At 65.1% G+C, this 40,767-nt stretch carries 44 protein-coding genes; 18 read left to right on the top strand and 26 right to left on the bottom strand.

Annotation, left to right across the window (positions count from 1 at the left end):
• From BM162_RS17720 to BM162_RS17715, 3 genes are all read left to right on the top strand, one after another.
• Positions 1 to 308 (top strand): integrase core domain-containing protein (locus tag BM162_RS17720; protein WP_143096200.1); only part of this gene is annotated, 308 nt, incomplete at its 5' end.
• A 21-nt stretch (positions 309 to 329) separates the two neighbouring features.
• Positions 330 to 500: a hypothetical protein gene (locus BM162_RS22935; RefSeq protein WP_177215237.1), complete on the top strand. Its 171-nt coding sequence runs from the start codon at positions 330 to 332 to the stop codon at positions 498 to 500.
• Positions 500 to 1,384: an NAD(P)-dependent oxidoreductase gene (locus BM162_RS17715; protein WP_093424752.1), complete on the top strand. Its 885-nt coding sequence runs from the start codon at positions 500 to 502 to the stop codon at positions 1,382 to 1,384. The genes BM162_RS22935 and BM162_RS17715 overlap by 1 nt, the downstream gene beginning before the upstream one ends.
• A gap of 102 nt (positions 1,385 to 1,486) precedes the next feature.
• Here the strand turns inward: BM162_RS17715 and BM162_RS17710 are convergent, their stop codons facing one another.
• From BM162_RS17710 to BM162_RS17680, 7 genes are all read right to left on the bottom strand, one after another.
• Positions 1,487 to 1,903 carry a hypothetical protein gene (locus tag BM162_RS17710; protein ID WP_143096199.1) on the bottom strand — a complete coding sequence of 139 codons (417 nt, stop codon included), beginning with the start codon at positions 1,901 to 1,903 and terminating at the stop codon, positions 1,487 to 1,489.
• Positions 1,904 to 1,911: 8 nt separating this feature from the next.
• Positions 1,912 to 2,781, bottom strand: coding sequence for an NAD(P)-dependent oxidoreductase (locus tag BM162_RS17705; RefSeq protein ID WP_093424748.1), 870 nt, complete (start codon positions 2,779 to 2,781; stop codon positions 1,912 to 1,914).
• Positions 2,778 to 3,686, bottom strand: a complete 909-nt coding sequence (locus BM162_RS17700; protein ID WP_093424746.1) for an NAD(P)-dependent oxidoreductase — start codon at positions 3,684 to 3,686, stop codon at positions 2,778 to 2,780. The genes BM162_RS17705 and BM162_RS17700 overlap by 4 nt, the downstream gene beginning before the upstream one ends.
• Entirely contained in the window at positions 3,676 to 4,962 is a 1,287-nt protein-coding gene (locus BM162_RS17695) for a TRAP transporter large permease (RefSeq protein WP_093424744.1), read from the bottom strand. The genes BM162_RS17700 and BM162_RS17695 overlap by 11 nt, the downstream gene beginning before the upstream one ends.
• The gene (locus tag BM162_RS17690; protein WP_093424742.1) at positions 4,962 to 5,519 is read right to left on the bottom strand and encodes a TRAP transporter small permease; all 558 of its coding nucleotides are present in this window, start codon (positions 5,517 to 5,519) and stop codon (positions 4,962 to 4,964) included. The genes BM162_RS17695 and BM162_RS17690 overlap by 1 nt, the downstream gene beginning before the upstream one ends.
• A gap of 67 nt (positions 5,520 to 5,586) precedes the next feature.
• Entirely contained in the window at positions 5,587 to 6,573 is a 987-nt protein-coding gene (locus BM162_RS17685; protein ID WP_218153123.1) for a TRAP transporter substrate-binding protein, read from the bottom strand.
• Between the two features lie 58 nt (positions 6,574 to 6,631).
• Positions 6,632 to 7,708 carry a 4-hydroxythreonine-4-phosphate dehydrogenase PdxA gene (locus BM162_RS17680; RefSeq protein WP_093424740.1) on the bottom strand — a complete coding sequence of 359 codons (1,077 nt, stop codon included), beginning with the start codon at positions 7,706 to 7,708 and terminating at the stop codon, positions 6,632 to 6,634.
• Between the two features lie 96 nt (positions 7,709 to 7,804).
• Between BM162_RS17680 and BM162_RS17675 the strand changes: the two genes are divergently transcribed.
• Positions 7,805 to 8,479: a GntR family transcriptional regulator gene (locus BM162_RS17675; RefSeq protein WP_093424739.1), complete on the top strand. Its 675-nt coding sequence runs from the start codon at positions 7,805 to 7,807 to the stop codon at positions 8,477 to 8,479.
• 569 nt (positions 8,480 to 9,048) lie between these two features.
• Here the strand turns inward: BM162_RS17675 and BM162_RS17670 are convergent.
• The 7 genes from BM162_RS17670 to BM162_RS17640 form a co-directional block, all read right to left on the bottom strand.
• Positions 9,049 to 9,276 carry a DUF1127 domain-containing protein gene (locus BM162_RS17670; RefSeq protein WP_093424737.1) on the bottom strand — a complete coding sequence of 76 codons (228 nt, stop codon included), beginning with the start codon at positions 9,274 to 9,276 and terminating at the stop codon, positions 9,049 to 9,051.
• A gap of 262 nt (positions 9,277 to 9,538) precedes the next feature.
• The gene (locus BM162_RS17665; protein ID WP_093424736.1) at positions 9,539 to 10,810 is read right to left on the bottom strand and encodes a glycerate kinase type-2 family protein; all 1,272 of its coding nucleotides are present in this window, start codon (positions 10,808 to 10,810) and stop codon (positions 9,539 to 9,541) included.
• A gap of 9 nt (positions 10,811 to 10,819) precedes the next feature.
• The gene (locus tag BM162_RS17660) at positions 10,820 to 11,794 is read right to left on the bottom strand and encodes a D-2-hydroxyacid dehydrogenase (protein WP_093424735.1); all 975 of its coding nucleotides are present in this window, start codon (positions 11,792 to 11,794) and stop codon (positions 10,820 to 10,822) included.
• A 137-nt stretch (positions 11,795 to 11,931) separates the two neighbouring features.
• Positions 11,932 to 12,636, bottom strand: coding sequence for a GntR family transcriptional regulator (locus BM162_RS17655; protein ID WP_093424734.1), 705 nt, complete (start codon positions 12,634 to 12,636; stop codon positions 11,932 to 11,934).
• A complete protein-coding gene (locus BM162_RS17650; RefSeq protein ID WP_245759326.1) occupies positions 12,633 to 14,141 on the bottom strand; it encodes a tripartite tricarboxylate transporter permease in 1,509 nt (502 codons plus the stop codon). The genes BM162_RS17655 and BM162_RS17650 overlap by 4 nt, the downstream gene beginning before the upstream one ends.
• The gene (locus BM162_RS17645; protein WP_093424731.1) at positions 14,141 to 14,599 is read right to left on the bottom strand and encodes a tripartite tricarboxylate transporter TctB family protein; all 459 of its coding nucleotides are present in this window, start codon (positions 14,597 to 14,599) and stop codon (positions 14,141 to 14,143) included. Before BM162_RS17645 ends, BM162_RS17650 begins: the two co-directional genes overlap by 1 nt.
• Before the next feature lie 49 nt (positions 14,600 to 14,648).
• Positions 14,649 to 15,617 carry a tripartite tricarboxylate transporter substrate binding protein gene (locus tag BM162_RS17640; protein ID WP_093424729.1) on the bottom strand — a complete coding sequence of 323 codons (969 nt, stop codon included), beginning with the start codon at positions 15,615 to 15,617 and terminating at the stop codon, positions 14,649 to 14,651.
• A gap of 325 nt (positions 15,618 to 15,942) precedes the next feature.
• On the opposite strand from BM162_RS17640, the gene BM162_RS17635 reads away from it, so the two are divergent.
• The 3 genes from BM162_RS17635 (at position 15,943) to BM162_RS17625 (ending at position 18,885) form a co-directional block, all read left to right on the top strand.
• Entirely contained in the window at positions 15,943 to 16,881 is a 939-nt protein-coding gene (locus BM162_RS17635; RefSeq protein WP_177215236.1) for an NAD(P)-dependent oxidoreductase, read from the top strand.
• Complete coding sequence (locus BM162_RS17630; RefSeq protein WP_093424726.1) at positions 16,878 to 17,597, top strand: RraA family protein; 720 nt, start codon at positions 16,878 to 16,880, stop codon at positions 17,595 to 17,597. The genes BM162_RS17635 and BM162_RS17630 overlap by 4 nt, the downstream gene beginning before the upstream one ends.
• 76 nt (positions 17,598 to 17,673) lie before the next feature.
• A complete protein-coding gene (locus tag BM162_RS17625; RefSeq protein WP_218153121.1) occupies positions 17,674 to 18,885 on the top strand; it encodes an alpha-hydroxy acid oxidase in 1,212 nt (403 codons plus the stop codon).
• On the opposite strand, the gene BM162_RS17620 is transcribed toward BM162_RS17625, so the two are convergent.
• Positions 18,825 to 19,706 carry a LysR family transcriptional regulator gene (locus BM162_RS17620; protein ID WP_093424723.1) on the bottom strand — a complete coding sequence of 294 codons (882 nt, stop codon included), beginning with the start codon at positions 19,704 to 19,706 and terminating at the stop codon, positions 18,825 to 18,827. The genes BM162_RS17625 and BM162_RS17620 overlap by 61 nt on opposite strands.
• 93 nt (positions 19,707 to 19,799) lie before the next feature.
• On the opposite strand from BM162_RS17620, the gene BM162_RS17615 reads away from it, so the two are divergent.
• From BM162_RS17615 to BM162_RS17605, 3 genes are read left to right on the top strand one after another with little or no spacing between them, the layout of a single operon-like run.
• A complete protein-coding gene (locus BM162_RS17615) occupies positions 19,800 to 20,585 on the top strand; it encodes an SDR family oxidoreductase (RefSeq protein ID WP_093424721.1) in 786 nt (261 codons plus the stop codon).
• A 12-nt stretch (positions 20,586 to 20,597) separates the two neighbouring features.
• Positions 20,598 to 21,317 (top strand): ribonuclease activity regulator RraA, encoded by a 720-nt coding sequence (locus tag BM162_RS17610; protein ID WP_093424719.1) that lies wholly within the window; start codon positions 20,598 to 20,600, stop codon positions 21,315 to 21,317.
• On the top strand, positions 21,314 to 22,243 hold the full coding sequence (locus BM162_RS17605) for a dihydrodipicolinate synthase family protein (protein WP_093424717.1): 930 nt from the start codon (positions 21,314 to 21,316) through the stop codon (positions 22,241 to 22,243). Before BM162_RS17610 ends, BM162_RS17605 begins: the two co-directional genes overlap by 4 nt.
• A 156-nt stretch (positions 22,244 to 22,399) precedes the next feature.
• Here the strand turns inward: BM162_RS17605 and BM162_RS17600 are convergent, their stop codons facing one another.
• Entirely contained in the window at positions 22,400 to 23,134 is a 735-nt protein-coding gene (locus BM162_RS17600) for a hypothetical protein (protein ID WP_093424715.1), read from the bottom strand.
• Between the two features lie 276 nt (positions 23,135 to 23,410).
• Here BM162_RS17600 and BM162_RS17595 point away from each other — a divergent pair, with 276 nt between their 5' ends.
• Positions 23,411 to 23,761 (top strand): hypothetical protein, encoded by a 351-nt coding sequence (locus BM162_RS17595; protein WP_093424713.1) that lies wholly within the window; start codon positions 23,411 to 23,413, stop codon positions 23,759 to 23,761.
• 323 nt (positions 23,762 to 24,084) lie between these two features.
• Positions 24,085 to 24,636 (top strand): hypothetical protein, encoded by a 552-nt coding sequence (locus tag BM162_RS17590; RefSeq protein ID WP_093424712.1) that lies wholly within the window; start codon positions 24,085 to 24,087, stop codon positions 24,634 to 24,636.
• A 198-nt stretch (positions 24,637 to 24,834) separates the two neighbouring features.
• On the opposite strand, the gene BM162_RS17585 is transcribed toward BM162_RS17590, so the two are convergent.
• From BM162_RS17585 to BM162_RS17570, 4 genes are all read right to left on the bottom strand, one after another.
• Positions 24,835 to 25,785, bottom strand: coding sequence for an MBL fold metallo-hydrolase (locus tag BM162_RS17585; RefSeq protein WP_093424710.1), 951 nt, complete (start codon positions 25,783 to 25,785; stop codon positions 24,835 to 24,837).
• Between the two features lie 28 nt (positions 25,786 to 25,813).
• Positions 25,814 to 27,148 (bottom strand): TRAP transporter large permease, encoded by a 1,335-nt coding sequence (locus BM162_RS17580; RefSeq protein WP_093424708.1) that lies wholly within the window; start codon positions 27,146 to 27,148, stop codon positions 25,814 to 25,816.
• Positions 27,145 to 27,705, bottom strand: coding sequence for a TRAP transporter small permease subunit (locus BM162_RS17575; RefSeq protein WP_093424706.1), 561 nt, complete (start codon positions 27,703 to 27,705; stop codon positions 27,145 to 27,147). Before BM162_RS17575 ends, BM162_RS17580 begins: the two co-directional genes overlap by 4 nt.
• A gap of 67 nt (positions 27,706 to 27,772) precedes the next feature.
• On the bottom strand, positions 27,773 to 28,804 hold the full coding sequence (locus BM162_RS17570) for a TRAP transporter substrate-binding protein (RefSeq protein ID WP_093424704.1): 1,032 nt from the start codon (positions 28,802 to 28,804) through the stop codon (positions 27,773 to 27,775).
• 162 nt (positions 28,805 to 28,966) lie between these two features.
• Between BM162_RS17570 and BM162_RS17565 the strand changes: the two genes are divergently transcribed.
• The 4 genes from BM162_RS17565 to BM162_RS17550 are packed head-to-tail and all read left to right on the top strand — an operon-like array spanning position 28,967 to position 33,185.
• Positions 28,967 to 29,719: an SDR family NAD(P)-dependent oxidoreductase gene (locus tag BM162_RS17565; RefSeq protein ID WP_093424702.1), complete on the top strand. Its 753-nt coding sequence runs from the start codon at positions 28,967 to 28,969 to the stop codon at positions 29,717 to 29,719.
• Between the two features lie 16 nt (positions 29,720 to 29,735).
• Positions 29,736 to 31,445, top strand: a complete 1,710-nt coding sequence (locus tag BM162_RS17560; protein ID WP_093424701.1) for an FAD-dependent oxidoreductase — start codon at positions 29,736 to 29,738, stop codon at positions 31,443 to 31,445.
• The gene (locus tag BM162_RS17555; protein ID WP_093424699.1) at positions 31,438 to 32,358 is read left to right on the top strand and encodes a DMT family transporter; all 921 of its coding nucleotides are present in this window, start codon (positions 31,438 to 31,440) and stop codon (positions 32,356 to 32,358) included. Before BM162_RS17560 ends, BM162_RS17555 begins: the two co-directional genes overlap by 8 nt.
• 14 nt (positions 32,359 to 32,372) lie before the next feature.
• Positions 32,373 to 33,185, top strand: a complete 813-nt coding sequence (locus BM162_RS17550) for an IclR family transcriptional regulator (RefSeq protein ID WP_177215235.1) — start codon at positions 32,373 to 32,375, stop codon at positions 33,183 to 33,185.
• 137 nt (positions 33,186 to 33,322) lie between these two features.
• On the opposite strand, the gene hydA is transcribed toward BM162_RS17550, so the two are convergent.
• The 5 genes from hydA to BM162_RS17525 form a co-directional block, all read right to left on the bottom strand.
• Complete coding sequence (gene hydA, locus BM162_RS17545) at positions 33,323 to 34,741, bottom strand: dihydropyrimidinase (RefSeq protein ID WP_093424695.1); 1,419 nt, start codon at positions 34,739 to 34,741, stop codon at positions 33,323 to 33,325.
• Positions 34,738 to 35,991, bottom strand: a complete 1,254-nt coding sequence (locus BM162_RS17540) for a cysteine desulfurase-like protein (protein ID WP_245759325.1) — start codon at positions 35,989 to 35,991, stop codon at positions 34,738 to 34,740. The genes hydA and BM162_RS17540 overlap by 4 nt, the downstream gene beginning before the upstream one ends.
• A gap of 14 nt (positions 35,992 to 36,005) precedes the next feature.
• Positions 36,006 to 36,743, bottom strand: coding sequence for an amino acid ABC transporter ATP-binding protein (locus BM162_RS17535; protein ID WP_093424694.1), 738 nt, complete (start codon positions 36,741 to 36,743; stop codon positions 36,006 to 36,008).
• Positions 36,744 to 37,415 (bottom strand): amino acid ABC transporter permease, encoded by a 672-nt coding sequence (locus BM162_RS17530; protein ID WP_093424692.1) that lies wholly within the window; start codon positions 37,413 to 37,415, stop codon positions 36,744 to 36,746. It lies immediately after the preceding gene.
• 65 nt (positions 37,416 to 37,480) lie between these two features.
• Positions 37,481 to 38,275 carry a transporter substrate-binding domain-containing protein gene (locus tag BM162_RS17525; RefSeq protein ID WP_093424691.1) on the bottom strand — a complete coding sequence of 265 codons (795 nt, stop codon included), beginning with the start codon at positions 38,273 to 38,275 and terminating at the stop codon, positions 37,481 to 37,483.
• 179 nt (positions 38,276 to 38,454) lie between these two features.
• Between BM162_RS17525 and BM162_RS17520 the strand changes: the two genes are divergently transcribed.
• Positions 38,455 to 39,126, top strand: a complete 672-nt coding sequence (locus tag BM162_RS17520) for a FadR/GntR family transcriptional regulator (protein ID WP_245759324.1) — start codon at positions 38,455 to 38,457, stop codon at positions 39,124 to 39,126.
• Between the two features lie 535 nt (positions 39,127 to 39,661).
• Here BM162_RS17520 and BM162_RS17515 read toward each other — a convergent pair.
• Positions 39,662 to 40,411: a sulfite exporter TauE/SafE family protein gene (locus BM162_RS17515; protein WP_093424687.1), complete on the bottom strand. Its 750-nt coding sequence runs from the start codon at positions 40,409 to 40,411 to the stop codon at positions 39,662 to 39,664.
• Between the two features lie 84 nt (positions 40,412 to 40,495).
• Here BM162_RS17515 and BM162_RS23570 point away from each other — a divergent pair.
• Positions 40,496 to 40,767 (top strand): transposase (locus tag BM162_RS23570; protein ID WP_369333198.1); only part of this gene is annotated, 272 nt, incomplete at its 3' end.

The following is a 40,767-nucleotide window of genomic DNA, read 5'->3' as shown; positions in this document are numbered from 1 at the left end:
TCAGATCCGATAACGGGCCCGAGTTCGCCGCCCGAAAGGTCCGTGAATGGATCGAAGCCGTGGGCGCGAAAACTGCCTTCATAGAGCCCGGATCACCGTGGGAGAACGGCTATTGTGAGAGCTTCAACGCCCGCTTCCGCAACGAGCTGCTCGACGGGGAGATCTTCTACTCGCTCCGCGAGGCCCAGATCCTCATCGAACAATGGCGGCGCCACTACAATACCATCCGCCCCCATAGCGCCCTGGGCTACAGACCGCCTGCCCCGGAAGCCATCGTCACCGTCGACCGAAGGAGGGCAATGCATTAACAATCAACCTGGACCACTCGAATGGGGCAGTTCAACTTTCCCGTCGATAGCCTGGTCGGCGAGTTTCGCACGATCTTCGACGGCTTTGCGGCGATTACCGCAGATTTCCCCGAAGCGGAGCGGCGGGCGCTGTTCGCCGCCAACGCTATCGACATCTACCGCATCGAGAACCTGAAACCAGGAGGAACCTGATGGCATTCGGCACGTCCACCCGCGCAGGGCTCGTCGGCCTTGGAATCATGGGCGCGCCGATCGCGCGCCGGCTACGTCAGAAGGGCGTGCCTCTGACGGTCTGGAACCTTGAGCCGGAGCGGTTTGCGGAGGTCGAGGCGTCGGGTGCAGTCTGGGCCGACTCGCCCGCCGAGGTCTGGCGCGCGTCGGAAGTCGTCTTTACCTGCGTCCTCGGCGATGACGCGATCGAGAGCGTCTGTCTCGGCGACCTGGGCTTCGCGCGAGCCGAGGGGGCGTCGCTGCTGGTGGATCTCTCGACGACCTCGCCCGAGGCAACGGAGAAAGTCGGAGCCGGCCTCGCCGAGGCGACCGGGGCAGCGTGGATCGATGCACCGATGTCAGGCGGGCCGCAGGCTGGCGAGGAGGGCAATCTTACGCTTATGATCGGCGGTGAGGAGGAGGCGTGCCAGCGTGTAATGCCGCTCCTCGAGCTGCTCTCGCCCAACATTACGCGGATGGGCGACCTCGGTGCCGGCCAGAAGACCAAGATCGTCAATCAGGCGATCGTCGGCGCGAACTACGTGTTGATGGCCGAGATCCTGGCGGTGATGCGGGCGGCGGGGATGGACCCCAGCCTGTTGCCCGGCGCGCTCAAGGGCGGGATGGCCGACAGCACGATCCTGCAGCGCATCTATACGCAGATGGCGGCCGAGGACTTCGATCCGCCGCGTAGCTATGCGAGGCAGCTCAGCAAGGACCTGAAGTCGGTTGCGAAGTTCGTCGAAGGTCTCGGACTCGACCTGCCGGTGATGCAAACCGGCGTTCACCAGTACCGGGACTGGGCCGAAGCGGGAAACGGCATGGAGGATGGAGCGTCAGTCGCGCGCCTCTACGAGAAAGGCTGAGCGGCCGCAAGATGGCGATCGTTGCGCGAACGGGGCAGTCGCGCCCTCGCCCATCCGCTGCTGGGCGCGGAGAACGAGCCTCAGCATGCCAGATTCAGACTCTCAGCCCGCCACACGCAGCAGCCAATCGCCGAGGTCGCGGGCGATTCCGCGGCACATGGAGCGCTCCTCCGCCGCGCCTCCATGCTTTAGCGATAATCCTCTACCGTTCCGAAGCACCCGCAGCCCGTGGCGAAGGCGAACTTCATCGAACGATCCGTCGGCACAATCACGCAACGCGGCTCCCAGCCGGGCCGCGTCCTGCACGGACAGATTCGCCGAAAACGTTCCGGCCGCGGAAATGATGGTGTCTCCGGTCCTCTCGATGACAAAACCCGGAAGCTCGGCCGGGAGGTGACCGGCCGCGATCTGCGCATTGAGGTATTCACCGATGAGATCGGCGATCGGCATCTGGCGTCTGCGTGACAGCATGCGTAGTTGCTCGGCTCGCTCCTTCGGAACCTTGATGACAGAGCCCATCAGGGCACTCAGGAGGCGTCGGGATGCGGTTTCAGCATCCGGCTGACGAAGGCGTCGCCGCGGCCCTCGGCCACGTGCCGCGCCAGTACGTCGTGCGCCGCGCGCGCGAGTTCGGCACGGGGCCCGAGAGCGGCGACGGCGTAGCGCAGATCCTTCTCGGCGTTGCAGATGGCAAAGCGGCTGCCGTCGAAGTCGCCGCGCAGCGCGGGACCCACTGCTTTTTCGAGCGTGCCCGAGCGGGCGGCACCGGTGCACATCACGTCGTAGAGCGCCTGCCAGTCCACCCCGAGGGTCCGCGCGCCGGAAAATGCCTCGGCCAGAAGCGCCATGGTGCCCTGCGTCACCAGGTTGTTGAGAAGCTTCGCGGTGTGGCCTGCGCCGATGTCGCCGAAGCGGCGCACGACCTTTGAGTAGGTCCTGACCACCGTCTCGACGCGCTCCAGATCGGTCTCGCGGCACCCCACCAGCGATGCAAGTTCACCCGCCTCGGCCTGCGCCGGACCGCCGGTGACGGGGGCGTCGGCGAAGATCGCGCCGTGGTCCGCGACCCGTCCGGCGACACGCCGCGTCACGTCCGGGTCCGAGGTGGTGGCGTCAATCCAGAGGGTGCCGGGGCGCAGCACGGGCAGGATTGTCTCGGAGAGCGCCTCGACCGCTGGGCCGTCGGGCACGCAGGTGAGCACGACCTCGGCCCGGGCGGCGAGATCGGCGGGAGAGGCCGCTTCCTCGGCTCCGGCGGCAATCAGCCGGTCGACGGCGGATCGGCTGCGGTGCGGGGTGACCAGAACGGTGTGGCCCGCCCGAAGCAGACTGGCGGCCATGCCCGCGCCCATCATGCCCGCGCCGAGCACGCCCACCGCGGGCTTTCCGCCGCTCATGCCGAAGCCTCCCCCGGAGCCTCGACGATCCCGTTCAGCCGCTCGATCTCGAGGATCAGCGCGCTGTGGTCGGGATCTCCTTCGTGCTCCGAAAGACTGCGGAACAGCTCGGTCGCGGTCGCCAGGAGCGGCGCCTGGAACTCCATCTCCTCCAGCGCGATACGCGCGTTCTCGAGGTCCTTGAGATGCGTGACGGTGCGGCCGCGCGTGGTGAAGTCGCGCTCCGCCATGCGCGCCCCGTGCAGGTCGAGCACGCGGCTGTCAGCGAAACCGCCCATCAGCGCCTCGCGCAGCTTCGCTGGATCGACGCCGCCGCGGGCGGCCATTGCGAGCGCCTCGGCCACCGCGCCGATGGTGACGGCGACGATCGCCTGGTTGGCCAGCTTGGCCAGTTGCCCGCTTCCTACGGGGCCCAGAAGGCCCGGCCGTCCCAGATGCGCCAGAACCGGCCGGGCGCGGTCGAGATCCGCTGCTGCACCGCCGCACAGGATAGCGAGCGTGCCGCTTTCGGCCCCGACCGTGCCGCCCGACACCGGGGCATCGAGATATCGCGCGCCTTTCTCTGCAAGGCGCCGCGCGTGGTCGCGTGCCTGGTCTGGCCGGATCGAGCTCATGTCGATCACGAGCGCGCCGTCGCGCACCCCCTCCGCAAGGCCGTCCTCGCCGAAAAGGACCTTTTCCACCACCGGCCCGTTCTCGAGCATGGTGATGACAATGTCCGCCGCGCGCCCGGCCTCGGCCGGACTGGCCGCGACGTCGGCGCCCGTGAGCGCCTCGGCCTTTTCGCGGCTGCGGTTCCAGGCGGTTACTGGGTGGCCGGCAGCGATCAGCCGCTCGGCCATGGGCCGGCCCATCAGGCCAATCCCGAGTACCGCGATGCGGGGCAGGGCTGCGCTACTGACCATAGAAGGCCTCCACCAGCGACAGCGGCACCGCGGGAACGTAGGTGACGAGAAGCAGCACCAGCACCAGCACCCCGATGAACGGCAGGTTGGTCTTCGTGGTGCTCCAGACGTCGGTCTTGGCGATCGAGCAGGCGGTGATCAGCACGCTCGCCACCGGCGGGGTCTGCTGGCCGAGCGCGATGTTCAGCGTGATCAGGATGCCGAACTGGATCGGGTCGATGCCCATCTGGTGCACCAGCGGCATGAAGATCGGCACCGTCAGGATGATTGCCGCCGCGCCGTGCAGGACCATGCCCACGAACAGCAGGAAGACGTTGATGATCATCAGCACCAGGATCTTGTTGGTGGTGATGTCGGTAATTCCCGCCGCCAGCCGCTGCGGCAGCTCGGTCTCGGTCAGGTAGAGCCCCAGCACCGCCGAGGCGGCGACGAGCAGCATCACCGTCGCCGTCTGGTTCACCCCGTCGAGCAAGGCGCCGTAGAGCTTCCCGAAGTCGAGTTCGCGGTAGATGAAGAGCCCGATGAAGAGCGAGGCGACGACGGCGAGGCCCGCACCCTCTGTCGCGGTGACGATGCCGCCGAAGATGCCGCCCAGGATGATCACCGGCAGGATCAGGGCCCAAACGGCGTCCTTGGTGGCCTTCCAGAGCCGGCACAGGCTGAAGCCCTCTTCGCGTGGCAGGTCGTAGCGCACTGCAAAGTAATACGAGAGCGCCATCAGCAGGCCGCCGCCGAGAAGGCCCGGCACGATGCCGGCGACGAAAAGCCTGACGATCGAGGTGTCCGACAGCGCGCCGTAGAGGATCATCGGGATCGACGGCGGGATGATGATGGCCAGCGATGCCGAGGAGGAGGTCAGCGCCGCGGCGAAGCGGGGCGCGTATCCCTTCTTCTTCATCGCGGGGATCAGCACCGAGCCCGTCGCGGCCACGTCGGCCACCGCCGAGCCCGAGATCTCGGCGAAGAACAGTGACACGCCCACGTTCACCATGGCGAGCCCGCCGCGCACGAAGCCGATCAGCGCCGAGACGAAGGCGATCAGCCGTGTCGAGATGCCGCCGGTGTTCATCAACGCACCCGCCAGGATAAAGAGCGGGATCGCGATCAGCGGGAAGCTGGTGGCGCCGTCATAAAGCGACAGCGCCGCGTTCAGGAAGCCCAGGTGACCGTTGAGCAGCCAGACCCCGACCAGCGCGCTCGCCAGGATGGCCACCGCGATCGGCAGGCCGATGGCGATCATCATGAACATCGAGAAGAGGATGGAGGCTTCGGTCATCAGGACTGCTCCGCTTTCAGGCGCGAAAGTTCGGTTTCGGCGCGTGCGATCTCGTGCTCGATCTCAACCGACTCAGGATCGCGACCGGCGCGCACATCGGAAAGCCGCTCGACCATGGTCAGCAGGCGCCCGACGATCATCAGCGCCGCGCTCACCGGCAGGATCGACTGCACCAGGCTGCGCGGCACAAAGCGGAGCGTTGTCATGGTTTCGTTGCCGAAGATCTCAAGGATCGCCCAGCCCGCCCAGGCGGTGATGGCGAACGTGGCGAGGAAGATCGCCTCGCAGATCCAGAACAGCGTCAGTCGCCCCGCCAGGGGCAGCCCGAAGAGCAGTCCGCTGAAGCCCAGATGCGCATTGCGCAGCCCGGCGAGCGCGGCGCCGGTGAAGGTGATCCACGCCAGCAGCAGGACCGCGACCTCGTCGTACCAGATCAGAGAGTTGCCGGAGTAGCGGAACGCCACCCCCAGAAGAACGACGCAGGCGAGCGTGACGATCATCAGGATCGTCGCGGCCTGCAGCGCGACGTCGAGAAGGCGCGTGAGGCGTGCCGTCATGTCGAGGTGTCTTTCCCGGGATAATGTGAAAAGGGGCGCAGCCGTCCAGCCGCGCCCCGATCGAAGCTCAGGAGCCTTCGCCATCGGCGAGCGAGAGAACCTGGTCGATCATCTCCTGGCCACCCTCGACCTCGGTCGCGAACTTCTCGTAGAGCGGCTTCGATGCTTCAACGAACGCGGCCCGGTCGGCGGTGTTCACCTTCATGCCGCCAGCCTTCAGCTCCTCGAGCAGCGCACCGTCCTGGCTCTCGCCCTGTTCGCGCGCCCAAAGCGCGACCTCTTGCGCAGTCTCGGTCAGCACATCCTGGATTTCCGGGTCGAGCTTCTCGAAGGCCGCCACGCCCACGGTCGGGTAGGCGGGCGAGTAGACGTGGCCCGACATCGACAGGTATTCCTGCACCTCGTCGAGCTTGCCGCCGACGATGTTGGTCAGCGGGTTCTCCTGCCCGTCGATCACCCCGGTTTGCAGCGCCACGAAGACCTCGGAGAAGGCCATCGGCGTCGGGTTGGCACCGTACTCGTCGAACATGGCGACGCGCCACGACGAGTTCGGGGTCCGGATCTTCAGCCCCTCGAGGTCGGCGGGCGTGTTGATCGGGCGCTCGTTGTTGGTGATCTGGCGGAAGCCGTTCTCCCAGACCGCCAGCGGGCGGTAGCCTTGTGCCTCGGCGGCCGGCACCAGCACGTCCTTGAAGAACGTCTCGTCGATCCGGGCCAGGTGGTCACGGTCGGCGACGAGGAACGGCAGGTCGAAGATCGCGTATTCGGGCGCGATCTCGGGCATGATCGAAGAGGGCAGCGTCAGGTGCATCGTGCCCAGCTTGATCTTCTGGAGCATGTCCTTGTCTTTGCCGAGCTGCGAGCTGTCGAAGACTTTCACGACGGCGGTATCGCCCAGCTTCTCGTTGGCGCGGCGGGCGAACTCGCTCGCCGACTGCTCCTGAAGCGAGCCGGTGGCGGCGCTGATGCCGAAGATGATTTCTTCCTGTGCCGAGGCCGTCCCCGCCATGACGGCGAGCGCCGCGGCGCCGAAGATCGCGCTTTTGAGTTCCAATGGTCTTCCTCCCTTGAGTTGGTGGCGGCGCGGCCGCCGGTCGAAAACGTCGATACGCTCAGGTCCCGGTCGCAACCTCCCGCACCGGTCCCCGGAAGAGCGCGGTCAAATCCGCGGGCGCGACGCGCTCCCCGTCTCGAGCGTTGCGGCCCGCCAGCCGGCGGCCGAGCGCTACCGCGTTGAAGGTCGCCCCGGTGTCGGCCACGCCCTTGCCCGCGATGTCGTAGGCGGTGCCGTGGGCCGGGGTGACAATCGGGAACGGGTAGCCCGCGATCAGCGTCACGCCGCGGTCGAAGCCCATGAGCTTCATCGCGATCTGGCCCTGGTCGTGGTACATGGTCATCACGGCGTCGAACTCGCCCTTCACGGCGCGCACGAAGACGGTGTCCGACGGGATGGGTCCGGTGACGGCCATCTGCCGTTCCTGCGCGCGTTGCACCGCCGGCAGCAGCACGTCCTCGTCCTCGGTCCCGAAGTTGCGCCCGTCGCCCGCGTGCGGGTTCAGCGCCGCGACCCCGATGCGCGGGCGCTCGAAGCCCGCACCTTCCATGGTCTCGACAGTCAGGCAGAGCGCCTGGAAGATGCGGTCGGTGGTCAAGGCGTCGGCCACCTCGCGCAGCGGGATGTGCGAGGTGACCCGCGCGTTCCAGACCTCGTCGAGCACGTTGAACTCGCGCCCGCTGCGGGGGGCGTCGATGGTCTCGTTGATGAAGCCGATCTCGTCCACGTAGTCGGCCTTGGCCAGCCGCATTCCGTGCTTGTTGAACGGCGTGAAGAACACCGCGTCGGCCAGCCCCGCGTTCGCCACCCTGAGCGCCGCGGCGAAATTCTCCAGCGCGGCGGCGCCAGCGACTTTGCTCGACTGGCCAAGCGTGACCGCATCCGGGTCGCAGTTGCCCATGTCCACCAGCACCGTGCCCTCCGGCAGACCCTGCGCCGCATCTTCGGGAGTGAGTGTGGGAAGGTCGACCTCCACCCCCGCGTGCCGTGCACCCATGGCGAGAACCCGGGCGTCGCCGATGACGATCATGTCGCCGCGGTTGACCTCCGGGTCCGCGAGAACGCGGGCGCTGAGTTCCGTGCTGATCCCCCCGGCATCGCCGATGGCGAAAGCGACTCGCTGTTGGTGAATCATGTATTTCCTCACTTTGTATACGAAATACATTGCAGAGAGTCGCAGGCCGAGGCAAGAGGCTTTATAGTGATGCGAAACCTGAACCCGGGGAGAAGCATGGAGAATCCTGGCGTCGTGGCCGGTGGCCCTGTGGCGATCCGCAAGCAGACCCTTCACGATCAGGTCGCCAACCGCATTCGCGACCTGATCATCGAGGGCTACCTTGAGCCGGGCAGCCGGATCGACGAAACCGGCCTGATCGAACAACTCGAGGTCTCGCGCACGCCGTTCCGCGAGGCGTTGCGCACGCTGGCGGCCGAGGGATTGGTGATCATCCGCCCGTCCAAGGGCGCGGTCGTGCGCAAGCTCACGCCGCAGGACGTCTTCTCGATGCTCGAGGTGCTCGCCCATCTGGAGAAGCTCGCCGGGAAACTGACCTGCGAGCGCGCCAGCGACGACGACATCACCGCTCTCATGGCGCTGCACAATGAGATGCTGGACCTATACGAGAAGCGCGAGCGGCTGGCCTATTACAAGCTGAACCAGGCGTTCCATTCTCGCTTGGCCGAGTTGACCGGGAACGAGACGCTGCAGGAGATGCAGCGCAACATCCAGGCCCGACTCAAGCGCATCCGCTTCATCGGCAACCGCAGCCCGGACTATTGGGCTGCCGCCGTCGCCGAGCACGAGCAGATGGCGCAAGCGCTCTCCCGTCGCGACGGCGATGCCTTGGGCGAGGTTATGGCTCGGCACCTCATGAACACCTGGGAGCGCGTGAAGGACAGCGTCTGAGGCGGCCGCACCGGGCGAGGGAAGACAGCCTGACGACGAGCAGGAGCGGTCTACTCCAATAACCGAAATGCCTCTATCGCACCGAGCGCCGAGAAGATGCTGAAGATGCTGTTGAGCGAGCTGCGCAGTCTGACATCCGCCCGGCGCCGTAGGGGACGCGAGGCGCATCAAGCGGTGGATGATACGACGCGTGCAAACGGGCCCGACAGCGGGTCATCAGGGCGGACGGGGCGCGGTGCGTTTCGATCCGCCCGAGGCGGCGGCTCGGTGCGGGTGTTATGTCATTTTGACTGGAGGTTGCAGCAGACTCGGTCGCCCTCTTCCAAGGGAACTCTGCGAAGGTGATGGCAACGCGCGAGCGCCGAAGGCAGCCTCGGGTGCGGGCACTTCCCGGGAGGAATGCGGCGACGCCAGGGAGGAGGAGGGCGCCGCCGCTCTTTCACGAACATGCGTCAGGGAGGGAAGGGCTGTTCGGAACCGATGGAGCATTCGAACTCCAGAAAGGCGCGGCGACATTAGCAGGGTGAAGCTGCCGCGCTCAGGGTAGAGGAGTGCTCTCTGATCCCAAGTTATTTAGCGCAAGCCGCCTCGCAGGCGACGCGGTGGATGTCGTACCGGCTGAGGTTGAGATCGGCCAGTTCGCGATCACTCATCGCCTCGAGCTCCGTCAGCGTCTGGCAGTAGATACGGTAGGTCTCAATGTGGGTGCCGACCCGTTCAAAGAAGACCTTCACAGAAGTCGCGAGGCGATCCGTGAAGCCGCTCTCGAAGCTCGAAGTTTGCTGTACGTAAGCCATGGGCGATCACCATTTTCCTGTAAGTCTGCAGCTCTTGTCGATTGGCCTAATAACTATGCGCCCTGGCGCCTCCCACAACGCACAAACAGGTCTTGCTGCTATGCAGCAATTACATAAGTGACATTGACCTACTGGAGCCATGGGTGCAGCGACGCACGGCGCCTAAGCTGGGGCAACCTTACTCGCGATTGGGCGGGGCAAGCTGCAACAAGGCTGGGCGTCAGTCGCCTGAGAGCCGTGATCGGCTCCTGCCATGTGAATTCTAATGTCGCGCGGCGACAAGGATCGCACGGAAGTCGTTGACGTTCGTTCCGGTGGGGCCGGGCTCGAAGAGTTCGCCGGCCGCGGCAAATGCGGTCCACGAGTCGTTGCTCAACAGGAATTCTTGCGGATCATGGCCCCCGGCCCTGATCCGCGAGAGGGTCCGTGCATCGGCGAATGCGCCCGCGTTCCGCTCCGAGCCGTCGATGCCGTCGGTGTCGGCAGCCAAGGCGGATACGTCCTCGACCCCCTCCAGTTCGAGCGCCAACGCCAGAAGAAATTCCCCATTCGGTCCGCCACGCCCCTTTCCGCGAAGGGTCACCGTTGCTTCACCGCCCGACAACAGGACGACCGGGCTGCGAAAGGGGCGGCCCCTCAGCGCAACTTCCCGGGCAATCGCGGCATGCGTCCTCCCGAGTTCCCGGGCTTCGCCCTCCATGCTGTCGGACAAGATGACAGCAGGTAAGCCGATCTTCTCGGCGAGACCGGCTGCTGCCTCGAGCGACTTTCCGGCCGAGGAAAGCAACGAAACCTCATGTCTGCGGAAATCGGGATCGTCGGGACGCGGGGCCTCCTCGGCCTCCTCGAGCGCCCGTTGCAGACCTTCGGGAAGCGCAACATCGTAGCGCCGGAGCCAGTCGAGCGCATCGGCCCGTGTGGTGTGGCTGGGTATTGTGGGCCCGGAGGCCACTTCGGCCGGATCATCCCCCGGGACGTCAGAGACAACCAGGGAAACCACGCGCGCAGGGGCCGCGGCCTGCGCCAGTCGCCCTCCCTTGATCCGTGAGAAGTGCTTTCGGACCGTGTTCATCCCGCCAATGGGCATGCCGCTGCGCAGGAGAGTCTCCGCCAGCACCTGCTCGTCCGAGAGGGAGAACCCGTCCGGGGGCAACGGCAGCAGCGCCGATCCTCCGCCGCACAGCAACGCGATGACGAGGTCGTCCGGGCCGAGGTCCGCGACCATGGACATCATTTTTTCGGCTGCGCACAGACCCGCTTCGTCGGGGACGGGATGCCCCGCCTCGGCTACCTCAACCTTCTCGCAGGAAACCCCGAACCCATAGCGCGTGACGACGAAGCCCTCGAAGGGGCCTGTCCAGTGACGTTCAAATACCCGGGCAAGCTGAGCGGCCCCTTTCCCGGCACCGATGACGACCGTGCGGCCCGGCGGCGGTGAAGGAAGCGCTGCGGGCAGCGTCAGCTCGGGCTGAGCCGCCGCGACGGCCGCCTCGAAAAGCTCTCGCAAGAAGTGGCGCGGCTCAAGGCGATCCATGCCCATTCTTCAAACGACGACGTTCTTCGGACTGCCCTGCATGAAGGCGTCGATATTGTCGATGAGCTGGTCGGCGAGTGCCTGGATCGCCTCGCGGCTTGCCCAGGCGACGTGGGGCGTGACGATGACGTTGTCGCGCGAGGCGATCCGCCGCATGACGTGATCCTCGCCCGGCGGCTCGGTGGTGACGACATCGAAGCCCGCACCGGAAATGCGGCCGGCGTCGAGTGCCCGCTCCAGGGCGACCTCATCGACAAGGCCGCCTCGGGCTGTATTTAGCAACAGCGGCCGGCGTTCCATCATGCCGAACTCGGCGTCGGAGATGAGGTTTTTCGTGGACGGGAGCAATGGGCAGTGAAGCGTAATGACGTCACTGATCCGCATAACCTCCTCGAACGGCGTATAGAGCGGGCCCATTCCTTCGACGCCCTTGTAGCTCGAGAACAGAACACGCATCCCGAAGGCCTCGGCGATGCGGCCGACCGACTTCCCAAGAAGACCGTCGCCGACGACGCCGATGGTTTTTCCGGAAAGATCGGCGATTGGATAGTCGAAATAGCAGAATTGATCCGCCTCTTCCCAGCGGCCTTCGATTATCGATTGACGATACGGCACGATGCTGCGCTGGAGGGCCAGGAGCAGCGCGAAGGTATGCTCCGGCACCGTGTTGCCAGCATAGGCGCGGATGTTGCAGACCGTGATGCCCCGGTCGCGGCACGCATCCAGGTCAATCCGGTCGTACCCCGTAGCCGCAACCGCGATCAGCTTGAGTCGTGGCGCGGCGGCAAGAACTTCGGCGTCGAGCGGCACCTTGTTGGTGATGACGATGTCAGCTTCGGAGATCCGTTCGGCAACCTCGCCTGGCTTAGTCCGGTCGTGCTCGATCAGTTTCGCAGGGAAGGCAGGCTCCCGGATCGTCGTCTCCGGCGACAGCGTTGCCCGGTCCAGGAAGACGATGCGGGTGACTGGGGTGGATGCGGACATCAGATAGCCTCCGCGATGATTGTTGTTGTGGCAATGCGCATTCAGGTTTCCTCGCAGGACGTTCCCGGCTTGGTGTTTCGCCGCTGCCAGCCGGATCGCCGTTGTCCAGTTGATCTTCGGCGGAGCGAAGCGGTGCGTCAGTCCGACACGGCCGTTGCGGGAGCAAGATCCGGGGCCTCACTCTTCTCCGGATCTCTGGCCGCCTTTTCCTGCGACTTGCGGAATCGCATGATTGCCCCCTGCAAGTGGCACTCCATTGCAGCCCGGGCCCAGCGTTCGTTTCCGGCTTTGAGAGCGGAAAGGATCTCCTCGTGCTGGCGGATGCTCTCGTACATCTCGTCCTCCGAGTAGATGTAGAACCCCCGTATCACCATCGGGTAGTCGAGCAGACTGCGGCCGTAATGCGCGAGATGGGTGCTGCCGCAGTTCTCGTAGACAGCCAGATGAAAGGCGAAGTTTGCCTCGTGCATCACGTCCAGGGCGCCTTCACCGTGTTCACCCATCGCCCGGCGAATGCGCTCGTTCTGCGCCTCCATTTCGTCGAGAGCCGCCGGTGATATCGCCTTTGCAGTACGACCCGTTGCGTGGCTCTCCACGAGCATTCTCAGCTCGAAGATTTCCTCCCGGTCCTCATCGGTCCATTCGCGAACGATCGCCCCGCGATTGGCTTCATATTCGAGCAGCCCCTCCGCCACGAGCCTCTGGATCGCAGCACGCACCGGTGTGCGACTGATATTGAATTCGCCCGCGACGGCCTGTTCACGAAGCTTGAAGCCGGGGGGATAGTGCCCCCCGACAAGACGCTGCCTCAGCCTCGTCAGGATGTCTTCGAGAACCGTCATGACGCTTCAGCACCCGTGCGCGCCGCCCGCCGCGACTGGATCGCCTTCCAGAGGGGAGAGAGAACGGCGATGATCGTAAGAGCAGCCAGCATCCAGGAGATCGGACCAGCGAGCAAGACGCTCATGTCGCCGCCGGAGATGAGCAGTGCTCGGCGCAGGGACTCCTCGGCTATCGGCCCGAGGATTACGGCAAGAACAGCCGGGGCGGTCGGGATGGCCAGTCTCTCCATCAGGAAGCCAAGTGCCCCGAACCCGAGCATCAGCCAGACCTCGAACATCGAATTGTGGATCGAGTACACACCCACGATCGTCAGACCGAGCACGAAGGGGCCGAGGAGTTTCCCGGGCATTCGGAGTACGTTCACGTAGAGGCGCGAGCCGAATTTCCCGATCACCCACATGAACCCGGCGGTCACCAGCATCGTGAGCATGAAGCCGTAGACGACATCGGCGTTGGCCCGGAACAGCTCCGGTCCCGGACGGAGTCCGTGGACAAGAAGCGCGCCGAGAACGACCGCCGCCACGGCGTTTCCGGGGATGCCGAGCGTCAGTGCGGGGATCAGCGTGGCACCGGTATCGGCGTTGTTGGCGCACTCAGGCGCTGCAATGCCATCTGGTTCGCCTGTCCCATAGGCTCCAGGATTCTTCGTCCAGCGTCGCTGTTCGTTCCACGCGAGGAGCGCAGCGATGTTGCCCCCGAGAGCCGGAATAAGTCCGATTACCAAGCCGATGACCGAGGACCGGATCCAGACGGGTACCAGCGTGTGCCAGGGAAACTTCGCCCGCGAGCCCGAGACGTCGATGTGACCGGCGGCAATACCGGCTTTACCTGTCATCAGGTCGATCGCCGGCGGGATGGCGTAGAGCCCGGTCAGGATCACGATGATGTTGACCCCGCTGAGGAGATCGGGCGTGTCAAAGGTGAACCGTTGGTTGCCCGTCAGAGCGTCAATCCCGATGAGGCCGACAAACAGACCCAGGCATGCGCTGAGAAAGCCCTTCACCGGATTTCCCGCGAGAAGAACCGAAATCGCGGTCAGGCCGAAAACGGCGAGCCAGAAATAATCCGCCTGCCCGAATTTCAAGGCGATCGCCGCGAGTGGGGGGGCGAGAAGAAGAAGCGCGATCGCGCTCACGGCGCTGCCGAGGGACGACGAGACCAGCGAAATATCAAGCGCCAGTTTCGGGTTGCCTTTCTTGGCCATTTCATGACCATCGAACACCGTCGCAATCCCGGCGGGCGTGCCCGGAATGCGGAGGAGGATGGCGGGAATCGATCCGCCATACATCGCACCATTGTAGATGCCGGCGACCATTCCCAGTGCCACCAGTGGCTCCAGCGAGAAGGTCAGCGGGATGAGGACCGCGATGCCCATCGTCGCCGACAGACCTGGCAGCGCACCCACACCGATGCCAACCACCGTTCCGATGAACATGGCGATGATCACCGGGATCGTGAACACGCCGGGAGCGGCCGATGCAATCGCCGAGAAAATTTCCATCATCAGCCTCCGATCAGCGAGAGGAGAAGGTCATCGGGCAACGGGACCGAGAGAAGGCCCCGAAAGACGCCGTAGAGAACGACAACGAAGCCGATGGTCGCTGCTACGAGCACCTTCGCATTACGGTATCCCCCGATGAAGGCGAGAGCGGGCACCACGAGAATGGTGGTGGTGAAAAAGCCGATGCGGGACATCAGGTAGACGTAGGCGACCGCGGCGAAGCAGAGCACGCTGAACCTCGCGACCTTCCGACCATCCAGCTCGACGCGCTTGCCGGTTCCGCGCACGACGGCGACAGCCGAGGTTGCAAGCCAGATTGCGCTCAGCGCAGAGGCGAGCGCGGTGACGGTGACGGGCATAATCGCCCCCTGATTACGGAAGCCTAAGCTTTCAACGAGACCCGCTGCGGACGCCGCAAGGACCACGAGCGCCGTGACGCATTCGAAGGCTGATCGGTTCATGGTCTCCCCCCATGCCCGGCGGCCCCGAGAGGGGGCCGCCGGAGAGCGATTACTGCTCGACCCAAGGCTGCTCTTCCCAGATGCCCTGGAGGTTCTCGTTCATGCGATCCAGTTTCGCGCCGAACGCTTCGGCATCCATGAAGGAGAGCGGCAGGCGTTGCTCCTGCGCTCGCTCCTGGAATTCGGGGTCGGCAACGGCTGCCTCGACGGCCGTCTGCAGGGTGGCCAGAGCGTCCTCGGGGAAGCCCGCCGGCGCGGCGAGCCCGCGGTCGGAGCCCATCACGACATCGAAGCCCTGCTCCTGGAATGTCGGAATGTCGGAGGCTTCCGACCACCGCTCTTCCCCCATCTGGCCGAGGATCACGACGTCGCCCGAGTCCGCGTAGTCGATCAACTCGCTGACATTGGTGCTTGCGAGGTCGATCTGGCCGCCCAAAAGAGCCGCCCTGACATCGGCCGCGCCACTAAATGGGATGTGCCGCATCTCGATGCCCGCCTGACGGGCGAACGTCAGCGCGGCGAGATGATCGTCCGATCCGATCCCGGTGGTGCCGTAGGTGACCGGCCCGGACTTGTTCTCGGCATATTCGACCAGCCCCTCGAGATCGTCGAAGCCGGCATCGGCGCTCGCTCCGAACCCGCCGGGATCATAGACGATGTCGGCGACTGGCTGGAACGAAGACAGTTCGTAGTCCGTTTCGCGCTGGATCGCGATCGACAGAAGATTGGGCAGGTTCACGAACCCGATCGTGTAGCCATCGGGATCCGCATTGGCCAAGGCAGTGAAACCGATCTCACCCCCGGCGCCGGGGCGGTTGATGACGTTGATCGTGGCGTCACCGGGCAGGTGCTCCTCGATATACGGCACCAGCGTCCGTGCAGCGACATCCGTGCCACCGCCGGCGCTGTAGGCAACGATCATGTCGATCGGACGCTCCGGATACTCCTGAGCGATCGCCGGCCCGGCGAGGACCGTCGAGCCAAGGGCAACACACAGAATCTTACTCGTCAGTTTCATGCTTTCCTCCCACTTGAGACATGTCCTGTATGTCGAGCATCGACAACATTGGACACAATCGAGACCCTACGCCTTTCCGTGTCGCTGTCAATAAAGCTATCATCGCATTCTTCTTTCGGTCAAACCGAAGAAATATCACCTTGCGCCCTGAGGGCTGAGATGGGATTGTATCCAAAATTGGAGGAGGTGACGATGACGCGCGATGTGCCTGTCGCCGCTTGCCCGCTTATGAGCGGGCGTGAAGCGGACGCGTTGAGGCAGGGCCGGTTCCGGGTCGCGGCCGTCTCAGTGTGCCTATCGGGAGGTGAGGTGGATGAGGTCGGGGATGCGTGATCGTCCGTTGATCCACGTTACAGAGCATATTCACCCCGTCGCAGCCAGCATTCTGGAACGGAATGCGCAGGTGACGTACGGCGTAGACGGGTGGAGCGCCGACACGGAAGCCCTCATCGTGCGCAACCGCCGGGTTTCCGAGGCCGACATCCACGCGACGCCCGCCCTGCGCGTCATCGGTAAGCACGGCGCTGGGACCGATACGATCGACTGCGCGGCAGCGGAGCGCGCAGGTGTCACCGTGGTTGCCACTCCAGGGGAGAACGCCCCCTCTGTGGCGCAACACGCAATTGCTATGGCGTTTTCGCTTATCCGCAACCTCTCGGGACATACGACCGCCCTACGTGAGGGCGCACCGCTTTCGGGGCAGGATCGCATCGGAAAGGAAATCGACGAACTTTCCGCGGGAATTCTCGGAATGGGCGCCATAGGGCGCGAGGTGTCCCGCATCCTGAGCATCTTCAACACATCCCGGGCTGCGTACGATCCGTATCTGCCGCACGACCGATGGCCCACCGGAGTGCGGCGAGCCTCCTCTCTCGACGAAATCCTGGCCTCCAGCGACCTGCTGTTCGTTCACATGCCGCTGACCGCGGACACACGCCATCTGCTGGGGGAGAGCGCATTCCGGAAACTGCCGCAGGGAGCTTACCTGGTGAACTGCTCTCGTGGCGGTATCGTCGACGAGGTTGCGCTGGCTGACGCACTGGCTTCGGGACGTATGGCGGGCGCCGCGTCGGACGTCTTCGAAACGGAGCCTCCGCCGCGGGACCACATGCTGTTTCGTCAGCCGAATTTCATCGCGACGCCGCATCTCGCGGCCTCGACCAACCTCGGCCTCGAACGGGTCGGGCGCAGCGTTGTGCAGAAGGTCCTGCGCGCTCTCGGTGCTGATGCCGATCGCGCCAACAGACCCAAGGAGGAAGAATGAACAAGGTGAGCAACGGCTTTCGCGTCTTCGGATGCGCTTCGCAGATTGATTCCAGGCTGATCGACCGAGCCCGGCGTCTGCCGGTGGCGAACATCTCCGACATGATGAACCGCATGGATGCGGGCGGCGCAGGCATATTTCCCATACACTGGGCCAAAGGGAGCAAGTCGATCGCCGGCACCGCTCTGACAGTGCGCACGAGGCCCGGCGACAACCTTGTCGTTCACAAGGCGATCGACATGGCCCGCCCTGGCGACGTGATCCTGGTCGACGCCGGTGGCGATCTGACCACGGCGATCATGGGAGAGATCATGGCGCTCCTCGGCAAGACGAAGGGCGTGGAGGGGTTCGTGGTCGATGGGGCCGTCCGTGATCGGGACGAGATCGCCGAGATGGGAATGCCCATGTTTGCCCGCGGCATCACCCATCGAGGTCCCTACAAAGACGGACCCGGAGAGGTAAACGTCCCGGTGCGCATCGGCGGCATGGTGGTCAATCCCGGGGATCTGATCGTCGGCGACGGGGACGGCGTTCTCTCCATCCCCGCTGCGGATGCCGACCAAATTTTGTCTGCCGGCGAGGCGAAGCTCGAGGCGGAAACCAAAGAGCTCGCCTCGATACGGGATGGCGGCGTGGATCGGGCCTGGGTGGACCGGCTGCTGAACGAGCGAGGCTGTGTCATCTACGAAGGAACGTACCGCGATGACAGCCGCTGAGTCCTCCAGCAAATCCTCCGTTGCGTCCCGCGGCCCCGAAACGGCTGCCCCGGTACGCCAGAACGTTCCGAGGAGCATGCGCGGCGTAGTCTCCCTCGACGACCTCGAAGCACGCGCACGCCGGCATCTGCCGGTTCCGATCTTCGGGTATGTAGTGGGTCACGCCGAGTCCGGCGCAGCATATTCAGGCAGCCGGGGCGCGTACGAGAAGTATCTCTTTTCTCCAAACGTGCTCCGCGGCACCAAGGATAGGGACCAGTCGGTGAGCCTGTTCGGGAGGCGCTACTCCCGTCCCTTCGGCATTGCTCCAATGGGTCTGTCGGCACTCGCCGCCTACGATGGTGATGTCGCACTCGCCAATGGCGCACATGACCGCGAGACCGTCGCGATCCTGAGTGCGACCTCGCTTACACCGCTCGAACGTGTCGCTAAGGAGGGGCCGAGCCATTGGTTCCAAGCCTACTTCCCCGGCGACCATGATCGCGTCCGGGCGATGGTCGAGCGGGTCGCCGCCGCAGGGTTCGAGACGCTCGTCGTCACGGCCGACGTTCCGGTTAACGGGAACCGGGAAATCGACAAGCGGAATCGCTTCGTAACTCCAATCGCGCCGACACCGAAGCTGTTCCTGCAGGGCGCCACCCGCCCGGCCTGGTCATTTGGGACGGCGTTCAGGACGCTTATGCGGCATGGCATGCCGCGCTTCGCGAACCTCGACGTGGGCGAAGGTCCACCGATCGTCGCGCGCAACATCGAGCGTTCGTTCAGCGGCCGGGAGGCTTTCGCATGGGAGCACCTCGAGACAGCACGGAAGCATTGGAAGGGAAACCTGATCCTCAAGGGCGTCCTGCGCCCGGATGACGCGAGCCGCGCCCTCGAGATGGGGTGCGACGGGCTGATAGTCTCGAGTCATGGTGGCCGTCAGCTCGACAGCATGATCGCGCCCCTCGACGCACTGCCCGGCATCCGTGCCGCAGCGGGGCCGGACGTGCCCGTTCTTATCGACAGCGGGCTCAGGCGCGGCACAGAGGTTCTCAAGGCGCTGGCACTCGGGGCGGACTTCGCTTTCGTCGGACGGCCTTTCCTCTACGCCGCGGCTCTTGCCGGCCGGTCCGGCGTAACCCGGGCGATCGACATCCTGTCGGAAGAAATCGATCGGAACATGGCCATGATCGGGCTTCAGTCTCTATCGGGGATACGAGACGCGAACGGAAATTCCCGCTTTGTCCTTCACCGGTCGGAGGTAGAAAGGGAGGCTTCGGCTGCGTTGAGCAGCACGTCGACCAGATGAGTTCGCGCGCCATTGCGTGGATAGATCATTCCGATCCTTCGCTCTGGAGCCGGATCCGGAAGGGGCAAGCTGCGCAGGCGCACCCCTTCCGGCCTCGGCCCAGCCCATTCCGGCACCACCGACACGCCGAGCCCTCGGCCTACCAGGACCGCGATCGTATCAAGGGCATCGAGCTCGAAGAGCGTTTGAAGGGGCATGCGCTGTTGCTCAAGCCATCTCGCGGCCAAACGACCGCCCCACTGACCTCGATCATAAATAATGACCGGCTCGGTTCGGAGGATCATTAGCGGATCCTCCCGGCCCTCGGCTTCTGGAACAAGCAAAATCAGGGGCTCGCGCCGCCACAGGCGGAAGCTGAGCAGCTTTGGGAGGTCGAATTCCGGCTCGACGATGGCAGCCGCGTCAAGTGCGCCATCGCGCGTCCGCTCATACAGTTCGCTGGAGGTGCCCGGCTCCAGGTGCAGGCGTAGGCCGGGGTGGTCTCGCGCGAGATGCTCCAGCACCTCCGGAAGTAGACCCGTCAGTGCTGTGGCGATGGCTCCAATCTTCAATTCTCCGGCGATCTCTCCTCCGGCTGCCGCGGCGTGCAGGTCTCGCACGTCCCGCAAGATGCCCGGCAGGCGTTCGAGAACGGCGTGACCGGCCCGCGTCGGGCGGACCTTCCTGCCCGCACGGGCGAGGAGGGGGACGCCGAGTTCCGTCTCCAGCACTCGAATTCGCTGCGCCACAGCGTTCGCAGTGACGTTCAGCACCTGTGCTGCTCCGGCAAGTGACCCCTGCTGGGCGACCGCCCTCAGAGTCTCAAGATTCTTGGTCTCCAAACCGAACCATCCTTTCGTTGTGAAAGAAGAATACGCGCATCAGAACTTCGGTTAAATCCTTCTTGAATGGATGAATGAAGGAATGGAGGCTCCATGGAGCTGGGCTTGAAAGGACGCACGGCGCTCGTGCTGGGCGCGGGTGGCGGTCTCGGAGGCGCCATCGCGCGGACGCTTGCGGATGAAGGTGCAAAAGTCGCGGCCGCGGATCTTGACAAGGCTGCGGCGACCGCGACGGTCGAGGCTATTGCGGAGGCCGGCGGCGAAGCAATCGCCCTGGAATGGGATCTGAGCCTGATTGACGACGTGGACGGCAAAGTCGGCGAGGTGGAAACGCGGCTGGGCTCCATCGACATCCTCGTCGCCGTGACCGGTGGCCCGCCGCCGGGTCCGGCATCCGTACAAAACCCCGAAACTTGGCGCAAGTTCTTCGACTCGATGGTGGTGTCGGTAATGAGCATAGCCGACCGGGTCCTGCCAGGCATGCGGGAGCGCGGCTGGGGTCGTATCATCACGTCGACTTCGTCGGGCGTGGCCGCACCGATCCCGAACCTCGGCATCTCCAATGCCCTGCGCCTGTCGCTCGTCGGGTGGTCCAAGACTGTCGCGGCCGAAGTCGGCAAGGACGGCGTCACATGCAACGTGGTCATGCCCGGCCGCGTCGCCACCAAGCGCATCACCTTCCTCGACGAGAAGAAGGCCGAGCGGGAGAACCGGAGCGTCGAGGACGTCCGCGCCGAGAGTCATGCCGCCATCCCCATGGGGCGGTACGGCGAGCCGCACGAGTACGCCGACATGGTCGCCTTCCTCGCCTCCGAGCGCGCCGGCTACGTCACCGGGTCGCAGATCCGGATCGACGGCGGCTACATTCCCAGCATCTGAAGGACACCCGACATGACGACCGAAACCCGTCCTCTCGACGCCGAAGCCATCGAGATCCTGAAGGGCGTCACCACCGCCACGCTCACGACGATCCTGCTCAAGAAGGGCCTGCGCAACGTCTGGATGCGCGGCGCGATGCCGCTCAGGAACGGCCAGGACCGCGTGGTGGGCCCAGCCTTCACTTTCCGCTTCGTCCCGGCGCGCGAGGATCTCGCGACGCCGGCGAGCTGGGGCAGCCCCATCTCGACGCGAGCGGCCATCGAGGCGATGCCCGAGGGGGCCTTCGCGGTCATTGACGCCAATGGCGTGGACGACGCGGGAGTGTTCGGCGACATCCTCTGCGCACGCATGGTCAAAAGGGGCGCCGCCGGCCTGGTGACCGACGGGGTCGTCCGGGATCTCGAGGGCGTTCTGGGCACCGGCCTTTCCGTCTGGTGCCGTGGCGCGGCCGCACCTCCGTCCGTCGCCGGTCTGACCTTCGTCGGGTGGGAGGATACGGTAGGCTGCGGGGGCGTCTGCGTGATTCCCGGCGACACCATCGTGGCGGACCGCGACGGGGCGGTCGTCATTCCCGCCGCCCTGCTGGGCGAGGTGCTCGACGAAGCGCCGGAACAGGAGCGGATGGAGGGCTGGATCGTGGATGAGGTCGGCCGCGGTGAGACGCTGCCCGGGCTCTACCCGATGAACGGAGAAACCCGCGCACGTTATGACGAGTGGAAGGCAGGGCAATGATCTCGCACCGAACGAAGGGCGTCTTTGCGATCACGCCCACCCCCTTCAAGCCGGATGGCGCCTTGGACCTGGCCTCCCTCCGCCCCATGACCGAGTGGTACCTGGAACGGAAGGTCGACGGCCTGACCATCCTCGGCATCCTCGGAGAAGCCCAGAAGCTTCTTCCCGAGGAGAGCGAGGCTGTCGTGCGGGAGATCGTCGCGGCGGCCGCAGGCAAATCCGTCATTGTCGGCGTATCGGCGCCGGGCTTTGTGGCGATGCGCAGCCTCGCGCTGAAGTCCATGGAGTTTGGAGCCGCCGGCGTCATGATGACACCGCCCGCAGCCATGCGGACGGACGAGCAGATCGCCGGCTGGGTCCGCAACGCGGTCCGGGCGATCGGCGAGGACATCCCCTTCGTCCTGCAGGACCACCCGACTGCGACGGGCGTCGTCATGGCACCGCGCGTCATCCGGCAGATCGTCGAGGAGATCCCTTCCTGCGTCATGCTCAAGCACGAGGACTGGCCGGGACTCGAGAAGCTTACCGCTCTCCGTCGCTGGCAGCAGCAAGGAGAGATGCGACCGATTTCTATTCTGTGCGGAAACGGCGGAATGTTCCTCGACTTCGAGATGCAGCGCGGCGCTGACGGAGCGATGACGGGCTACGCCTTCCCGGAGATGCTGCGCAGGGTGGTCGACCTATCGGAGCATGACGACGGGGCCGCCTCCGACATCTTCGACGCGCACCTGCCTCTTCTGCGGTACGAACAACAGGCGGGGGTCGGACTTGCGGTACGAAAGTACATCCTGAAGCAGCGGGGCGCCATCGCTCACGACGCTCTCCGCACGCCGGGGCCAAGCCTGAGCGAAGAGGCGCGGGACGAGGTAGAGCGGCTTCTGCGGCGTCTGGCGGCCCGGGACCCGGACTGCGGATCTACGTCTTGAGGAAGTTAGGGGGAGGCGTGAATGCAGGCTTAATCGCGCCTCCTCCTTCATTCTTCGATGCCGTGGGGCAGGGCGCCTGTCCTGATCCGCAGCTCCTCGCGACCGAGAACCCGCGGTCAGATCCGGCACCCAATCCGCCGAAACAGCCATTCGAGTTCAATACGTCTGCGAGTTCAGCCCCAAGGCCTGGGCCTCCTGCGCGGCAGAGCACCCGCCGTCTACGATAAGATCTTGTCCGTGTATCCAGCTACTGCCCCTGTCCACCAAGAAACCGGCGACGGCCGCGACGCTGCCGAGATGTGCCTTTTGCCGGTTCTTGCCGTCTGCCGGCTCAGGGCCGCCATCAGCGGCAGGACTGATCGTGTTAGCGCGCAGGTCGCGCGCTCTCAGGACCCCAGCATTTTGCTTGGTCCACACGATGTGCGCTTCCTTGGACAAGGCGTATGCCCGATCCGGGTCGATCTTCTCGTTACGCACGAAATCGGGCAAGCGATCCGAGTGAGGCAATGCCATCAGGCGCCGAACCTGGCTCAGGTTTTTCCGCCATTCTCGCCCGGCTCTCGAAGCCAAGGTGGCGATCGCCGCGCCGGGGGCCAGTTGCGGTAGCAGGGTGTCTGTAAGGAGGCGCGTGCAGAACCAGTTGAATTCAAGGATCTCTACCGCTCCTCCGTCCTCGGGAAGCCGCTCCGCAGCGTTGATGAGCCCGTCGAGAACGCCGGTCCTTAGGTTCGCAACCGCTGCGGCATCGGTCAGATCGACGTGATGCCATCCCAGGTGGGGAGAGATGGACTCGCTCAGGCCCACGACGGAAAGATCTTTGGCATAAAGCTCCCGTACAATGGCGACACCGAGCGCCGAAGCGGTTCCGGTCAGAGCGATCCGCTTACTCATGGGCAGGTATCCCGGTCACGGTCACGTACTTGGTAAACATGCGCTACTGTCTCCTTTCCGCGATACTGCAAGACCTTCGCTGCGCGCGCCAGCCGATAGGGACCTGAGCGCTCCGGCTTGGTCTGATCGGTCGCTCAGGCATTTTTGGGCTTGGCTCGCGGAAGGAGCCTGCACCCGATGCTCAGCGAACCCGATCTGGACGGGAGGCAGTCTGGACACTCCGGGGATGGCGCATGACACTGCGCGCCGCAGGCACTTCCCAAAGAGGCAGGAATATTGAATTTCGGGTCACCGAAATGGCGCGACCAGATCGGCGGCTTCCTCATGGTTGCCAACCTGCTCACAACCATCCCCTACCAGTTTACCGGATTTCCTGCTCTCTCCTACATCGCCGGAGCATTCGCTCTTTGCGGACTGGCCGCCTTCGGCCCGCAGGTGGCCATGTCACGCCGGGTTTTTCTGCTGATCGGTGCCCTGCTCACCGTAATCGCGGTCAGCACCCTGCCAAATTGGGACGAGGCCATATTCGATGCCTTGACCCGGGCGAGCTCCATTGCTGCGCTCTTCTGCGCTCTTCTGCGCTCTTCTGCGCTCTTCTGCGCTCTTCTGCGCTCTTCTGCGCGCTGACGGCGATACGGTCAGCCGCGTCCAAGTCTCCCTCCATTATCGAGTGCGGTCGCTTCCTGGCAAACCAGGCGCCGGGGAAGCGCTACCTCGCCCTCACGATCGGCGGTCACCTCTTCGGACTGATCCTCCTTTACGGCTCGATATCTCTGCTCGGCAGTCTCGCAACCAAGCCACCCCCCTCCGGTCATCCGCCACCGGCACAAGACTCGTCAGGCCGTGCTTGGCTCCACCATCTGAGCCCCCTGATTACGCTCCTCAACCTGGTCCTTGCCTCGGCCGGTACGGTCCACTTCACTTTCGGTGTTCAGGTCTTCGGAGCCGTCATGGCTCTGGTGCCGCTGATCGCCATGGGGTGGGTCGCCCTCCAAGCGGTCGGAGATCATCCTGCCGCCGCGGTGTGTGATAGCGTGGCCGATTTCGCGACCCGCGAGCTCCCCGGACTGAACGGTGAACTGGTCCTTTTATCAATGGCGGGATTCATCGGCACATTGGGGTCTGCCATTGCAAGCCCGTTGGTTGATACCGCCGGCATCGATCTGAGCTCGATCCCTGCCGCGCTGCTACTCGTCGGAGTCTTTTGGCTCGTCCCCATTACAGGCCAGATCGGGATGAACCCGATCTTGGCAGTATCGCTCATCGGTCCGCTTTTGCCTTCACCGGAGGTGCTGGGCATCGCACCCGTTGCCATGGTTTCCGCTATCACCAGCGATTGGGCCCTCAGTGGCGTCACCTCGCCCTTCACGGCGTCAGTCTTGCTGATCGCAGCATATGGTAACGTGAGCCCCGCGCTCGTGGCTTGGCGATGGAATGGTGGCTACGTCATGACGGTCGGAGCCGTGGTATCGCTTCTGATCTGTGCCCTCGTCACGGTGTAAGCTGCTGCCCAGTAGATAGAGCGACCGCGCCGCTTCCTACACCACGTAGGTGGCACTATCGGGCATGTCCGGTACGGGCGTTATGTGACATCGCCGCCTTAGAAAGACCTGAGCGACAGCGACGAGGAATAGCACTCTCGAAATTTCAGCATGATTCTCAGCCGCTAAAGTCGCTCTGTACGGGATGCTTCGGCAGCCTCAGTCCTGCAGGGCGTTCCAGAGCTCGGCGTCGCGCTCGGCGGTCCAGACGCGCGGCGTGTCGATATCGCGCGCCTCGTCATAGGCGCGGGCGACGTTGAAGGGCAGGCAGTGCTCGTAGATGGCGTAGTCCGAGAACTTCGGGTCGCACTCGGCGCGCACGGCGTCCCAGGCTTCCTTCAGCGTGCCGCCCGACAGCGCCACCTTGGCGGCGGGGCGATAGGTCGAGCGGACGAAATCGGCGGTGGAATCGAGCGCGGCGTTCACCATCTCGCGGCCCACCAGCGCGTCGCCCCGGCCCGGCGCGATGGCGTCGAGGTCGAAGGCGCGGATGGCTTCGAGCGTCTTGGGCCAGTCGCCGAAATGCCCGTCGCCGCAATAGCAGGCGGACTTGTATTCGACGATGTCGCCCGTGAACATCACGTTCTGGTCGGGCACGTGGACCACAATGTCGCCCGCGGTGTGGGCGCGGCCCAGGTGCATCAGGTCCACCCGGCGGTTGCCGAGATAGACGGTCATGCGGTCGTTGAAGGTGGTGGTGGGCCAAGTCAGGCCCGGGATCTCCTCGTGGCCCTGGAACAGGCGCGGGAAGCGGGCGAACTCGCTGTCCCAGTCCTCCTGCCCGCGCTCGACGACCATGGCGCGGGCCTTCTCGCCCATGATGACCGTGTCGGCGCCGTAGGCCGAGGCGCCCAGCACGCGCACGGCGTGGTAATGCGTCATGGCGAGGTGGCTGATCGGCTTGTCGGTGACCTCGCGCACCTTCTCGATCACCTTGCGCGCCAGGCGCGGCGTCGCCTGCGCCTCGACGATCATCACGCTGTCGTCGCCGATGATGACGCCGGTGTTGGGGTCGCCTTCGGCGGTGAAGGCCCACAAACCCTCGCCCACCTGGGTGAAGCTGACCTGCTTCTCTTCCATGTCGCCTTGCGATGCGAATGCCTTGGCCATGAACGTCTCCTTTGTCTCTGGATTTGGATCAGCGTGCTGCCATGGGCAGCCACAGCACGACCGCCGGGATCAGGATCACGAGAACCAGCGCGGTAATCTGGATCAGCACGAAGGGCATGACGCCGCGGTAGATCACCGAGATCGGCAGGTCCGACGCGATGCCGCGCAGATAGAACAGCGCATACCCGAATGGCGGCGTCAGGAACGATGTCTGCAGGTTCACCGCCAGAGCGATCGCGAACCAGATCATGACCTGGTCGCTTCGCAGGCCGAAGTCGAGGAGCGCCACGACCGGGGCGACCAACGGAACGACGACCAGCGTTATCTCGACCCAGTCCAGGAAGAAGCCGAGGATGAAGATCAGCGCCATGATGGTGAACAGGACCCAGTAGGGATTGCTGTCCTGGATGTCGAAGAAATCTACGATCATGGCGTCACCACCGAGCCGGCGGAACACCACTGAGAAGATCGAGGCGCCGATCATCACGAACACGATCATCGCGGTGGTCTTTGTCGTCTCGTACATCGCCTCGCGCAGGACGCCGAGGTTGAGCTGGCGCGAGACGAAGGCGAGCAACATTGCGCCCGCTGCGCCGATCGCCGCCGACTCGGTCGGTGTCGCGACGCCAGCCACGATGGTCCCAAGGACCGACAGGATCAGCAGCGCCGGCGCCAGCAGGTCGCGCGCGAGCGCCAGGACCGTAGGCAGAAAGCTGCGGCGCTCGGGCGTGGGCGGTGCTGGCACGCGGTGCGGTGTAAAGTTCGCGACAGCGGCGAGGTAGACGAAGTAGAGCCCGGCCAGAAGCAGCCCCGGCCCGATGGCGCCGAGGAAGAGGTCGCCGACCGACAGCCGCATCTGGTCGCCCAGGATGATCAGCATGATCGATGGCGGCAGCAGGATGCCCAGCGTTCCGGACGAGGCGATCAGGCCGCTCGCAAGCCGCATGTCGTACTTTGCCTCCCGCATGGCGGGCAGCGCCATCATTCCCATCATCACCACGGAGGCGCCGATAATGCCGGTCGAAGCTGCCATTATGACGCCGATCACGGCGACCGCGAAGGCGTAGCCACCGGGCGTGCTGCGGAAGAGTGAGGCGAGAGAGCGCATCAGCCGCTCGGCGATGCCCGAACGCTCGAGCATCAGGCCCATGAAGACGAAGAGCGGGATGGCGACGAGGAGCCAGTTCGTCAGCGTGCCCGAATAGATGCGCTGAACGCCCATCGACAGGAACAGCATCGGCACGTCCGCGAGTACCGCGAAGATGATGCCGGTGCCGGCAAGGATGAAGGCGACAGGATAGCCGGAGAAGACGCCCGCCACGAGCGCCAGCAGCATCAGCGATGGCCAGGCGTATTCGTTCATGTCTGGTCCTTGGAGGTGGGCCGTAGCAGTTCGATTGTGGTTCCGATGCCGCGTAGAAGTGCCATCAGGCCGAGGAGAGCGAACGCCAGGGGCAGCATTGCCTTGATCAGCCAGCGGCTGTTCAGGCCGCCCTGCGTGGAGCCCTCCCCTGACGTCCACGCGACTTCTGCGAAAGACCAGCCGTACCACGTGATGATCAGGCAGAAGGGCAGGAGAAAGACGAGGTCACCGACACTGCGTATCCAAAGCTGTGCGCGGCGCGGCATCATCAGCCAAAGGAAATCCACGGAGACGTGGCGCTCTTCGCGCAGCGACCAGATCCCGCCGAACAAGACCAGCAGCGCGAAAATGTACCACTGGAGATCGAAGAGGCCGTTGACGGTGAGCGCACGGCCCAGCACCGGAAGATCCGCCTCCCACGCCAGAAAGGTGTTCTGGCCGCGGGCGGCCCAGACGATGGCCGCGAGAATGGACAAGATCAAAGGCAGGATAAGCCAGCTCAGCCACTTGCCCGGCAGGCAAAGCAGATCCAGCAGCCTGGTGATCACATGAGGCATTGCGGGTGTCCTTCCCGGGACGCGGACGGCGAAAACAGAAGCCGCCCGCGTCTGGTTCTAAGGAGGTTCAGCGGGCGGGCAGGTCCTGCAGAGTGCCCCACTCACCGACGGTGTCCATGTACTCGCGCAGCGAGCTCAGGGCTTCCGCGAAGATCGGGTCGTTCTGCGCCTGCTCGTTCATGACTTCGTCGCTGGCTTCGCGGAGGGCGGCCAGGACCTCGTCGGGGAAGCGCTTCACCTCGACGCCGGCCTCGCGGATCTCGGCGATGGCATCGGCCTGAGCGTCCACCTGGTCGTGCAGGTTATAGGCTATGTTCGCCTTGCAGGCGTCCTCCATGATGGTCTGGGTCTCTTCGTCGAAGCTGTTCCAGACATCCATGTTGATGATGATGCTGTCCCAGCTCGACGGCTGGTGCCATCCCGGAAAGTAGTAATAGTCGGTGACGCGCTGGAAGCCGAAGCCCACGTCGAGTTGCGGGGCCGAGAATTCGGCGGCGTCGATGCGGCCCGTCTCAAGGCTGAGGAAGATCTCGCCGGCCGGCACGAGCTGTGTGTTTGCGCCGAGCTTGGCCATCGCCAGGCCGCCGAGACCGGCGATTCGCATGTTGAGGCCCTGCAGGTCCTCGACGGCGTTGATCTCCTTGTTGAACCAGCCTCCGGCCTCGGGGAGTACGAGGTGGCAGGGCAGGACCTTAACGTTGAAGGGGTCATAAGCCTTCTGGATAATCTCGAGCCCGCCGCCTTCGAACATCCAGCCGAGAGCGACCTCTGGTGTCGGGCCGAAAGGCATGGAACCGACCAGGTTTGCCACCGGGATCTGCTGCGCCCAGTAGCCGATCCAGTCGAAGCCCATGGGTAGCGCGCCCGAGCTCACGGCGCCGAACACCTCGAACGGGGGCACGAAGTCGCCCGCGCCATGTACGTTGATCTGCACTTCGCCGTCCGTCATCCGCGCCACGCGGTCGGCCCAGATTTGGGGGCTCGGACCGATCGACGGCACGTTCAATCCGAAGGTGCTTTGCAGATCATAAGTGTCGGCCTGCGCGACGCCGGCCGCGGCAAAGGTCGCCGCCGCAGCGGCCATCATCGTCTTTCTCATGTTTCTCCTCCCTTTCGTGAACGCCGAGTCGGTGCCCGGAACTCCTGCATCGTCGACCTTGCCTCCGATGCCCATCAATCGTTAGTCATAAACGAACCTGTTTGCAAGTAGCAAACAACGGCGTATATGCTGAACTGCGCTGCAGGCGAAAGGGGAGGAGAGATGTTGGAGCAGATCGAAGGCGTGGCGGTTGTGACCGGCGCTGCGCAAGGTAACGGCCGGGCCATTGCGCTTGGGCTCGCGCGTGCCGGGGCGAAGGTGGCGTGTTGCGATATCCAGGCCCGGGCGCTTGCTTCCGTCACGAACGAAATCGAGGCGCAGGGCGGGCGCGCCATCGCGGTGGAGCTCGACGTCGCCGACCCCGATTCTTGCCGCAAGGCGGCAGCAGTCGTGGTCGAGCGGTTGGGGCCGGCTGCAATCCTGGTCAACAACGCGGGAATCATCCGGCGCACGCTGCTCGCCAGCGAGACCTTCGAAGAGGACTGGGACAGCGTGATCAGGGTGAACGCCACCGGTGTCATGCAGGTCACCCGGGCGTTCGTCATCCAGTTGAAGCAGACGCGAGGCAGCGTCGTGAACCTCGGCTCAATCATGTCCGTATCGGCCGGGCCGGGGCTGGCGGCTTATGCCGCCTCGAAGGGGGCGGTGCTGCAGCTCACCAAGGCGCTGGCGCACGATCTCGCCCCGGATGGCATCCGGGTGAACGCCATCGCGCCAGGCGTGATCGAAACCCCCATGACGGAAGTGACCCGCTCCGACCCCGAGGCCATCGGCCGTTTCATGGCGCACACGCCCCTCCAGCGGCCGGGGCGCCCAGAGGAACTGGTCGGACCCGTCCTGTTCCTGGCCTCCGAGGCCGCCAGCTATGTCACCGGCGCGCTGCTGCCCGTCGATGGCGGATATCTCGCCGCCTGAACAAGGAAAGATGAGCATGAAGAAGATGGAAGTGGACGTTCTCGTTGTCGGCTCCGGCGCCGGTGGCTTGAGCACGGCAGTCGCGGCCGCCCACCGTGGACTGAAGGTGGTCGTCGCCGAGAAGGAACCGGTCTTCGGTGGAACCACCGCCCGCTCAGGCGGGTGGATGTGGATCCCGGGTAACGGTCCTGCGATGCGCGAGGGAGTCGAAGACAGCGCCGAGAAGGCGCGCATTTATCTACAGCACGAAGCGGGCGAGCATTTCGATGCGCCGCGCGTGGACGCATTCCTCGACGCCGGGCCGAAGGCGGTGAAGTTCTTCGAGGAGAAAACGGCCCTGCAGTTCGACCTGGGTCCGTTCTTCGCGGATTACCATCCCGACGCGCCGGGTGGTATGGACGGCGGACGCTCCATCGTTGCGCGTCCCTTCGACGGCCGGGAGCTCGGCGGCGAGATCAAGCGCCTGCGGCCGCCGCTGGCCGAGATCACGTTCCTGGGCATGATGATCGGCTCGGGCAAGGAATTGCTGCACTTCTTCAACGTCACGCGTTCGCCCGTGTCGGCGTTCTACGTGTCAAAGCTCTTCTTCAAGTTCCTGCGCGATGTCACCTTCCACGGCCGCGCCATGCGATTGATGAACGGCAACGCGCTGGTGGCGCGGCTGGCGAAGTCGGCGTTTGACAAGGACGTTCCGATCTGGACCAGCGCGCCGGTGCGCTCGCTGATCCAGGACGAAAACGGGCGCGTGCTCGGCGCCCGGATCGACAAGGAGGACGGCCCGGTCGAGGTCATCGCGCGCAAAGGCGTCGTTCTTGCGGCCGGTGGCTTCCCGCAGGACGCCATCCGTCGCAAAGAACTCATACCGCATGCGCCGAGCGGGCACGAGCACGTCACGCCCGCGCCTCCGGGCAACACGGGGGACGGCCTGCGACTGGGTGAAGCCGTTGGGGCGACGGTGAATACGGATCTTCCGCACGCGGCGGCCTGGGTGCCGATCTCGCGGCCGCGTCGTCCGGATGGAACCCTCGGCACGTTCCCGCACTTCGTTGACCGCTCGAAGCCCGGCATCATCGCGGTAACGCGCTCTGGGCGGCGCTTCGTGAACGAGTCGAACTCCTATCATGACTTCTGCCAGGCGATGGTTCGCCGTTGCCGCGAGGAAGGCGGCCCGGACGCCGAGATCGCTGCCTGGTTCGTCACCGACCACCGCGCCTTCCGGAAGTATGGGCTCGGCTTCGCCAAACCCGCGCCGGTACCATACGGCAAGTTGATCAAGAACGGCTACCTGATCCGCGGCGACACGCTGGAAGACCTTGCAAACCAGATCGGGGCCGACCCGAAGGTGCTGGCAGAGACGGTGCAAAACTTCAACGGCCCGGCCCGCCGCGGCGAGGATCCGGAGTTCGGCAAAGGCAGCACGAGTTACAACCGGTCGCTCGGTGACCCCGAGCATGGGCCGAACCCCTGCCTCGCCCCAATCGAGCAGGGGCCGTTCTATGCCGTGCGGCTGTATGTGGGCGACCTGGGCACCTTCGCCGGGCTTCGCACCGACGAGAACGCGCAGGTATTGAACGGAAACGGGCAGCCGTTGGGGGGGCTCTATTCGGTGGGCAACGACGCCGCCTCGATCATGGGCGGGAACTATCCCGGCGGCGGCATCACGCTTGGGCCCGCCATCACGTTCGGCTACATCGCCGCGCGCCACATGACGGGCGCAAATGAGTGACACGCGCCGCACCGTCGAGGGGGTCTGCCTGGGCCTCCTCGCCGCCGTCGCCTGGGGGCTCTACAACGTCGGCGCCGAGCTCGGGCAGGCGCAGGGCTTCCATCCGGCGGATCTGACGATGCTGCGCTACGGCGGTGCGGCGGCGCTGATGCTGCCGGTGCTGATCGCGGCCCGCCACCGAATGCCGCCGCTCTCGCGCGTCGCCATCCTCGCCCTGCTTATCGGGCCGGGCTTCGCGCTTCTCTTCAACGCGGGGTTCCAACGCGCGCCGCTCTCGCATGCCGTGGTTCTGGGGCCAGGAACCTCGATGCTGGTCGCCAACCTGATCGGCGTCGTGCGGGACCGCGCCCCCCTGACGCGCAACCGGAGCCTCGGCATGGCCGTGCTGATCCTGGGGCTTGTGACGATCGCGGCGGATCAGCCGACGGCGAAGCACTGGGGCGGATCGGTCGCCGTCGGCGACCTCTGCTTCCTCGGGTCGGGAACGCTCTGGGGCATCCACGTCTACCTGATGGGCCGCTGGCAGATGCCGCCGGTTCGCACGACGGCCGGTGTCGCCACGCTGTCCTCACTGGTGTTCCTTCCGATCTACTTCTCGGTCTTCGACGTGACGCCAATGCCTTGGTCGGCCTGGGCCCGGCAATTCGTCTATCAGGGCGCGATCGGCGGCTGCCTGGCCTTCCTGGTCTTCGCGGCCGCCGTATTGAGGCTCGGGGCAGGACGCGCGGCATTGTTCTCTGCGCTGGTTCCTGTAGTGGCCGTCCTTCTCGGTATCCCGCTGGCGGCGCAGGTTCCGAGTGTGCTGCAATGGTGGGGCGTGGGGCTGGCGACGCTCGGATTGACGATTTCGCTCGACATTCGAAGGCGGCGTGCGATGGCATCGGGCGCAGGGGAGGCAGGTGCATGCCAATGAACCGGAGAGCGAACGTGACAGGCGACAGCGGGATGCCGGCAAAGAACCAGCGACGTATCAGGTCGCTGGAAACGGGCGGCGCCATTCTCGAAGCGATGGCCGCGGCGCGTGGACCGGTGAAGCTGCGCGATCTCGCCGAGGCGGTGTCGGTGGCTCCGGCGCAGCTTCATCCCTATCTCGTCAGCCTTCGAGCGATCCGCCTCGTCGAGCAGACCGAGGCCGGGCTCTACCGCCTCGGACCTTTCGCGCTCGAACTGGGCCTAAGCCGTCTTCGCGAGCAGGATGCCTACAACGAGGCGATTGCCCGAGTGGGACAACTGGCTGAGGAGACGCGGATGATGGTCGCATTGTCCGTGTGGGGGCTTCACGGGGTGACCATTGTGCATGTGAAGGAGGGACCGTCGCAGATACACGCCAATGTTCGCGTCGGTGGCGGCTTCATGATGACAGCAACCGCGACTGGGCGCCTGTTTGCCGCCTTCTATCCGAACGCCAAGACTGAAGCCGCAATCGAGAGAGAGTGTCGAGAAAGCGCCGGCGCACCAGGATTGAGCATCGACATGGTCAGGTATCGGTCCCAGGTGGAGGAAGTTCGTCGCCGTGGCTTCGAGACCACCGTGGACGCGCCGGTGCCCGGCGTCAGCGCAGCCGCTGCGCCGGTCTTCGACTACAGTGGCACGATGCAGTTGGGCGTGACGGTCATGGGGCCCACACCCCTCATAGACCTCCGCCAGGACGGTCCGATCATCAGTGCCCTCCTCCGGTTCACGGAGGGCTTGTCGCGGGATCTTGGCTATGGTGCGCAGTCTTCCGATCCAGCGCAGTAACTGGCACTCGACCGACTCAAGGCATCGCCCTGCGGCGTGAGCTTGCGCACCACGGCACTTTGGACGCGCGGATATTCAACAGCCTCCGGCAGAACCGGTGCGGTTCACGCGGCTGAAAATCCAGCATCTTTGACGCGTCAGTTCAAGGTCTCGCTAAAGGCACGACTTTGGTAACGGCCGGAGGTCTCGCCCTCGACCCGGCCCTCGCGCGCTATTGTCCGGCCGCGCAGGAGGGTGCGGACGGGCCAGCCCGTGACCTCCATCCCCTCGTAGGGCGTGTAGTCCGAGCCGTGGTTCAGCCGCTCCTGCCGGATGGTGTCGTGCCGATTCGGGTCCCACAGCGTGATGTCGGCGTCCGCGCCGATGGCGATGGCGCCCTTGCGGGGATACAGGCCGTAGAGCCGCGCGGGATTGGTCGAGGTCAGCGCGACGAAACGCTCGACGCTGATGCGGCCCTTCGAGACGCCCTCGGAAAACAGGATCGGCAGCCGCGTTTCGACGCCGGGAATACCGTTCGGCACCCACTTGAACGACGTGCGGGCGCGCGGGTTGTCCTTGCCGGTCTCGTTGGGGCCGTCGAAGTAGAACGGGCAGTGATCCGAAGAGAAAAGATCGAACGTGCCGTCGCGCAGCCCCTCCCAGATCGCGGCCTGGCTGTCGGTGTCGCGGGGCGGCGGCGAGCAGACGTACTTCGCGCCGTCGAAGTCCATGTTCAGCCCCTTCAGGTCGTCCTTGGTCAGGGCGATGTATTGCGGGCAGGTCTCGGCGTGGACCTTGAGGCCGCGCTTGCGGGCCCACTGGATCTGCTCCATCGGGTCGCGGCCCGAGACGTGGACGATGACGACCGGCACGTCCGTCAGTTGCGCGTGGCTGATCGCACGGTGCGTCGCCTCGCGCTCGGCGATCTGGGCGTGCGCCTCGGCGTGGTAGTAGGGGGCGGTCTTGCCGTCTTCCTCGAGCTTGCGGGTCATGTACTTGATGGCGTCGTGACCCTCGGCGTGGACCATGACCAGCGCCTTCTCGCGGCGGGCGACGTCGAACACCTCGAGCAGTTCGGCATCGCTGAGCACGAGGTCGTCGTAGGTCATGAAGACCTTGAACGAGGTATAGCCGTCACGCACCAGCGCCGGCAGTTCCTGACCCAGAACCTGCGGCGTCGGGTCTGACACGATCAGGTGGAAGGACACGTCGGTGTGGCACTTGCCCTCAGCCTTCTCGTGGTAGGCGGTGACGCATTCGCGCAACGACGTGCCCTTGATCTGCATGGCGAAGGGCAGGACGGTGGTGTTGCCGCCGGCGGCGGCCGAGCGGGTGCCGCTTTCGAAGTCGTCGGCCATCACCGTGCCGTCCGCCGTCGGCTGGGCGAGGTGGACATGCGCGTCGATGCCGCCGGGCAGGGCCAGCAAGCCGGTGGCGTCGATTTCCTCGACCGCGCCCTCAACCCGCTCCGAGATTTCGACGATGCGGCCGTCGCGCACGCCGATATCGGCGCGGAAACGGTCCGCGGCGGTGACGATGATGCCGCCGCGGATGGCGAGATCGCAGGGCCCGCTCATGCCGCGACCTTCGAAACGATCTCGGACAGGGCGGCGGTCAGGCGGTCCACCTGCTCGACGGTGTTGTAGTGCACCATGGACACCCGCAGCACGCCGTTGTCGCCGTCTTCGCCCAGATCCTCGACCAGCCGGCGCGAGTGGAAGTCGCCGAAGCGGATGGCGATGCCGTAGGCGTCCATCGCGCGAGCCACGGCGCCGGAATCCACGCCGTCGAACTTGAAGGCGATGGTGGGCACGCGGGTGCTGTCCTCGTTCACAGTCTCGCCGATCACGCGGACGTCGTTGCGAGCGTTGAGCCATGACAGGAGACGCTCGGTCAGCCGGTCCTCGTGGCGGGTGATCGCGGCATAGGCCGCTTCGACCTTGGCGCGCCGATCGCCGGTTACGCCCTGGCATTCGCCGAGCGCGGCGAGGTACTCGACGATCCCGTCGGTGCTGTAGGCAAGCTCGTAGGACGGGTTCCCCGGCTCGAGCTTCCCGGGCACTTTGTCCTTGCCGTAGAAGTAGTGGTAAAGCCCGTCGAGTTCGCGCAGCAGCTCGTATTTGCCGTACATCATCGCGGCGTGGGGACCGTATGCCTTGTAGAGGCTGAAGACGTAGTAATCCACGTCCCACGCCCGCACGTCGATCAGCCGGTGCGGGGCATATGCGACGGCATCCACGCAAATTTTCGCGCCGCGGGCGTGGACGAACTCGGCGATCTGCGCCACCGGGTTCACCTTGCCCAGGATGTTCGAGGCGTGGGTGACGCAGACAAGTTTCGTGCGCTCGGTCATCAGCGGCTCCAGGTCCGAGAGCCGCAGGCGATAGCTTTCGCGGTCGAGCGGCCAGAACTTCACCACCACGCCGAATTCGCGCAGGCGGTCCCAGGGGCCGATGTTGCTTTCATGATCGGCCATGGTGACGATGATCTCGTCGCCCGGGTGGAACTGGCTGCGCATCGCGGCGGCGAGCGTCTGGAGCAGCACGGTCGTCGAAGGGCCGAACACGATCTCTTCGGGGCGCTCGGCGTTGACCAGAGTGCGGCCGGCCTCGCGCCCTTTCATGAGCGCCTCGGCCGCGGCCTGCGAGATGGCGTAGCTGCCGCCGATCTGCACGTTGCGCTCGAACAGGAACTCGGTAATCCGGTCCACCGCGCCTTTCACGGTCTGCGAGCCGCCGGCGTTGTCGAAGAACACCCAGTCGTCGCGCAGCCCGGGGAACTGGCTGTGCACGAACTCCATGTCCAGCGGGGTTGTGATATCGGTCATGTCGCTCGTCCTTGTCAGTGGTTCAGCACGGCGCTGAGGAAGTTCTGGGTGCGGGGTTCGCGCGGGTTGCTCAGGACCTGGTCCGGCGGTCCGGTCTCGATCACCTCGCCGCCGTCCATGAAGATGACGCGGTCCGCGACCTGGCTGGCGAAGCCCATCTCGTGCGTGACAACGACCATGGTGACGCCGGTCCCGGCGAGGTCGCGCATCACGTCCAGAACCTCGCCCACCATTTCCGGGTCGAGCGCCGAGGTGGGTTCGTCGAACAGCATCACCTGCGGCTCCATGGCCAGCGCGCGGGCGATGGCGACGCGCTGCTGCTGGCCGCCCGACAGGTGCTCGGGGTACTTGTCCGCCTGCTCGCCGATGCCCACGCGGGCCAGCAGGCGATCGGCCTGCCTGGCCGCTTCGGCGCGAGAGGTGCCGCGCACGCGGCGGGGGGCGAGCATGACGTTCTCGCGCACGGTGAGGTGCGGGAAGAGGTTGAAGGACTGGAACACCATCCCGACCTCGGCCCGCACCTTGGCAAGCGCGCGGCCGGGCATCACCGGGATGTCGTCCACCCGGATCTCGCTGTCGTCCGAGAAGGGCTCCAGCCGGTTGATGCAGCGGATGAGCGTGGACTTGCCCGAACCGGAGGGGCCGACGACGCAGACGACCTCGCCCTTCTCGATTTCCAGGTCGATCCCCTTGAGCGCCTCGAAGCTGCCGTAGAACTTGCGAAGATTCCTGATGCTGACGAATGCGGCCATTCAGCGGCTCCTTGCGCCGAAGCGGCGCTCCATGCGCGACACCATTGCGACGAGCGGCCACAGGAAGGCGATGTAGATGACGGCGGCGCCGATCAGCGGGCTGGGATTTGCGGCGAGCGCCTGCGCCTGCGTGGCCTGCTTCAACAGGTCGGGCATCGCCACGACCGAGGCCAGCGCGGTGTCCTTGACCACGTTGATCGAGTTGTTGGTGAGCGGCGGGATCACGATCTTGATCGCCTGCGGCAGGATCACGTCGACCATCGTCTGGCGATAGCTCAGGCCGAGCGCGGCGGAGGCTTCGAACTGCCCCTTCGGGATCGCCTCAATCCCGGCGCGGAAGATCTCGGCGGTGTAGGCGCCGGAGACCAGCGTCAGCGCGGTCATGGCAGAGGCGAAGGGCGACAGCCGCAGGCCGACGAAGGGCAGGGCGTAGTAGACGATGATCAGCAGGACGAGCAGCGGGATCGAGCGGAAGATGTCGATGTAGAGGCGGGTGAGCAGCCGCAGCGGGGTGACAGCATAAAGCCGGACCATCGAGAGGAACAGGCCCAGCACCAGGCCCGCGACAATGCTGGCCGCGCCAAGCTGGACCGTGACCCACAGCCCTTCGAGCAAGAGCGGCCAGGTCCGCAGAAGCACCTCTGCGTTCAGGAAGGTTTCGAAGATATCCATGGATGTCCTTCAGGCGGCGATGCCGGACGGGGCCGGAGCTTTCGCTCCGGCCCGGTGATCGCGGCTCAGTCGAGCGTCGGCATCGGAAGGACGGTCACCGTCGAGGTCGTGTCCTCGGGCGTGGCGCCGAACCACTTCTCGTGCAGGTCGGCCAGGATGCCCTCTTCCTTCAGCTCGGTGATGATGTCGTTCACCTCGCTCGCCAGTTCGGCGTCCTTGGCGAACATCATCGAGTATTTCTCGCCCGTTTCGATGCGCTGAACGACCTCGAGGTTGGGTTTGTCCTTCACGTAGTAGAGCAGGGCGGGGATGTCCGAGATGTAGCCGTCGATGCGGCCGGCCGTCAGGTCGAGCATGGCGGGCGACAGGCCCTCGTAGCGGCGGATGTCGGCGAAGCCGTATTCCTCGGCATGGTCGGTCGCCCACATGTCGCCGGTCGAGCCGGTGTCGACGCCGACGGTCTTTCCTTCCATCTCGTCCAGCGAGGCCGGGCCGCCCGAGGCGACGGTCAGCGACTGGTCGCTGTCGTAGTAGGGCTGAGCAAAGGACACCGACTCGAGCCGCTCGTCGGTGATCGTGATCGACGACGTGGCGATGTCGATGCGGCCCGACTGCACGGCGGAGAACAGGCCGTTGAACGGGATGTTGACGATCTCGACCTCGGCGCCAAGGCGGTCGGCGACCTCGTTGACCAGGTCGATCTCAAACCCGACGAAGTCTCCGGAGTCGTCCTGGAACTCCCACGGGACGTTGCCGATGTTCGCGCCTACCGTCAGTTGCTCCTGCGCGGCGGCGGAGAGGGCCGTGCTGCCGAGGAGGGCGAGTCCGACAGCGGCGGATGCCAGGTGCTTTGCGATCATGTGTTTTCCCTGCTGATTGCTATGTTTTGGTTCTGGATTGACCGGACAAGCCGGTCTGACCAGTATGCAAGCACGACCTAATCCGCATTGCAACAGCCGGTGGTGTCGGTCTCCGCGCGAAAGGTATATTGGCGCGCACAACAGGAGGGCACACGCCGCAGATGCTTGAAAAAACGCCGGTGACACAGACGATCGCGCGCCGTCTGCAGGAAATGATCAGGACGGGCGAACTGAAGAAGGGCGAGAAGATCCCGTCCCAGCGTGTCCTGTCCGAGCGCCTGAAGGTGTCGCGCCCGTCACTGCGCGAGGCGCTGCTGACGCTCGAAACGCTGGGGCTTGTTCGCACGCTGCCCGCGCGCGGAACCTTCGTCGTGGACCGCGACGGCGAGACGGGGCCGCAGAACGTGTGGCGATACGACGACGCCTACAGCATCACCGACGTGTTCCAGTCGCGCCTGCTGATCGAAGCGGAACTTGCCCGTCTTGCCGCGGGACGGCTCGACGCCGACGAGATGGCGCGGCTGGAAGAGGCGGCGGCGGAGTTCGAAGAGGCCTGGCGCCAGGGCGATCTGGTCGCGCATGTCGAGGCCGACCTGCGCTTTCACCGGGCGATCGCCGACGCAAGCCCCAACAAGATGCTCCGCCGGCTCTATTATTCGGTCCACGACCTGCTGACGGAAAGCCAGCGCCAGCCGATCCCCAACACTGCGCGGGACCGGATGGCGCAGTCGATGCAGGAGCACCGGGATATCATGTCGGCGCTGAGATCCGGTGACGGCGAACGCGCAGAGGCGGCGATGCGCCTACACATTAAGAACACGGCGACGTGCGCAGGTGCCGCACTTCAGTGATCGGCGGAGCGGACCGAGATGTCCCACTTTTCGGGAGCCGTCACTCTTCGCGCCCAACTCGAAGGCCGCATGGTTCGTGATTGTTGGAGCGAATGTCGGATCTCGTCCCGCCTTCGTTCCAAAAACGGGTACCGAGCCGAGTTGATCGGAGCGAGATTTTGCTGCGAATGACAGCCGATGCGGGACGAATGGTACCTGCGCACGTGCTATGTCTCTGAGCCGTAACGTATCTGTTCTCGTGAGTGCCGGACTTGGACCGTCGTGTCGAGATCCAGCGCCAGATGCGCCTTGGCAACATGCTGAACCGCAGGAACTGACCCCGATGCCGCTGGCTACCTTCACCCCACCGATCGCGCCCTCGCCCGGCACCGGCTTCACCCCGGAGATCAGCCTGCGCAAGGCCGAGTTCGGCGACGGCTACACCCAAGCGTCGCGCAACGGCCTGAACCACATCCGGCGCGTGATCAGCCTGCGCTGGAATGCCCTGACCGAGGACCAGCAGGCCGCGATCGTCGGCTTCCTGGTGCCGAAAAGGTCAGACGACGAAGAAGACCACGGTCATGACAGCTCCGACGGCGACGATGCCGATCCGCAGCAGCTCCGTGCGCTGGATGCGGCGCGCCTGCGAGGCGCCCACGTAGCCGCCGATCGTGGTGGCGATGGCGAGGACGAGGGCAGACTCCCACGCGATGAGCCCGGCGGTTGCGTAGGTCGTGACCGACACGATCGACAGGACCGCGGACAGCAGGTTCTTCAGCCCGTTCATCCCGTGAAGATTCGTGAAGCCGATCAGGCCGAAAACGGCCAGCAGCATGATGCCGAGCCCGCCGTTGAAGTAGCCGCCGTAGATCGAGACCGTAAGGATGGCCGTCGCCGACAGGAGCGGCCCGGCGGCGCCACGGCCGCGGGCGCGAACAACCGAAAGGATCCGCGGACCTGCGGCGAAGAGGCAGGTCGCAGCAAGGAGGAGCCACGGGACGATGCCGACGAACGCGTCGCCCGGAGTGATCAGGAGAAGCGCGGCACCGGCCAGGCCTCCGGCGACGGACACCAGGATGATCGCGCCGAGGCGGAGCGTGCCCTCGGCAGCTACGTCGTGCCGATACGCCCAGGCGCTGCCGATATAGCCGGGCATCGCCGTCAGCGTGGCGGTGGCATTCGCCATGATCGGCGGGACGCCCAGCCAGATTAGGGCGGGAAAACTCAGGAATGTTCCTCCGCCGGCGACGGCATTCAACGCTCCCGCCAGGAGGCCCGTAATCGTGAGAACGAGGAGAGAAAACATCGGTGCCTCCGGCTGGGATCAGGGCCTCTTGCCAGAGAACAGCAGTAACCGCCCGGTTTGAACCACCTGCTTTGGGTCGCCTCTGTGAGCTACGAGACGTCCATAGTGACGTCATTAAGGACGTCTCTTGCTTTGGAGGCATTAGTGCGAGGCGAAATTCTTGGCGTTGAGCGGCGGCGTCGGTGGAGCGACGAGGAGAAGCTGGCGATTTTGCAGTCTGTCGGCATTGGCGGCGCGACGGTTAGCCAGGTTGCGCGGCTTCATGATCTGAAGCGGCAGCAGATCTATGCGTGGCGGTCCGAGCTGAAGCAAAAGGGGCTCCTGCCGCGGGATGCTGGGCCAGTGTTCTTGCCGGT

This window comes from Tranquillimonas alkanivorans, from assembly GCF_900115595.1.
GTDB classification, from domain to species: Bacteria; Pseudomonadota; Alphaproteobacteria; order Rhodobacterales; family Rhodobacteraceae; genus Tranquillimonas; species Tranquillimonas alkanivorans.
The sequence above is the reverse complement of the archived record's forward strand: the minus strand, read 5'-3'. Positions and strand labels throughout refer to the sequence as shown.

Coding starts and splice junctions, on each gene's coding strand:
- BM162_RS22935 (WP_177215237.1), top strand. CDS start 330: ATGGGGCAGTTCAACTTTCCCGTCGATAGCCTGGTCGGCGAGTTTCGC.
- BM162_RS17715 (WP_093424752.1), top strand. CDS start 500: ATGGCATTCGGCACGTCCACCCGCGCAGGGCTCGTCGGCCTTGGAATC.
- BM162_RS17710 (WP_143096199.1), bottom strand. CDS start 1,903: ATGGGCTCTGTCATCAAGGTTCCGAAGGAGCGAGCCGAGCAACTACGC.
- BM162_RS17705 (WP_093424748.1), bottom strand. CDS start 2,781: ATGAGCGGCGGAAAGCCCGCGGTGGGCGTGCTCGGCGCGGGCATGATG.
- BM162_RS17700 (WP_093424746.1), bottom strand. CDS start 3,686: ATGGTCAGTAGCGCAGCCCTGCCCCGCATCGCGGTACTCGGGATTGGC.
- BM162_RS17695 (WP_093424744.1), bottom strand. CDS start 4,962: ATGACCGAAGCCTCCATCCTCTTCTCGATGTTCATGATGATCGCCATC.
- BM162_RS17690 (WP_093424742.1), bottom strand. CDS start 5,519: ATGACGGCACGCCTCACGCGCCTTCTCGACGTCGCGCTGCAGGCCGCG.
- BM162_RS17680 (WP_093424740.1), bottom strand. CDS start 7,708: ATGATTCACCAACAGCGAGTCGCTTTCGCCATCGGCGATGCCGGGGGG.
- BM162_RS17675 (WP_093424739.1), top strand. CDS start 7,805: ATGGAGAATCCTGGCGTCGTGGCCGGTGGCCCTGTGGCGATCCGCAAG.
- BM162_RS17670 (WP_093424737.1), bottom strand. CDS start 9,276: ATGGCTTACGTACAGCAAACTTCGAGCTTCGAGAGCGGCTTCACGGAT.
- BM162_RS17665 (WP_093424736.1), bottom strand. CDS start 10,810: ATGGATCGCCTTGAGCCGCGCCACTTCTTGCGAGAGCTTTTCGAGGCG.
- BM162_RS17660 (WP_093424735.1), bottom strand. CDS start 11,794: ATGTCCGCATCCACCCCAGTCACCCGCATCGTCTTCCTGGACCGGGCA.
- BM162_RS17655 (WP_093424734.1), bottom strand. CDS start 12,636: ATGACGGTTCTCGAAGACATCCTGACGAGGCTGAGGCAGCGTCTTGTC.
- BM162_RS17650 (WP_245759326.1), bottom strand. CDS start 14,141: ATGATGGAAATTTTCTCGGCGATTGCATCGGCCGCTCCCGGCGTGTTC.
- BM162_RS17645 (WP_093424731.1), bottom strand. CDS start 14,599: ATGAACCGATCAGCCTTCGAATGCGTCACGGCGCTCGTGGTCCTTGCG.
- BM162_RS17640 (WP_093424729.1), bottom strand. CDS start 15,617: ATGAAACTGACGAGTAAGATTCTGTGTGTTGCCCTTGGCTCGACGGTC.
- BM162_RS17635 (WP_177215236.1), top strand. CDS start 15,943: ATGCGTGATCGTCCGTTGATCCACGTTACAGAGCATATTCACCCCGTC.
- BM162_RS17630 (WP_093424726.1), top strand. CDS start 16,878: ATGAACAAGGTGAGCAACGGCTTTCGCGTCTTCGGATGCGCTTCGCAG.
- BM162_RS17625 (WP_218153121.1), top strand. CDS start 17,674: ATGCGCGGCGTAGTCTCCCTCGACGACCTCGAAGCACGCGCACGCCGG.
- BM162_RS17615 (WP_093424721.1), top strand. CDS start 19,800: ATGGAGCTGGGCTTGAAAGGACGCACGGCGCTCGTGCTGGGCGCGGGT.
- BM162_RS17610 (WP_093424719.1), top strand. CDS start 20,598: ATGACGACCGAAACCCGTCCTCTCGACGCCGAAGCCATCGAGATCCTG.
- BM162_RS17605 (WP_093424717.1), top strand. CDS start 21,314: ATGATCTCGCACCGAACGAAGGGCGTCTTTGCGATCACGCCCACCCCC.
- BM162_RS17600 (WP_093424715.1), bottom strand. CDS start 23,134: ATGAGTAAGCGGATCGCTCTGACCGGAACCGCTTCGGCGCTCGGTGTC.
- BM162_RS17590 (WP_093424712.1), top strand. CDS start 24,085: ATGGCTCTGGTGCCGCTGATCGCCATGGGGTGGGTCGCCCTCCAAGCG.
- BM162_RS17585 (WP_093424710.1), bottom strand. CDS start 25,785: ATGGCCAAGGCATTCGCATCGCAAGGCGACATGGAAGAGAAGCAGGTC.
- BM162_RS17580 (WP_093424708.1), bottom strand. CDS start 27,148: ATGAACGAATACGCCTGGCCATCGCTGATGCTGCTGGCGCTCGTGGCG.
- BM162_RS17575 (WP_093424706.1), bottom strand. CDS start 27,705: ATGCCTCATGTGATCACCAGGCTGCTGGATCTGCTTTGCCTGCCGGGC.
- BM162_RS17570 (WP_093424704.1), bottom strand. CDS start 28,804: ATGAGAAAGACGATGATGGCCGCTGCGGCGGCGACCTTTGCCGCGGCC.
- BM162_RS17565 (WP_093424702.1), top strand. CDS start 28,967: ATGTTGGAGCAGATCGAAGGCGTGGCGGTTGTGACCGGCGCTGCGCAA.
- BM162_RS17560 (WP_093424701.1), top strand. CDS start 29,736: ATGAAGAAGATGGAAGTGGACGTTCTCGTTGTCGGCTCCGGCGCCGGT.
- BM162_RS17555 (WP_093424699.1), top strand. CDS start 31,438: ATGAGTGACACGCGCCGCACCGTCGAGGGGGTCTGCCTGGGCCTCCTC.
- hydA (WP_093424695.1), bottom strand. CDS start 34,741: ATGAGCGGGCCCTGCGATCTCGCCATCCGCGGCGGCATCATCGTCACC.
- BM162_RS17540 (WP_245759325.1), bottom strand. CDS start 35,991: ATGACCGATATCACAACCCCGCTGGACATGGAGTTCGTGCACAGCCAG.
- BM162_RS17535 (WP_093424694.1), bottom strand. CDS start 36,743: ATGGCCGCATTCGTCAGCATCAGGAATCTTCGCAAGTTCTACGGCAGC.
- BM162_RS17530 (WP_093424692.1), bottom strand. CDS start 37,415: ATGGATATCTTCGAAACCTTCCTGAACGCAGAGGTGCTTCTGCGGACC.
- BM162_RS17525 (WP_093424691.1), bottom strand. CDS start 38,275: ATGATCGCAAAGCACCTGGCATCCGCCGCTGTCGGACTCGCCCTCCTC.
- BM162_RS17515 (WP_093424687.1), bottom strand. CDS start 40,411: ATGTTTTCTCTCCTCGTTCTCACGATTACGGGCCTCCTGGCGGGAGCG.